This window comes from Pseudomonas sp. GM33 (assembly GCF_000282295.1).
GTDB classification, from domain to species: Bacteria; Pseudomonadota; Gammaproteobacteria; order Pseudomonadales; family Pseudomonadaceae; genus Aquipseudomonas; species Aquipseudomonas laurylsulfatiphila.
In genome coordinates, this window is record NZ_AKJO01000010.1 from 54823 (window position 1) to 110372 (window position 55550).

A 55550-nucleotide genomic window follows, 5' to 3' on the forward strand; every position below is an offset into this window, starting at 1 on the left:
TCGGCGTGATATCCGGGTAGCGCTTGAGGATGTTCAGCGCCAGTTGTTCAATCGCAGCAATCTGCTCGGGGTGATAGGGCGGGAAGGTGAATTGGCCTTTGTTGTCAGTCGCCAGGTTGACCACCTCAATGCCGATTGACGTGTCATTCAGATTGCTGCGGTTGCCCCACTGACTGACGCCTGCGTGCCACGCGCGATGGCTTTCATCCACCAGGTTGAACACTTCCTGCCCGGAATAACCGGCTTTCAGGTAGCTGGGGTCGGTGATATCCGGAACCAGATAGTGCGCGCTGACATTCGGGCCGGTCAGGGTACTGACAGAACCTGAAAAGTTAGCGGCGGTGTAGTGAAGAATCAGAAAGCGTATTCGGCTGTTGAAGCTTCGGGTTGAGCGATAATGGTTGTAGTTGATGGGCTTCATGGTTGCACTCGCATTAAGTAAGTTTAAGCCGGACGAAAATCGAGGATGTTCGCCGACTTGCTGGTCAACTTAATGGCCCGAGTGCGATAGGTGTTTACCTATGTTTGTAAGTGCTTTCTGAAAGAAATGTAGGAGCCAGCTTGCTGGCGATGAACTCCAGTGCGCCGCGTTCATCCAGTTCTCACGCGGTATCGTTAACGACCATCGCAGGCAAGCCAGCTCCCACAAAGGACCGCGCCCGCGTCGTTTTTCACGCAATACCTGGAGCCAGCTTGCTGGCGATGGACTCCAGTGCGCCGCGCTCATCCAGTTCACCCGCGTTATCGTTAACGACCATCGCAGGCAAGCCAGCTCCCACAAAGGACCGCGTCCGCGTCGTTTTTCACGCAATACCTGTAGGAGCCAGCTTGCTGGCGATGGACTCAAGTGCGCCGCGTTTATCCAGGTTACACGCGTTATCGTTAGCGACCATCGCTGCGATGCGGCGACCCGACAAGCCAGATCCTGCAGCGGACCTTGCCCACGCTGAAAATGAGGCCCATAAAAAAGGCCGCTGCAAACGCAGCGGCCAAAGTAAGACGTTGGATCAGGAGCTACAAATCAACGTCAGTGAACACGGGGGCGATGAACCGAATCCTCGATGTATCTGAAATCTTTCAGTCACGGTGCAGGCTCCGTGGCAGTCAGGTAAGAATAAGCCCTCTGCGCTGTAGGAAAAATACCAATTCCCGACATGCACTGTTGCAGCCCGGGCAACAGTCAGGATTCGGCTGCTCGACGTCCGGGTGATGACCCTGTGCCAGTCATCCTTTAGAGGTACAGCACGAATACCTCCTTGGTGCGCTTATCGATATCGGTGCCCGGCAGTAGGGTGACGCCTTCTGTCACTCACCGGGGAAGACGCATGACAAAAACAACAATGCGCGCCATCTTCACACCGCAGGCGCTGGCGGCCGCGGTCGCATTGGGCTGCTGTGCCCAGGCTCAGGCCATTTCGTTCAGCATCGGGGAAATCGAGGGGACGTTCGATTCTTCTTTGTCGGTCGGCGCGAGTTGGGGCATGCGTGATGCGGATGATGCCCTGGTAGGCACCGTCAATGGCGGTTCCGGTCAGTCTTCGACCGGTGACGACGGGCGCCTGAACTTCAAGAAGGGCGAAACCTTCTCGAAGATCTTCAAGGGGATTCACGACCTCGAACTGAAGTACGGCGACACAGGCGCGTTTGTGCGTGGCAAGTACTGGTACGACTTCGAGCTCAAGGATGAAAGCCGCCCATTCAAGGACATCAGCGATCACAATCGCAAAGAAGGCGCCAAGTCTTCAGGCGGACAAATCCTCGACGCATTCGTCTATCACAACTACTCCCTCGCCGATTTGCCGGGCACGGTGCGTGCCGGCAAGCAGGTGGTCAGTTGGGGTGAGAGCACCTTCATCGGCAACTCGATCAACAGCATCAATCCGGTCGATGTGTCCGCGTTCCGTCGCCCTGGAGCCGAGATCAAGGAGGGCCTGATCCCGGTCAACATGCTGTTCGCCTCCCAGGGCCTGACGGAGAAGTTGACCGTGGAAGGCTTCTATCAACTGGAATGGGATCAGACGGTCGTCGATAACTGCGGCACCTTCTTTGGTGTCGATGTGGTGGCCGATGGCTGCAACAAGGGCTACACCGTCGCCAGCCCGGCCATTGCACCCTTGCAGCCGATTGCGGCTGCCTTTGGCCAGGGCTTCGAGGTCAGCAAAGAGGGGGTGATCGTTCCCCGTGGCGGCGACCGTGATGCCCGGGATTCTGGACAGTGGGGTACGGCGTTGCGCTGGCTGGGGGACGACACCGAGTACGGCCTGTACTTCATGAACTACCACAGCCGCGGCCCCAACGTCGGGACCACCACTGCCGGGCTCAGCACGCTGGCAAGCCTTCCGGGAATCGTAGCCGCCGCCAACCGAATCGCCCCCGGCAGCGGTTCAGGCCTGGCCCAGAGTGTAATGCTCGGTCGCGGCCAGTATTACCTCGAATACCCGGAGGACATCCGCCTCTACGGCGCCAGCTTCGCCACCACCTTATCGACCGGCACTGCGTGGAGCGGGGAAATCAGCTACCGCCCCAACCTCCCGGTGCAGGTCAACACCAATGACCTGACCCTGGCCATGCTCAATCCGATAGCAGGCGGTGCGGCATCGCCCATCGCCACGTCACCGGGGGCTGACAACAAGGGTTACCGCCGCAAGGAAGTGACACAGATCCAGAGCACCCTGACGCACTTCATCGATCAGGTCGCCGGTGCGGATCGCCTGACGTTGGTGGGTGAGGCGGCGGTGGTTCGGGTCGGTGGTTTGGAAGCACGCAGCAAACTGCGCTACGGCCGCGACTCGGTGTATGGCCAGTATGGTTTCCACGGCGATACCGACGGCTTCGTGACCTCGACTTCTTGGGGGTATCGCGCTCGGGCCATCCTCGACTACAACAACCTCATCGCCGGGATCAACGTCAGGCCCAATCTCTCGTGGTCCCACGACGTCTCCGGCTATGGCCCCAACGGCCTGTTCAACGAAGGCGCCAAGGCCATCAGCCTCGGTGCCGATGCGGACTATCGCAACACCTATACCGCGAGCCTCAGCTACACCGACTTTTTCGGCGGGGACTACAACGTCCTCACCGACCGTGACTTCGTGGCGTTGAGCTTTGGTGTGAACTTCTGATCTGGCTGAAAAGGATGAATTCAATGCGAAAGATGATTCTGCAATTGGGCACCGTTCTGGCTCTGAGTCTGCTGGCTGCCAACGTGATGGCCGCGGTGTCGCCAGAGGAAGCCAACAAGCTTGGCACCAGCCTGACCCCACTCGGTGGCGAGAAAGCCGGCAATGCCGATGGTTCGATTCCGGCCTGGACCGGTGGCATCCCTAAAAACGCTGGCGCGGTGGACAGCAAGGGTTTCCTGGCCGATCCATTCGCCAACGAAAAGCCCTTGTTCGTGATCACCGCAGCGACCGTCGACAAGTACAAGGACAAGCTTTCCGACGGCCAGATAGCGATGTTCAAGCGCTACCCCGAGACTTACAGGATTCCGGTCTATCCCAGCCATCGTACCGTGGCGTTACCGGCAGAAATCTATGAGTCGGCCAAGCGCAGTGCACTGAACGTAACACCGATCAACGACGGTAACGGTCTGGCCAACTTCACCGGCAATCGCTATTACGCGTTCCCGATTCCGAAGAATGGCGTGGAAGTGATCTGGAACCACGTCACCCGTTACCACGGCGGCAATCTGCGTCGCACCATCACCCAGGCGACACCGCAATCCAATGGTGATTTCACGGTGATCCGCTTCAAGGACGAAGTCGCCGTGCCATCGTTGCTCAGCGATCTGAAACCGGGTAGCGACGATAACGTCCTCAACTACTTCAAGCAGGAGGTGACTGCACCGGCGCGGCTGGCGGGTAATGTGTTGCTGGTCCACGAGACGCTCGATCAGGTCAAGGAACCGCGCAAGGCCTGGATCTACAACGCCGGCCAGCGTCGGGTACGGCGTGCGCCACAAGTAGCCTATGACGGTGTCGGCACCTCATCCGATGGCCTGCGCACCACCGACAACTTCGACATGTTTTCCGGCGCGCCGGATCGCTACGACTGGAAGCTGATCGGCAAGAAGGAGATGTACATTCCCTACAACAGCTACAAGCTCGACTCGCCAGACCTCAAGTACACCGATGTCATCAAGGCCGGGCACATCAACCAGGACCTGACCCGCTATGAGTTGCACCGGGTCTGGGAAATCGTCGCCACGGTCAAGCCGAGCGAACGGCACGTGTACGCCAAGCGCCACATGTACATCGACGAAGACAGCTGGCAAGTGGCGCTGGCCGATCACTACGACGGACGTGGCCAGCTCTGGCGCGTCGCCGAAGGCCATGCCCAGTTCTACTACGATCACCAGGTGCCGGCCTACACCGTCGAAGCGCTGTATGACCTGATTGCCGGTCGCTATATCGCACTAGGAATGAAGAACGAAGAAAAGCGCAGCTTCGAATTCAACGTCGATGCAAAAGCGGGGGACTACACACCAGCAGCCTTGCGTAGCACGGGGGTCAGGTAGGTTTCCTACAGGCTCCTACACAAAAGGGTGACTTCGCGGTCACCTTTTTTATAGGGGGCGATCAGTGTGTTGAATACTTCTTCAACAAGCGCTCGGGAGGGGTCTAGGGTGGCGCCAGAATTATAAAAAAAGGCGCATCACAATGACTGCAATGACGCACTGTCTGGACCGCCCTGGCCTTGTGCCCCGACTGTCGTCCCATCATCTGTCCCGCGAGCGGCTGGTCGAGCCCATGCTGGTGTCGACCGCGAGGGTGAAGTTGCTTTGCGCACCGCCCGGCAGTGGCAAGAGCGCGTTGCTCAGCGAATGCCTGCTGCGGGCGCCGGAGCACTGTCGGGTCTGTTGGCTGCCTTTGGCGGGGGCGTCGTTGAGTGCTACCGATTTTCTGTTGCGCCTGACGCAAGCGCTGGATCTGCCCTCGGCGGATGAGCCCGGGCTGCTGGCGCATCTGGCCCGATTACAGACGCCGACCTGGCTTTTTCTGGATGATTACTGCCGCGCACCCAACCCGGAACTCGACCGGTTGCTCGATCGCCTGTTGGCCGTCGCCAGCCCGGCGCTGACCTGGTGGCTGAGTTCCCGTCGTCGACCCTCCTGCAACTGGCCGCGGCTGCTGCTCGATGATGAGGTGTACGAGTGCGAAGGCCGGGCGCTAGCGTTTACCGAGGCCGAGGTCGGGCAGTTGCTCGGTCATGTCGAGCCGACCCTCGCGGCCCAGACTGCCAAGAGGGTAATTGAGCGTAGCGGTGGCTGGTGCGCCGGTGCGCGGATTGCGTTACTCAATGGTTGTCCGTGGTCGAGTGAGCAGGGGCGTTCGGCAACGTTGCTTGATTATCTGCAGCACGAGTTGTTCAACACCTTGCCGCCGGAGTTGGTTGAGGTCTGGCAGGTGTTGGTTCATCTGCCACGCTTCAACGCCAGCTTGTGCGAGCATCTTTTCGGTGCGGGAGAGGGCGCGCAGTGGCTGCACGCGTTGCAGGACATGGGCTGCTTCATTGAGCCTTGGGAAGACTCCGTCGAGTGGTTGCGGATCTTCGAGCCACTGGCCCGGGCAATGGCTGAAGAGCCGACCCCGGCCGGGCGATCCTGGCATCGCCGCGCGTGCCAATGGTTCAGCGCCGAAGAGGACTGGCAAGGTGCGTTCGAGCAGGCGCTGTTGGCGCAGGAGTTCGAAGTGGCGGTCAGTCTGTTGCAGCACTTCAGCCTCGAACATTTGTTCCGGCGTGAAAATATTTGTCTGTTGTTGAAACTCCACGAGCGTCAACAGGCTGAGCTGACTCTTGTTACACCGCAAGTGGTGGGGCTGGTCAGTGCGGCGTTGTTGTTTGCCGGACGTTTCGATCCGGCCGCCGCGTGCATTGAGCAACTGGCACGATTTGCCCCGCAGCCTACGCAGGCGCAGCAACGGCAACTGCTGGCACGCTGGCAGGCGCAACAGGGCTGGCTGCTGCATTTGCAAGGCCGTATGGAGGCAGCCCGTACGCACTTTCTTGATGCGCTGGCCGAGCTGGGCGTCGATGCCTGGCCGGCGCGCGTATTGTGCCTGTCAGGGCTGACCCAGCAGGCGTTGCTCAACGCCGAACTCGATGTGGCTCAGACGTTAAATCGTGAGGCGCTGTGCCTGGCGCGCGCCCATGGCTCGCTATTGTTCGAAGGACTGCTTGAACTCGATCACGCACAGTTGCTGGAGATGCGCGGAGCGCCCCGACGTGCCGAGAGCTTGTTGGCTGATACTGTTGCGCTGTTGTCTCAAGAGGCCGATCGACCGACGCCGCTATTGGGGCGAATAGCCCTGCGACGAGGACGGTTGGCCCTCTGTCAGGGACAAGATGAACTGGCCGCCGGTTTCTTCCAGTCCGGCCTGGAGGACTGCCTGCAAAGCCAGGACAAGCACGCGCTGTATGGCTTTCTCGGGCAAGCGCAGATGGCCGCCAACCAACGCGATTATGCCCATGCGTTTGATCGTCTGCGCGAAGCCGAGCGGTTGATGCAGCAACGGCAGATCCCTGACACGGTTTATCGCAGCGTACTGCTGCAAATCAGCAGTCATTTCTGGCTGCAACAAGGGCGCCCGGAATTGGTCCGGGAAGCGCTGACCCGAGTCTTGCGTCATTATCGGGGGGCTCATGCACGCCAGGCACCACCCGCCACACTGCAACTGATTGCGCGTATCGAATACCAGTTGGTGTTGGCCGAGACTCAACTTCAATTGGCGCAAAGTCCATTGGATCGTCTCAAGGTGTTACTCAAGCAGGCGCAACAACAGGCCATGCTGGCGCTGGAAACGGAGTTGCAATTGGCAATTTGCGAAGTGGCGGACCTGACGGGCGAGCCGGACATGGCTCATGCCGCACTGGAGGCCGGCCTGGCCTTGGTGAAGCGTTGTCATGGGCAGCAGGCATTGCGTGATTTGAGTTTGCGCCAGCCAAGTCTGATCTGTCGTCTACAGGGAACGGCGGCAGTGGTCGATAGGGACACCGATGTCCGTTTGCTGAGCGGGCGAGAGCTTGAAGTACTGGACCTGATTGCCCAAGGCAACTCCAATCAGCAAATCGCCGAACAACTGTTCATTTCGTTGCATACGGTGAAAACCCATGCCCGGCGCATTCACAGCAAGTTGGGTGTGGAACGACGCACGCAGGCAGTTGCCATGGCGAAGAAGTTGGGGTTGATAATGCAAGTTGGGTAAGTGTTGGTTTTTAGTCTGGACATGAATTAAAACATACTGTCGCGTGCATAAATAATCGTGTTGATTAGTATGGCTGCCGGGGCTGACAGGTCAGAAGTTAGTTGTACTGTCAGTGCATTGATTCGATTCGCCGAGCAGGATGCTCGGCTATAAAAGACAGGAAGTCTGTATGAGCGACAGTTTTTTTTCTTACAGCAAAATTTCGCTTTTGAAGCGCATTCGCGCGGATTTCGCAGTCGAAGTGCTGTTGGTTTCGCGCTTGGGGGAACTCGGGATTAACCCGTTCAAGACCTATTTGAATACGCTGGTTGATATTGTTGGCACTGACGTCAGCGAATCAAGGACGTTATTCGATGAGACACTGGAGTGGGTTGAGAAAGAGACACTGCCTAATTATATCCAGGGTATCACCGGGATTTTCAATCGGCAGTATTCTTTCGAACCGGAGCACCGGGTTGAAGGGTTGGACCTGATAGCGTTTGAGCGCATCGTAATTGATGTTGTCCGTTGGTTGACCGAGGCGCCCTCAATCAACCTTTCAAAACGTTCGATCAAAGTATCCGGCATCGAAGAGGTCCATGCGGCGTTGAAGTACCAGCTCCCGGAAATCAATATCGATACCCTGTACTTGACCCATTTTGTCGCGGAAGCGGGCGAGAGAAAGATACTTCAATCCCGAAGCTTGGCCGAAGATGTCTTTGCTCGTTTTCAACAGAATGAAATTCCTTACTATCACGGTGAGGGAATTGGTGTTTATACGGTCGCTTACAGTGCCCAGGAATCTGATTTGCATCCGCAGCTTAGAATCAAAGATGTCAGTGACCTGGTGATCGAAATCGCCCCGGACTTTCTGGTCTGAGTGTTTGGTAAAAGCGCTGGCTATTGCAAAAAATTATAATTATTAATTATGGAGTTTTAGGATATGGAACAACTGACAAAAGAATTGGTTCGGGCCAAGCTGCACGCAAGGCTCAGTGGTCGCGGTATTGATGTCGATAAGGTCTACATAAATGCCGTTGTGTCAGCTGAGGATTTGACGGTTATTTACTCTGAGTCACTGGTGTCGGCGTTTTTTCTTAAGTTGCAGGATGGGGAAGTTCCAAAGTTTGACAGTGAGGATTTGGGGATCTTTTCCGAACCGTATACGTTTGACCAGGAATATCGATTCGATGGTGTAAAAATTGATGAGCTCAATGAAATGGGTGCAGCCATTGCCCGGGACTTTTTGAGCTGATTGGTGTTTTCATAAAACAAGTTGTGCCAACCCCCCCGCTTGGTTGGCACAGCTGTGGCAGTCAGGTTGCGGAGGTGGCGGGTTCATACCCCATGCGCCAGCTGACCGCACGGCTGGCGGATAACAGGCGCTGCGCCGCCGGCCCGTTTTCATCGGCATGGAACAAGGATGTCGGCCCCACCACCGTCAGCACGGCAACCACTCTGCCCATCGCGTTGAACACCGGTGCCGACAAGGCATCCACCCCTGGCAGCAGCAAACCATGTACATGGTGCAAACCGCGTGCGCGGATTTGTTCGCACTGGGCCGCGTAGGCCTGATCGTCTGCCAGCACATGGGCTGCGTGGGCCTGCAATTCCTGCACGCGCAGATCCTCAGTCTCGCGTTTCGGCAGGTAGGCACCAAAAACCAGTCCCGTCGAAGAGCTGAGCAGCGGCAGCACCGAGCCCAGCTGTGTCACCACCGTCACCGCACGCACTGCCGGTTCGATGTGCACCACGGTCGCGCCCTGATTGCCCCATACCGCCAGAAAGCAGGTTTCGTTCAAGTCATCGCGCAGCTCGGCGAGGGGCAGGGCGGCGACTTTCAGCACGTCCATACTGTTGAGTGCCGCCAACCCCACGCGCAAGGCTTCACGGCCCAGGCCGTAATGGTTGGTCGCTGCATTCTGTTCGGCAAACCCGCTGGCGATCAGCGCCTGCAAATAGCGGTGGACCTTGCTCGCCGGCATCTGCACGTGTTCGGCCAGGCGCGACAGCGAAGTCGAAGGCGACAACTCGGCCAGAGCCTTGAGGATGTCAGTACCCACCTCGGCCGAGCGGACTTTCTGTTTACCGTTGCTGTCGCTGGTGGACTTTTGCATGGAGGCAGTTTGATCCTGTTACGAATGGGCGTCTTTATAGCTTGACGGTCAATACCAATCAAATTACGTTATGCGTAATCAGATTACGATAAAAACAACCCAGGCGTGCCTCGACCTCTGCAACAGAGCGAGCGGCCACTGCCGACTCCCTGTTCAGGAGGCTCCATGAACCCCGATTCAACGATGCCAGCGCTGGCCTACCTGTCAGGCTTCGGCAACGAATTCAGCAGCGAAGCCTTGCCCGGCGCACTGCCTGTCGGCCAGAACTCCCCGCAAAAAGCCCCTTACGGTCTATACACCGAGCTGTTCTCCGGCACGGCGTTCACCATGCCGCGCAGCGAGGCGCGGCGGACGTGGATGTACCGCATTCAGCCGTCGGCCAATCACCCGGCATTCGTCAAGCTGGACCGGCAACTGGCTGGCGGCCCACTGGGTGAGGTGACCCCCAACCGCCTGCGCTGGAACCCGCTGGACATTCCCGCCGAGCCGACCGATTTCATCGACGGCCTGGTGAGCATGGCCGCCAACTCGGGCGCGGAAAAACCGGCCGGTATCAGCATCTACAACTACCGTGCGAACCGTTCCATGGAGCGCGTGTTCTTCAATGCCGACGGCGAGATGTTGCTGGTGCCTGAACTGGGGCGCCTGCGCATTGCCACCGAACTGGGCGTGCTTGAACTGGAACCGCTGGAAATTGCCGTGCTGCCACGAGGTCTTAAATTCCGCATCGAACTGCTCGACCCGCAGGCCCGTGGTTATGTCGCCGAAAACCATGGCGCGCCGCTGCGTCTGCCGGACCTGGGGCCGATTGGCAGCAATGGCCTGGCCAATCCGCGGGACTTCCTGACCCCGGTGGCGGCCTACGAGAACCTGCAACAACCCACCACGCTGGTGCAGAAATTCCTTGGCCAGCTGTGGGCGTGCGAGCTCAATCATTCGCCGCTCAACGTGGTTGCCTGGCACGGTAACAACGTGCCGTACAAATATGACCTGCGCCGTTTCAACACCATTGGCACCGTCAGTTTCGATCACCCGGATCCTTCGATCTTCACTGTGCTGACTTCGCCGACCAGCGTCCATGGCCTGGCCAACCTCGACTTCGTGATCTTCCCGCCGCGCTGGATGGTGGCCGAGAAAACCTTCCGTCCACCGTGGTTCCACCGCAACCTGATGAACGAATTCATGGGTTTGATCCAGGGCGAATACGATGCCAAGGCCGAAGGCTTTGTGCCCGGCGGTGCTTCGCTGCACAGCTGCATGAGTGCCCACGGTCCCGACGGAGAGACGTGCACCAAAGCGATCAACGCGGACCTCAAACCGGCGAAAATCGACAACACCATGGCATTCATGTTCGAGACCAGCCAGGTATTGCGTCCGAGCCGTTTCGCCCTCGATTGCCCGCAACTGCAAAACACTTACGATGCCTGCTGGGCTACGCTGCCCGCCACTTTCGACCCGACCCGGAGATAACCCATGACGCAGACTTCCATCACTCGCAGCTGGGTTGCATCCGCCAACGACCATGCGGATTTCCCCCTGCAAAACCTGCCGCTGGGCGTGTTCAGCCTCAACGGCTCGGCACCGCGCAGTGGCGTGGCCATCGGCGAACACATCTTTGACCTGCAAGCAGCCCTGGAGGCCGGATTGTTCGATGGCGCTGCGAAAGCCGCGGTCGAAGCGACCCTTGGCGGTCAGTTGAATGCCTTCTTCGAACTGGGGCGTGAAGCTCGCGTCGCGTTGCGCGAGCGTTTGCTGGAACTGTTCGCCGAGGGCAGCACCCTGCGCGGCAAGATCGAAGCGCTGGGCGCAAAACTGCTGCCGCTGGCGGTGGATTGCGAAATGCACCTGCCGGCAAAAATCAACGATTACACCGACTTCTACGTCGGCATCGAGCACGCGCAGAACGTCGGCAAACTGTTCCGTCCCGACAACCCGTTGCTGCCGAACTACAAATACGTGCCGATCGGCTACCACGGTCGTGCGTCGACCATTCGCCCGTCCGGTACCGACGTCCGCCGCCCGAAAGGCCAGACGCTGCCGGCCGGTCAGAGCGAGCCGACGTTCGGCCCTTGTGCGCGCCTGGACTACGAACTGGAGCTGGGCATCTGGATCGGCCAAGGCAACGACATGGGCGACTCGATTGCCATCGGCGACGCCGCCGATCACATCGCCGGTTTCTGCCTGCTCAACGACTGGTCGGCACGGGACATCCAGGCCTGGGAATACCAGCCTTTGGGGCCGTTCCTGTCGAAAAGCTTCATCACCAGCATCTCGCCGTGGGTCGTCACCGCCGAAGCGCTGGAGCCGTTCCGTCGTGCCCAGCCTGCGCGTCCACAAGGCGATCCGCAGCCGCTGCCGTACCTGCTCGACAAGCGCGATCAGGCCGCCGGCGGGTTCGACATCGAGCTGGAAGTGCTGTTGCTCACCGAGGCCATGCGCGAGCAGAACCTGCCGGCCCATCGCCTGACCCTGAGCAACACACAGCACATGTACTGGACCGTGGCGCAAATGGTTGCGCACCACAGCGTCAACGGCTGCCAATTGCAGGCCGGTGACCTGTTCGGTTCGGGCACCTTGTCGGGGCCGGAGAACGGTCAGTTCGGCAGCCTGCTGGAAATCACCGAAGGCGGTAAGAAGCCGATCGAACTCGCCTCGGGCGAGGTGCGCAAGTTCCTTGAGGATGGTGACGAAATCATCCTGCGTGGCCGTTGCCGTCGCGACGGTTTTGCGTCCATCGGTTTCGGTGAGTGCCGCGGCAAAGTGCTGCCGGCGCGCTGAGAGGAGCGGGGGCATGGAACTCTATACTTACTACCGTTCGACGTCGTCGTACCGGGTGCGTATCGCGCTGGCGCTCAAGGGCCTGGATTATCAATCCTTGCCGGTCAACCTGATCGCACCCCAGGGCGGTGAACATCGACAGCCGCCTTATCTGGGCATCAACCCGCAGGGCCGCGTGCCGGCCTTGCGTACCGATGAAGGCGAATTGCTGATCCAGTCTCCCGCGATCATCGAATACCTGGAGGAACGTTATCCACAGGTACCACTGCTGTCCAAAGACCTCGTCACCCGCGCACATGAGCGTGGCGTGGCGGCAGTGATCGGCTGCGATGTTCACCCGCTGCACAACGTCAGTGTGCTCAACCGGCTGCGCCAGTCGGGCCACGACGAACCGCAGGTGGTGGAGTGGATCAGTCACTGGGTCGGCCAGGGCCTGGCCACGGTAGAGCAGTTGATCGGCTATGACGGTTACTGCTTCGGCCACGAGCCGGGGCTGGCGGACGTCTACCTGATCCCGCAGCTTTACGCGGCCGAGCGTTTCAATGTTTCTCTTGAGGCTTATCCTCGGATTCGTCGCGTGGCGGCGTTGGCGGCGATGCACCCGGCGTTCATCCAGGCGCATCCGGCGAATCAGCCAGACACGCCTTGACGCCTCACACCGTCCCAATGTGGGAGCGGGCTTGCTCGCGAAAGCGGTGTGTCAGCCACATAATTGGTGACTGACATGACCTCTTCGCGAGCAAGTCGGACCGCCGCACCGCCGCTCCCACAGGGGGGGACTGTGATTAATGGACTATGGCATTCGGCGGCAGATGCCCCAGCCGTTCCGTGAGGCGAATCCGCTGGATGGGATCGTCGCTGAGCAGGAGTGCGTGTTCCAGGTCAAAACGCTCGGCGTTCGGGCAGTCCAGCCGTTGATACAGGCTGGCCCGGGCCAGATAGTCGGCGCTACTGGCATTGCCCAGTTCCAGGACGCGCCCGGCGTCGATCAGGGCATTGATGAAGTCGTCGTGGGAGAGGTACAACTGGCGCAGGTTGCGCGACAGCCGTTGCAGCATCTGCACCGGTTCGGCGGTGACCAGATGGTCGGCACTGAGCTTCATGTTCGGGCCATACTGGCGGTGCAACAACTCTCGGCAATCGTTCGGATAAAGTCGACGGCCGCCGCAGGGATCGAGCAAATGATCGGCGCCCGGCACCCGCAGCAGGAAATGCCCTGGAAAGTTGACCCCGACCATGGGGATCTCCAGGCCCCTGGCCAACTCCAGCGCAATCAACCCCAGCGTCAAGGGTTGCCCTCGTCGGCGTTCCAGTACCTTGTCGAGCAGTGCCACTTGCGGGCGCAAGGGTGTGAAGTCGTCCTGGGCAAAGCCCAGGTCGTTCATGCGCCGCAATAGCGGTTGGGCCAGTTCACTGACCGGCAGCATCGGCAAGCCAGCGCTGACCCGTTGCTGCAACTCCTGGAAATCGGCCAGTACCGCTTGGGGGTTCACTTCACTGTCATGCTCGACCGCAATCCATAGCGCTGCCTCGAACAGCGCGGGCGGTGAACGTTGCAGGCAGGCGAAGAACGATTGGCGCGGGGTCATCAAAATCTCCGGGCAATGCCTCGTTTTAGTCCCCTCTCCGGCATTCGTCCAGTGCCGTACAAGCGCGAATTCCGGTTATTTCCGAAAGCCTGCATGGCGGCCGCGCTTATTCCGGTGCGCTTCTGCAATTTTCGGGCGCAAGCCTATACTGGCGTCTACAAGAAGTGATTCGGGAGCCTTACGATGTTCGCTCTCATGCAAAGCACTCGCCTTGAATCGCTGCATCTGAGCGTTGACCCGGTCACCGGGTTAAAGGCGGTCATTGCCATTCATAACAGCCGACTGGGGCCTGCCCTGGGTGGTTGTCGTTATCTTGCCTATCCCAGCGACGAGTCTGCGGTCGAGGATGCGGTGCGCCTGGCCCAAGGCATGAGTTACAAGGCGGCACTGGCCGGCCTGGCCCAGGGCGGCGGCGTGGCGGTGATCATTCGCCCCGTTCATGTGGCCAACCGCGCCGCACTGTTCGAAGCCTTCGGGCGCTGTATCAATCAACTGGACGGGCGCTACATCACGGCCATCGACAGCGGCACCTCAGTGGCGGACATGGATTGCATCGCCCAACAGACCCAACACGTCACCAGCACCACTTCGGCAGGTGACCCGGCGCCGCACGCGGCGATGGGCGTATTCACCGGCATTCGCGCCACTGCGATGGCGAGACTGGGCAGCGATAACCTCGAAGGCCTGCGCGTCGCCATTCAAGGCCTGGGCAACGTCGGTTATGCCCTGGCAGAACAGTTGCACGCCGCCGGGGCCGAACTACTGGTCAGCGATATCGATCACGGCAAGGTACAACTGGCGATGGAACAACTCGGGGCTCACCCCATTGCCAACGACGCACTGCTCAGCACGCCTTGCGATATTCTTGCGCCATGCGGGTTGGGTGGGGTGCTGAACAGCCACAGCGTGACGCAACTGCGCTGCTCGGCAGTGGCCGGCTCGGCGAACAATCAGCTGACGCATCTGGATGTCGCCGACCAACTGGAACGTCGCGGCATCCTGTATGCGCCGGACTACGTGATCAACGCCGGCGGGCTGATCTATGTGTCGCTCAAGCACCGTGGCGAAGAACTGTCGACTATCACCGCACACCTGTCGAAAATCAGCTCGCGCCTGACCGAGGTGTTTGCCCACGCCCAGGCGGAAAAACGTTCGCCGGCTCGGGTGGCGGACGAGTTGGCGGAAAAGGTGCTGTATCGATAATAAGATCAAAAGATCGCAGCCTTCGGCAGCTCAGGTACTCGTCGATCCCTGTAGCGATCTTTTGATCTTCGGACATGAAAAAGGCCCTGACTCCATCGGACTCAGGGCCTATTCAATTCGGGTGTCGCTTATTTTGCTGTTTTCGCAGCCTTGGCTGGCTTGGCCGGGGCAACCGGCTCAGCGTTTGCCTCTTCCACAGGAGCGGCCACTGCAACCGGCGCGGCGACTTCAACAGGTGCCACAAGCAGTTCGGACAGGGCGTCCGGCTGGCTCTTGAACGCCTTGGCGAACACATCGCGATTCTTCGCCATGTAAATCCCGGCTTCTTCCACTTGCTGCTCGGTCAGGGACGGAACGGCTTTTTGCAACACTTCAGCCAGCAATTCGGCCAGTTCGAGCATTTTGTCATGACGGTCAGCTTCGGCTTTATCCATGAACAAGCGCTCCAGATCTCGGCTGCTGCGGTATACCACTTCGACGGCCATTCACCACCTCACATGCCTTCACATTGGTTGTCGATTTCGACCACTGTATCTATATACAGCTAAAGCATAAGCGAAACCCTGTCTTTTGGGTAGTGGCTTTTTAATGTAGACCGGTTTCGACATTTGTCAGGCGAGGCGCTGCACAGGTGCGACCAAACGCCACGGCGCGCAATCCGGAACGGCTCGCCATCATGGGCTGGCCTTTTTTCTGCATGCAGAAAAACCGTCACGTCCAACCCGCATCATCCGGTCGAGCCGACCTAAGGAAGCATCATCGTGAAAATCAACTGGGCCGAAAAACTGCGGCAGAGCGTGCATGAACTGGCCGAGTCTCTGGGCAATCTGTTCGTCGAGACCTTTCATTACCTGGCGCTGTTCGCCATCGGTGCGGTGACCGCGTGGGCGGCGGTGATGGAGTTTCTCGGGATGATCGAAGAGGGGCACATCAAGATCGATGACATCCTGCTGCTGTTCATCTACCTGGAGCTGGGGGCGATGGTCGGGATTTACTTCAAGACCAACCACATGCCCGTGCGCTTCCTGATCTACGTGGCGATCACCGCGCTGACGCGGTTGCTGATTTCCAACGTTTCGCACCACAACCCGCCGGACCTGGGGATTATTTACCTGTGCGGCGGGATCCTGCTGTTGGCGTTTGCGATTCTGGTGGTGCGTTACGCTTCGTCGCAGTTTCCCTCGGTGAAGATCGAAAACCCGCAACGCAAGACCGGCGCGGGTTCCAGTGAACATCCAGAGGTCGAGAAGGGCGAAATCTAGAGCCCGAGCGTGGGGCGCAGCCGCCCTTTGAGGGGAGGGGGCGGCAAGGCCGGTCCGCTGCCGGTGGTCATGGCTTCGAGGATGGCCACGGCGCTGTCGCCCTGTTCGATGGCAATGCCGAACTGAATGCTTTGAACCAGGCGCTTGAGGCGCTGGGGGTCATTGCGTTGTTCGGCGCTGATCATGCGTTTGGCTACCACGCGGCCATTGTTGGATAGGGTCAGCATGATGCTGCCGTCCAGGCCCTGAATGCTCAGGTTGATCTGGTAATCCGCTGCAAAGGCATCGGTTATGAGCTGGAAAGGGTTGTCCATGATGCGTCACCGCCTGATTGAACGTGCAGTTGTTGACCGGCCGTGATCAGGTTGGTTCGCCCTGCCAGACCATCGGCCATCTCGCCATCATTGTTCCAGCAGGGAAGTAGCAAGGCCCATGCCGGAAAAATTGTCGGACAAAAAACACCTTCTGTAGGAGCGAGCTTGCTCGCGATGGTCGTCAACGATAACGCGTAAACCCAGACACCCCACTGTGCCTTTGGGTTTTTCGCGAGCAAGCTCGCTCCTACAGGGAACGCGTTTTCTGCACGTTTCAGGGCAATAACGGCGGGCGTGCAACCAAAACGGTCAGCACTCCACCCAGTTCACCGCCAGACCGCCTCGTGACGTCTCTTTGTATTTGTCGTGCATGTCGGCTCCGGTATCGCGCATGGTGCGGATCACCCGGTCCAGGGAAATGAAGTGTTTGCCGTCGCCGCGCAGGGCCATTTGCGTGGCGTTGATGGCTTTCACGGCGGCGATTGCATTGCGTTCGATGCATGGCACTTGTACCAGTCCGCCAACCGGGTCGCAGGTGAGGCCGAGGTTGTGTTCCAGACCGATTTCAGCGGCGTTTTCCAACTGTTCCGGGCTGGCGCCCAGTACCTCTGCCAGGCCTGCGGCGGCCATGGCGCAGGCGGAACCGACTTCGCCCTGGCAACCGACTTCGGCCCCCGAGATCGATGCGTTTTTCTTGCACAGGATGCCAACAGCGGCTGCACCCAGGAAGAACGCGACCACGTCGTCGTCAGACGCATCGGCATTGAATTTCATGTAGTAGTGCAGCACCGCCGGGATGATGCCCGCTGCGCCGTTGGTCGGCGCCGTGACCATGCGCCCGCCTGCCGCGTTTTCTTCGTTCACGGCAAGGGCGTACAGGTTGACCCATTCCATCGCCGACAAGGTGGAGGTGATGACATTCGGCTTGCCGATCTCCTGCAGGCTGCGATGCAGTTTCGCCGCTCGGCGTGGAACATTCAGACCGCCTGGCAAAATGCCTTCGTGACGCAAGCCCTGCTCGACGCATTCGCGCATTACCGACCAGATATGCAACAGGCCCTCGCGGATCTCGGTATCACTACGCCATGCCCGTTCGTTGGCCATCATCAGCTCACTGACCCGCAGCCCGTGCTCGTTGCACAGCCTGAGCAATTCGGCGGCGCTGGAGAAATCGTAAGGCAGCACCACATCGCTGGCCGGTGCGATCCCGGACTCGGCTTCGGCCGCTTCGATGATGAAACCGCCGCCCACCGAGTAATAGGTTTGCTCGAACAGCTCGCCGGTTTCACTGAAAGCCGTCAGGGACATGGCATTGGGGTGGTAGGGCAGGCTTTCGTCAAGCAGCAGGAGATCGCGTTGCCAGTCGAAGGCAATGTCCGCAACGCCTGCCAGACACAATTTGCCGGTTTCGCGCAGGATGTGAATGCGGCTGTCGATGGTGGTGGGATCGATGCTGTCGGGCCATTCGCCCATCAAGCCCATGACGCAGGCGCGGTCCGTCGCGTGACCGACGCCGGTCGCCGACAAAGAGCCGTAAAGGCGAATCTCCACGCGTCGCACGTCCGTCAGAAAACCCTGTTGGAGCAGTTGTTGAGCGAAGGTCGCGGCGGCGCGCATCGGACCGACGGTATGGGAACTGGACGGGCCGATGCCGACTTTGAAGAGATCGAAAACACTGATAGCCATGCTAAAGCCTGTACAAGCAATGGAAGAGGAATCGCCGCCATTTTTGTAGGACAAGCGCTATGTCGGCGATACTGCCCGCCAAGGTCCTATGTGACCAACGAAATTTCCTAAGACATCCTTTAGCAGGACTAAACGATGAGCCGTCAATTACATGCCCAGACCTATGTCTGGCTGAACGTGTTTGCCTGTGCCGCGCGGCACCTGTCGTTTACCCGTTGCGCCGAAGAACTGCACATCACACCGGGGGCGGTCAGCCAGCAGATCCGCCAGTTGGAAGAACGCCTGGGCTTTCGCCTGTTTCACCGCCGTGCCCGTGGCGTGGAGCTGAGCGCCGAGGGCCAGCGCCTGGCCATTACCGTCAACGAGGCATTTGGCAGCATCGACGCGGAATTGCGGCGACTGGATGCGGGCATGATCAGCGGGATTCTGCGGGTGCGTTCGATTCCGTCATTCCTGAGCAAATGGCTGACGCCGCGCCTGCCGCGCTTGCAGCAGCGCTTTCCGGACATCCAGTTGCGCCTGGTGGCCGAGGACAGCAGCGTGCCGTTGCATGAAGGCGACTTCGACCTGGCGATCGACCTGAACGACGGCAGCTACCCGGGCCTGTTATCCACAGCCTTGCTCGATGAACAGATTTTTCCGGTGTGTGCGCCGAGCCTTTTGCGGGGTCGTCCGCCACTGCACGGTCCGGCAGACCTGATGCACTTTCCGTTGTTGCACGACATCACCGCCTGGCGCGGCAGCTACGAATATGCGGAATGGGAGTTTTACCTCAACGCCATCGGCTTCGAAGGGGCGGATGTGCGACGCGGGCATACCTTCAATCGCAATCACCTGACCATCGAAGCGGCCATCGCCGGGATGGGCGTGGCGATTGCCCGACGAACGCTGCTCAACGATGAGCTGGAGCGTGGGGCGTTGATCGTGCCGTTTGGCCTGGCGGTGCCCAATCACAAGCGCTACATGCTGCTTTACGCACCGGGGGCATTGAGCCATCCGGGTGTGCGCGCGGTGCACGATTGGTTGGTGGAGGAAGCGGGGGTTTTTCGCAGCCTGCACCCGTTGGGGGAGCAGCAAATGTGAGCAATTGTTACGCAAGAGCAGGGCGACCCAACTCCCGACCTTAACAGCGCTTTTACCCGTTGTCCGGCTTTTTTTGCGATTGAAAATTTATCTTTTTTTAGGGGTTGAATTGTTCAGCGTACAGACCGATTGTGTAACCAAGAGGTCACGGTGATGACGCCCAAGGGCTTAGCTGACCGGCCTCTCGCGAGCTAGCTGAAATAAGGGATGAACTATGCAAATCCAAGTCAATAGCGATAACCATATTCAAGGCAGTAAACGACTGGAGGAGTGGGTACGTACGACCATTGAGAGCACGCTCGAACGCTACGAAGAGGACCTGACACGCGTCGAGGTTCACCTGCGGGACGAGAACGGCGACAAGCCGGGTCCCCACGACATGCGCTGCCAGCTGGAGGCGCGGCCAAAAGGCCATCAACCGGTTTCCGTCACCCATAAGGCCTCCACCATGGAGCAGGCGATCGACGGAGCAGCCACCAAACTTGAACATGCGCTGGAGCATATGTTCGGCAAATTACGCGGCAAACGAGCAAATGTGGTGCCCATCGAGAGTGGCGCCCATGCCGACCAGCTGCTGGAAGAAGAGTTTCTGGAAAACGAACAGGCGGCGCTTAACGGCTGACACCTGATTCACTTTTTACCTTCCCATGAGAACGGGCCTGCATTGCAGGCCCGTTTTCGTTTCGGTGGCTTTTGGATTCCATGGTCGTTGGCATGGGTTGTGGGGACAGCCAGGTTTGCGGTGAACCAACGGGCGAGATAGGGGCAGCACCCGATCTTTTGCATATGAGAATATTTATCATTAATATTGCGACCTTGCCGGCCCCCCTGACGCTGTTGTGGCCTCCCCGGTCTCCAGGTCGAAACTTGAACAATGATGACTCTCCCACCCGACCCCCACGATATCGAGCGTGATCAACAGCGCGGCGACCGTGCGCATTTTCTCCAGGTGTTTCTCTCCCAGCGTTCGCAAATGGAAGCGCTGGTGAGTCGGCGTGTCGGCTGCAACGCGACGGCGGCGGACCTGGTTCAGGACTTGTTCCTGCGTTTCTGGCGGCGGCCGTTGGTGCAAGTCGAGGAGCTCAGTACCTACCTGTTGCGCTGCGCCGGCAACATCGCCATCGATCATTTGCGCAGTGAAGGCACCCGGGTGCGGGCCAGCGAAGGCATGCTGCTGGAATCTTCGGACGGCCATGGCAGCGGACCGCAAGCGGCGCTGGAGGCGGGCAACGATCTGCGCCACGTCGAAGCCGCACTGCGCGCGCTACCGCAGCGCACGCGGCAGATCTTTTTGCTCAATCGCATTCATGGCCGTAAATACGCCGAGATCGCCAAGGCCATGGGCTTGTCCCAAAGTGCCGTGGAAAAACATATGATGCGCGCCCTCGAAGCCTGCAAGGCCAGCCTTCGGGAACCCGAACCGCGTACGCCAGGGAAAGCACCGTGAACCACTTCGAACGCGTCACCCCGACGCCCGCTCAGGAACAGGCAGCGCTGGCCTGGCTGAGTCTGTTGCATGACCAGCCCAGCAGTGCTGATCAGGCGACTTTCAGTCATTGGTTGCAGGCCGATCCCGCCCATGCCGAGGCCTATGCCCGGGCGCTGGTCTTGTGGGAGCTGAGCGAAGAACCGGCGCGCACGCTGGCCGATGAAGATGCCCTGGCCTTGCAGAGTTATCTCAACGCCATGGACAAGTCTCGGCGCAGCATGGTCGGGCGCTGGTCCGGTGCGCTGGCGATGGCGGCGTGTCTGCTGCTGATGGTCTGTGTCGGTACAGGCTGGCAGCCATCGCGCTGGATCGATGACTTGGGCGCGGACTTCGTCTCGGCACCGGGGGAAATCCGCACCGTCACCCTGGCTGATCAGACGCAGGTGATACTGGATGCCGACAGTGCCATCGCCGTGGATTTCAGTCGCGGCGAGCGGCATGTGCAACTGCGTCGTGGCGCCGGGTTTTTCAGCGTTACTCACACCGGTGAGCCGTTTGTGGTGGACGCCGAGGAAGGCCAGGCGCGCGTCCTGGGCACGCAGTTCGAAGTCCGTTTGCAACCCCACGGTGCACAGGTCACGGTGCTGTCCGGGCGAGTCGGGGTGACGGCGGACCAGGACGCCGAACAGCAAATCCTCACCGCCGGCCAGCAAGTCGCCTACGGCGATGGCACGGCGCAAAAGCTCCACGCGGTGGATAGCGAAGCGCAGTTGGCCTGGCGCCAGGGCTGGCTCAATTACTACAAGGCGACGCTGGCCGATGTGGTGCGGGATCTGGGGCGCTATTACCCCGGACGGATCGTAATACTCAATAGTGAACTGGCGGCACGTCGGGTCAGTGGCAGCTTCCCGAGCAGGAATCCGCAGGCGGTGTTGAGTTCTTTGCAGGGGGTGTTGGGGTTTGAGCAGCATCAGGTGTTGGGGCATCTGATTATTTTGCGTTGAAGCTGCTGGCCCCTTCGCGAGCAAGCCCGCTCCCACATTTGGAATGCATTCACCCGTGGGAGCGAGCCTGCTCGCGAAGAGGCCAGTTCAAACACCGCATCACCCTGAATAAAAAATATTTTCAAATTGTTGTGAGGTAAACCCGATCGCCATCCGTGTAGTGACTGAAACTGCGAGTCATTCGCATCCGTTGCGGTTCTACACAGGTCATGAGTCATGAAGTCCAGGGCAAAATCGGGTTCGGTCAAACAATGGTTGGGTGTGTCTGCGTTGAGCTTTTCGGCATCGGCGTTGTTGCCGCTTGGCCTGGTGCTGGCCGCAGAGACGGGCAGCACTCAGCCGCGTGCGCAGCTCAGTTTCTCTCTGGCCGCCAAACCGCTGCCCCAGGCCCTGAGTGATTTCAGCCGGGTAACCGGCATAAGCGTCGTCTACACCGATGAAGCGCCGTACGGCCTCAATGCGCCGGCGGTCAATGGCCAGATGAGCGCCGAACAGGCCCTGCAACGTCTGCTCACCGGCTCGGGATTGACGTTCCGCCGCACCGACGGCCATACCATGGCGCTGGAACCGCGGCTGACTGAAGGTGCGTTGACACTGGGCGCGACCACTATCACCTCGGTGATGGATGAGTCCATGAGCTACCAGCCGCCACCGACCTCTTCGGTGATGCGCTCTTCGGCCCCGATTCAGGACATGCCGCAGACCATCAATGTCGTCCCCGCCCAGGTGATCCGCGATCAGGCACCGCGCAATCTCGATGACGCCCTGGCCAACGTCAGCGGCATCACCCAGGCCAATACCCTGGGCAGCACCCAGGACTCGGTGATGGTCCGCGGTTTTGGCGACAACCGTAACGGCTCGATCATGCGCGACGGCATGCCGATCGTGCAGGGCCGTGGTCTCAACGCCAGTGTGGATCGGGTCGAAGTGCTCAAGGGCCCGGCCTCGTTGCTCTATGGCATCCAGGATCCGGGCGGCGTGGTCAACATGGTCAGCAAGAAGCCCGAACTTGAGCAATACAATGCACTGACCGCGCGCGGTTCGAGCTATGGCGACGGCAAGAACGGCAGCGGCGGCACTCTCGACAGCACCGGCGCCCTCGGCGATTCCGGGCTGGCCTACCGCATGGTGCTGGACTACGAAGACGAAGATTACTGGCGCAACTTTGGCGTGCATCGCGAAAGCCTGATTGCGCCGTCGCTGGCCTGGTACGGCGAAAGTACCCAGCTGTTGTTCGCCTATGAGCACCGCGAATTCCTCACGCCGTTCGACCGTGGCACGCTGATCGACCCACGGACCAACCACCCGCTGGACATCTCGCGCAACGAGCGTCTCGACGAGCCGTTCAACAACATGGAAGGGCGTTCGGATCTGTATCATTTCGAGGCTGATCACGAACTCAACGACAACTGGAAAGCCCATTTCGGCTACAGCTGGAACCGCGAAACCTACGACGCCAGCCAGGTACGCGTGACCGCCATCGACACCAAGAAGGGCACCCTGACCCGCAGCATGGACGGCACGCAAAACGCGATCAGCACCGACCGATTCACCACCGCCAGTCTCGAAGGCCGCGTGAATGTGCTCGGCCTGCAGCACGACCTGCTGTTCGGCGTTGATGACGAGTACCGCAAGATCTACCGCGAAGACCTGATCCGCCAGAAAAGCCGCACCCAGTTCAGCTACGTGAACCCGATCTATGGCCAGGAAGTGCCGGGCACCACCGTCAGCCCGGCCGACAGCGCGCAGACCGATGAACTGCGCAGCGATTCGGCCTTCCTGCAGGACTCCATCCACCTCAACGAGCAATGGATTCTGGTGGCCGGTGCGCGTTTTCAGGCGTACGACCAATACGCCGGCAAAGGCGTGCCGTTCCACGCCAACACCGACGGCAACGGGCAGAAATGGGTGCCGCGCGCGGGCCTTGTGTACAAGTACACCGATGCCTTGTCGTTCTACGGCAGCTACACCGAGTCGTTCAAACCCAACTCGACCATCGCACCGTTGAGCGGCAGCAGTACCGTGCTTGACGGCGGCATCGCGCCCGAAGAAGCCAAGTCCTGGGAGTTGGGTGCCAAGCTTGATCTGCCGGGCCGCGTCACCGGCAACATCGCGTTGTTCGACATCAAGAAGCGCAATGTGCTGGTGGCCAACGCCGAAGGCCCGACCACGATCTACAGCGCCGCCGGCGAAGTGCGTTCCCGTGGCCTGGAAGTGGACTTGAGCGGTCAACTCACCGATCGCTGGAGCATGATCGGCAGCTACGCCTACACCGATGCCGAAGTCACCGAAGACCCGGTTTACAAGGGTAATCAACTGCAAAATGTGGCGAAGAACAGCGGCTCGTTGTCGGCGGTCTATGACTTCGGCAGCGTCATCGGCGGAGATCAACTGCGGGTCGGCGCCGGGGCGCGTTATGTGGGGGAGCGCGCGGGCAACGCGGTGAACGATTTCGACCTGCCGAGCTACACCGTGGCCGATGCGTTCGCCACCTACGACACCCAGGTCGACGGGCAGAGGGTCAAGTTCCAGCTCAACGTGAAGAACCTGTTCGACCGCACCTACTACACCTCGGCGGCGAGCCGGTTCTTTGTGTCCATGGGCGATTCGCGGCAGGTAACGTTATCCAGCACCTTGGAGTTCTAATGAGCTGCCGAAGGCTGCGATCTTTTGATCTTGCTGTGGCAGGTAAAGATTGCAGCCTGCGGCAGCTCCTACAGGGGATCTATGGTGGGTTGAAAGATCGCAGCCAGAGGGATTGCAATGCTCTAGCGCAAAAACGCCTGTCGATACTCGCCGGGTGTTGCGCCCATTGCCTGGCGAAAGCGATTGGTGAAGTGGCTGGCACTGGAGAAGCCGCAAGCCAGCGCAATCTCCCCCAGTGGCTGCGAGGTCGTGCGCAGCAATTCCCGCGCCCGGTTCAGGCGCCGCGCCAGCAGGTACTGGTGGGGCGGCAAGCCGAAGCTCTCGCGGAACATCCGCGCGAAGTGGTATTCCGACAACGCGCACAAAGCCGCCAATTGACCCAGGCTGATGGCCTGGTCCAGATGGCTGTCGATGTACTCCACCAGATGCCGGCGCTGATGTGCGGCCAATCCACCTTTGAGGCGCAGGCCTTGCCGGGCGTTGACCTGGCTGAGCAGGGCATGGCTGAGCAGTTCGTGGGCCAGGCTGCTGGTCAGCAGACGCTCGCCCGGCTCGTCCCAGTTCAAGCGAATCAACTGCCGAAAGCGCAGCGCCTGCTGCGGGTCATCGAGAAAGGTCTGCTCGCGCAGCTGCATTTCCCGTGGTTCGCGATCAAGCAGGGTGACGCAGCCGAGGGCAAATTGTTCGGGGCTGAAGTACAGGTGTGCCAGACGGATGTCGCCGTTGATCACCCAACCTGACTGGTGGTCGGCCGGCAGGATGCACAGTTTGTCCGGGCCGCCCTTGTTGCCGGGCTGACCGCGACGGAAGGTGCCGGTGCCACCAGCTATGTAACAGGACAACGTGTGGTGGCTGGGCGCCTCGTATTCCCGGGCGTCGTGGTGATTGCTCCACAAGGCGGTAGACATGCCGTCACCCAGCTCGGCGCTGTGCTCCAGACGAGCATTCGGCGAGCTGTTGAGGGCTTGAAAGACTTGTAGGGTATCCAGTGCAGCCATGATCGTTGCTCTCTAACACCAGCATCCAACGCCCTGCATGCTACTCCGTAGACGTGCGCCTGCCAGCCTGTCGCCAGACAAAAGCGCAAGTTTATGCAAGTACCCCAAGGCGTGACGCCGGACACTGGGCGCCTATCGAGGAGCCTTTGTCATGAACCTTTCTTTGTACCTGCTGACCGTGCTGATCTGGGGCACCACCTGGATTGCCTTGAAATGGCAACTGGGCGTGGTGGCGATTCCCGTGTCGATCGTCTATCGCTTCGGCCTCGCCGCGCTGGTGCTGTTCGTGATCCTGTTGCTCAGTCGGCGCCTGCAAGTGATGAACCGTCGCGGGCACTTGATTTGCCTGGCTCAGGGCCTGTGCCTGTTCTGCGTCAACTTCATGTGCTTCCTCACTGCGAGCCAGTGGATCCCCAGCGGTCTGGTGGCCGTCGTGTTTTCCACCGCCACCCTGTGGAATGCCCTCAATGCGCGAGTGTTCTTCGGCCAGAGAATCGCCCGCAACGTGCTGATGGGCGGTGCGCTGGGCCTGCTTGGGCTGGGACTGCTGTTCTGGCCGGAACTGGCCGGGCATACCGCCAGCCCGGAAACCTTGCTCGGCCTTGGTCTGGCCTTGTGCGGCACCTTGTGTTTCTCGGCGGGCAACATGCTCTCAAGCCTGCAACAGAAGGCCGGTCTCAAGCCGCTGACCACCAATGCCTGGGGCATGGCCTACGGGGCGGCAATGCTCTCGGTGTGGTGCCTGGTCAAAGGTATTCCCTTCGATATTGAAATGAGCGCGCGTTACATCGGCTCACTGTTGTACCTGGTGATTCCCGGGTCGGTGATCGGTTTCACCGCCTACCTCACACTGGTCGGCCGCATGGGGCCTGAACGGGCGGCGTACTGCACCGTGCTGTTTCCGGTGGTGGCGCTCAACGTGTCGGCGTTTGCCGAGGGCTATCAATGGACAGTACCGGCGTTATTGGGGCTGGTGTTGGTGATGTCGGGGAACGTACTGGTGTTTCGCAAACCAAAAGTGCCGCAGGTATTGGGCAACGGCAAGCTGGCCTGAGGGCGAATCGAGTGCTGAGTAATTCAGTGCTCGATTTTTATCGCGATGTATATCAATAACGGAAAGATGAAATCAACAATGTGCCCAGCCCTGTCATTGTAGTTCCAGGTTTTCGACTCATCCATGTTGAACCATTCGGTGCCGATTGTTTGAAAGCCGATGTAATAAAGAAAGATGGCAATCAATAATCCGATGAGTGCAGGTTTTTTAGCTTCGTGAAACTGTTCTTGGCTGGCGTTGATGTTTTTGTAAAGATAATAGGTTCCGAGCAGGCAGCTTAGGGTGTAGACCACTTCCAGTGTGATGATCAGCCAGTAAATGCGGTGGTGAAGCAGGGTGGAAGTAATGGCCCTGTGTCTGTATTTGTTTTGATCATTGGTAGTGTCCATGCTCAGGATGTGGCTGATGTATTCATAGTTGGTCGAGTAATCGGTGAAATTGTTATACAGCATCAGTAGTCCGAAGAGACTGATAAACAGCGTCAGTAAGACTTTGCTGAGTCGAATGACGTGACTGGTTGTGAGTGGGTTCAAGTTGGTGATCTCCGTTGTTGATCCCGTAGTGTCAGGGTAAACAAGGAGAGTCTATCTCGAGGTTTTGTTGTTTGGCTGCTGACTGAGTTGCAGAGTGTGTATTCAGAAAGTTGTTTAGTTAATTGAGTGCGCGTTATTTGTTAAGCGGGCAGGCGCTTGTAACGCCTGCCCGTTTAGTTCAACCCTTCCAGACTTGCGGGTTGACCAGATCCTGCGGGCGCTCGCCCAACAGGGCGCTGCGCAAGTTGGCCAAGGCACGGTTGGCCATGGCATCGCGGGTCTCATGGGTGGCCGAGCCGATGTGCGGCAAGGTCACAGCATTGTTCAGTTGGAACAGCGGCGACTCGGCCAACGGTTCTTTTTCGTACACGTCCAGCCCGGCTCCTCGAATGCGCTTGTTTTGCAGCGCTTCGATCAGCGCCGGTTCATCCACCACCGGGCCACGGGCGATGTTCACCAGTATGGCGCTCGGCTTCATCAGCGCCAGTTCACGATGGCTGATCAAGTGTCTGGTTTTCTCGCTGAGCGGCACCACCAGGCAGACGAAATCAGCTTCGGCCAGCAATTGATCAAGGCTGCGGTACTGTGCTCCGAGTTCCTGTTCCAGCGCGGTCTTGCGACTGTTACCGCTATAGATGATCGGCATGTTGAATCCCAGTCGACCGCGTCGGGCGATGGCCGCACCGATGTTGCCCATGCCGACGATGCCCAGGGTCTTGCCATGCACATCGCAACCGAATAGCTGCGCACCGACAGTGGCCTGCCATTGTCCGGCCTTGGTCCAGGCATCCAATTCGGCGACGCGGCGCGCGCTGCTCATCAATAGCGCGAACGCCAGGTCGGCGGTGCTTTCGGTGAGCACATCCGGCGTGTTGGTCAGCATGATTCCGCGTTCGTTGAAGTAGGCCAGGTCATAGTTGTCGTAGCCCACCGAGACGCTGGATACCACTTCAAGCCTGGCGGCGTTTTCCAATTGGGCGCGGCCGAGTTTGCGACCAACGCCGATCAGGCCGTGGGCGTGGGGCAGGGCTTCGTTGAATTGGGCGTTGATGTCGCCGTTTTTCGGATTCGGCACGATGACGTCGAAATCCTGTTGCAGGCGTTCGACCATTGCCGGGGTGACGCGGCTGAAGGCCAGGACAGTCTTTTTCATGAGAGGCGGGCTCGTCGGGCGGTGAAGAATGCTTAGCAAGCTACAAGTTTCACGCGGCAAGCTGCAAGTCTAAAAGCCGCCCTCATGGTTTTTAACTTGAAGCTTGTCGATTGAAGCGTGTCGCTGCCGTTCCGTTATACTGCCGTCCTTCTTATACTGCGGCATGCGGCTCACTCACCGGGCCTGACATTTCACGCATCACCCGGAGCTTTCATGACTTCCCCGAAACAACCGCCGGTCGCCGACGCCCAGAGCGACGTGCAGGCAGAGCTGCCAGACAGCGTCGACTCCAGCGCCGACAGCGAAACCAAAACCGAAATCCCGGCATTCAAGTTCCCGTTCAAGCCGGGCGAACTGGCGGCAGCCAAAGGCTCGAACCAGCCGTGGTACAAGAACGGCGCCAAGAACGGCCACACCAAGACGCCGGGCATGGCACCGCCGGGGACTCGCCGGTCGATGGGTAAGCGCTGAAATTCCAGTGCCTGGCCTGCCGTCATCGCGAGCAGGCTCGCTCCCACAGTGGATCTGTGTCGTACACAAATTCCATGTTCACTGAAGATCCCTTGTGGGAGCGAGCCTGCTCGCGATGGGGCCGTTGCCGGTAGCACAAGTTTTTGATCAAGCTGCCCGCAACGAAATGTGCGCCACTCAATTGGCCTTGGCGGCCGGGCGGATGGAGTCCCATTCGGTGACGTACGCGGTTTTGCTCTTTTTGTTGTAGAGGCACAGCTCGGTGCCTTGTGCGCCTTTCATGTGCTTTTGCGGGTACTGGCCCTGGAGCAGGAGCGCGGTATATCCAACCCGGTCGTCGAACTGCGCGGCGTTGCCGACCGGTTTACTGTTCTTCAGGCCGCTGGCCTTGGTGCAACTGGCGAGTACGGCCTTGTCGTAGGCGGCCCAGGCGTCGGGGCTGGAGGCGTGGGCCTGAGAGGTGAGGGCGGTGAGGCAGAGAAAAGTCAGTGTTGCTGCTTTCATGGTTCAGGCGTCCTTGGGCTGTGGCCGAAAGGTGAGTATGCCTGACGATTTGGCGCAGATTATGTGGGCCTCATCGCGAGCAGGCTCGCTCCCACAGTGACGGAGTGTGGCCACAGATTTTGTGTATGACGGGCAACCTGTGGGAGCGAGCCTGCTCGCGATTGCGGCGTATCAGTCTGGAACCGGCTCCCGGCGAACGGCACGCATCCCGACACTTTCATACAATCGCCGCGCCCGGTGGTTGTCTTCCAGCACCTTCAAGTCCACAAATCCTTCGCGACGTTGCTGGAACACCTTGAACGCCTGCAACAACAAGGCACGCCCCAATCCTCGGCCCTGAAACCGTGGATGCACCACCAGGTTCTTGATGTAGGCGCTGGTCCAGCACTGGCACACGCCAACAATGCCTTCGGCATCCCGGGCGATGAAGCACAGCGCCGGGTCATACTCCGGGTCGTTCTCGAACTGCCATTGCCACATGTCCAGCGCTGCCACGCGACCGCCACCTTCGAGGTAACCGAACTCCATCAACCGGTGCACGGCTGCGCCGATTTCGGGATGGTATTCGCTCAGTTGCAGGCCGGCTGGCCAATCGGGTGACGGCACGACTTCTGTGAGGTCGCGCCGCATCAGCCAGCAAAAGTCCTCGGCCAAGGCTCAGTAACCCTGTTCAGCGACAGCCTTGGCCGCAGTGATCAGGCACTGGGTCAATTCCGGCGAAGAGAACTTGGTCAGCACCGCGTTCGCCCCTGCCAGTCGTGCTTTCTCGGCGTTCATCGCACTGTCCAGCGACGTGTGCAGCAAGACATAAAGATGCGCGAAGTCCGGGGTTTCCCGCAGGGTGCGGGTGAAGGCGTAGCCGTCCATCTCGGACATTTCGATGTCCGAGACGATCAGGTTGATCTGCTGCGCGGTGCCTTGCAGATCCAGCAGGCAGTCGATGGCTTCCTTGGCGCTGCGGGCGGTATGGCATTGCAGGCCAAGGTTACGCAAGGTGTGCACCGATTGCTGCAGGGCGACCTGGCTGTCATCGACTACCAGGATACGCGCGTTGCCGAGCAGTTCGGCGTCTTCCATGCTCAGTTCGGTCGGCGCCATTTCGATTTGTGCCGGGGCGATGCCGTGGATGACTTTTTCGATGTCCAGTACCTGCACCAGGGTGCCATCGACCGACGTCACGCCGGTGATGTAGGCGCGCAAACCACCGGAGCCGAAAGGCGGTGGGCGGATGTCGGTGGTCAGGCAATGGACGATCTTGCTCACGGCCTGCACGTGCAGGCCCTGCTTGGAGCGGCTGACATCCGTGACGATCAGGCAGCCGCCGTTCGGGTCTTCCAGCGGGCGCTCGCCAATGGCGCGGCTGAGGTCGATCACCGACAGCGATGCACCGCGCAGGGTGGCGATGCCTTTGACGTGGGGGTGTGACTCCGGCAACCGGGTCAGCGGCGGGCAGGGAATGATCTCACTGACCTTGAGCAGGTTGATCGCCATCAGCTTGCCGCTGCGCAGGGTAAACAGCAGAAGCGAAAGTGAGTCTGCGCGGGCTTTGGTGGAGGACATATGAACCTTCTCTGGAAAAAGGTGACGGGCAATCCCGGGATCGCCATGACTTCGATGCCGGGTTATCGACTTGTCGGGGGCAGGCTTTAGGGCACATGCCCTCATCTCGGATCAAATGGCAGACGATTGTGGCGAGGGGGCTTGCCCCCGTTGGGTCGCGAAGCGGCCCTCAGCTTTGTATCAGTTAAACCGCGTAACAGGATTTGCGACCGCTGCGCGGCCGAACGGGGGCAAGCCCCCTCGCCACAAGATTTCACTCGACACTGAAAAACACTATTTCATCCCCAACCGCTTGGCCATTCGCCCAAGGTTCGCCCGATCCAAGCCTAGCTCACGGGCAGCGCTTGCCCAGTTGTTGTTGTGCCGTTCCAGGCAGGCACCGATCATTTGACGCTGATAACGCTCGGTGGCCTCACGCAAATCGCCAGTCGGCGCTTGGGTGACGGTGGCGACAGGTTGCTCGGCAGCGGTTTCAACGCTGGCGTTGGGCAAGTCCAGGTCGGCGGCGCTCAGGCTGAGAATCTTCGGCCGTTCCTTGCAATTGCCCAGGGCTTTCAAGGCGCTGCGGCCGATCAAATGCTCAAGCTCGCGTACATTGCCGGGCCAGTCGTAGGCCAATAGTGCGGCCTGGGCGTCGCTGTTCAGGCGCAGGCTGTTGAGGCCCATGCGCGAACGGTTCTGCTCGAGGAAGTAACCGCTGAGCAGCAGCACATCGCGCCCGCGATCGCGCAGGGCCGGCACCAGCAGCGGATAAACGCTGAGGCGATGGTAGAAGTCGGCACGGTAACGACCGCTGCGCACTTCCTCGGCGAGGTCGCGGTTGGTCGCCGCGATCAGGCGCACGTCGACCTGATGCTCTTGGTCCGAGCCCAGTCGCTGCAGCTGACCGCTCTGCAACACGCGCAACAACTTGGCCTGCACGGTCAGCGACAACTCACCGACTTCATCGAGGAACAGCGTGCCGCCATTGGCCAGCTCGAACTTGCCACGGCGGTCATTCATCGCCCCGGTAAAGGCGCCGCGGACATGGCCGAACAACTCGCTTTCCACCAAGGTGTCGGGCAACGCGGCGCAGTTGAGGCTGATGATCGGCTTGTCGGCGCGGGGCGAGGCGGCATGGATGGCCTGGGCCACCAACTCCTTGCCGACCCCGGTTTCGCCGGTGATCAGCACGGTCAGGTCGCTGCCGCCGACCAGGCTGATTTCTTCGACCAGACGCTTGTGGGCCTTGCTCTGGCCAATCATCTCGCGGTTCTGCTGGCCGCTGGCCTGGCGGTAGACCTCGGCGCGCTGATGCTCATCTTCGACCCGGTTGTTCAACCGCTCGATGCGCTCCGCAGCGTTGACCGTGGCGGCCGCGAGGCTGGCGAAGGCTTGCAGGGCATCCAGTTCGATCGGTTCGAAGCGCTCCGGATCGAGGGCGTCGAGGGTCAGCAGGCCCCATGGGCGCTCGTCGATGAACAAGGGGCAACCCATGCAGTCGTGGACTTCCAGATGATCATCCAGGCCATCGACCAGACCGTCATAGGGGTCGGGCAAGTCGCTGTCGGCAGCGAAACGGGTCGGGCCGGGGCCGCTGAGCAGCGCTGCGAAACGCGGGTGCTCACTGACCTTGAAGCGCCGACCGAGGGTGTCGGTACTCAAGCCGTCGACGGCCAGTGGCACCAGCCATTCACCATCAAGGCGCAGCAGGGCGGCGGCATCGCACGGGAGCAGGGCGCGCATGGCTTCCAGCAGGCGGCGATAACGCTCGCCCTCGGGCAGTTCGCGGGACAGGTCGGAGACCAGGGGCAGCAAAGCGGTGAGCAGTGGTTTTGCAGTCATAGTGACTCCATGTAGTCGGTATGACTATAAAGCAGACAGTGTCGAAATGACTATTACGTTATTAACCTATTGATTTATAACGATTAAATAATTGGCACGAAAGCTGATACGCACAGGGTAATCCGTTAGCAATCCAAGAAGACCAGGAGTCACCTTATGCTGAGCGCTCAAGACCGTGCCATCGTCAAATCCACCGTACCGCTGCTCGAAAGCGGTGGTGAGGCGCTGATCACGCACTTCTACCGCATGATGCTCTCCGAATACCCGCAAGTGCGCCCGCTGTTCAACCAGGCCCACCAGGCCAGCGGTGACCAGCCGCGTGCCTTGGCCAACGGCGTATTGATGTATGCGCGCCATATCGACCAGCTCGACCAGTTGGGCGACCTGGTGGCCAAGATCATCAACAAGCACGTAGCCCTGCAGATCCTGCCTGAGCACTATCCGATTGTCGGCAGCTGCCTGCTGCGGGCCATCGCCGAAGTACTGGGCGAAGAGATCGCGACCCCGGAAGTGATCGCGGCCTGGGGCGCGGCCTACGGTCAACTGGCGGACATCCTGATCGGGGCCGAAGCCAGCGTTTACGACCAAAAAGAACAGGCCCACGGCGGCTGGCGCGGGGCGCGGGAATTCATCGTGGCGGGCAAGGTCCAGGAGAGCGCGGAGATCACGTCGTTCTACTTCGAACCAGCGGACAAAGGTCCGATCCTCAAGGCAGAGCCCGGCCAGTACATCGGCATGAAACTGATCCTCGACGGTGAAGAGATCCGTCGCAACTACTCGCTGTCGGCGCTGGCGAACAAAGGCCAATACCGCATCAGCGTCAAGCGTGAAGCCGGTGGTCGCGCGTCCAACTACCTGCATGACCAGATGCATGTCGGCGACAGCATCCAGTTGTTCCCGCCATCGGGCGAGTTCACCCTGACCGCCAGCGACAAACCATTGGTACTGATCAGCGGCGGCGTCGGCATCACCCCGACCCTGGCGATGCTCGAAGCGGCGCTGGAGACCCGGCGGCCGGTGCATTTCATCCACTGCGCGCGCAACGGCAGCGTGCATGCCTTCCGCGACTGGATCGATGGCCTGGCCGAGCGTCACCCGCAACTCAAGCGCTTCTACTGCTATTCCGAGGACGACGGCGTGAGCCCGGCGGCGCACAAGGTCGGTTTGTTGAGCCAGCAGCAGTTGAATGCGTGGCTGCCGGAGCAGCGTGACCTGGATGTTTACTTCCTGGGGCCGAAAGGTTTCATGGCGTCCATCAAGCGCCATCTCAAGGCACTGGGTGTGCCGGAGAAGCAAAGCCGCTATGAGTTCTTCGGGCCGGCAGCGGCGCTGGAGTAAGTGGTTGCGGCGACTCGGGGGACCGAGTCGCCTGTTTCGCGAGCAAGCCCGCTCCCACAGGGATTTGTGTCGATCCAGATTGATGTGAACGACACAGGTCCAATGTGGGAGCGGGCTTGCTCGCAAATGCCGCACTGCGGTCTTGAATTGAAAAAACGCTCGAAAGTTAATCCCTCCTTAACCGCCTTGTCGTCTATTCCCCCCGAATCCCCCGGACATGCTCCAGACTCTCAAAGGTCCGGGCCAGCGTGTAGACTGGCGGGCACTCGAATCTTGAAGGGAAACGCGATGAGCGATGAATCCATGCGGTTGGGGCGTGAACGGCGCTACCTGGTGTTGTTGGGCATCATTTGCCTGGCGTTGATCGGCGGCGCGCTGTACATGCAAATTGTCCTGGGCGAGGCGCCTTGCCCGCTGTGCATCCTGCAACGTTATGCGTTGCTGCTGATCGCGATCTTCGCCTTCATCGGCGCGGCCATGCGCAACCGTCGCAGCATCACGGTGTTCGAAACCCTGGTGGTGATCTGTGCGCTGGCAGGCGCAGGCGTTGCCGGGCATCACGTCTATACGCAGTTCTATCCGGCGGTCAGCTGTGGCATCGATGTGCTGCAACCGATTGTCGATGACTTGCCGCTGGCGAAGATCTTCCCGCTGGGTTTCCAGGTCGATGGTTTCTGCTCCACGCCATACCCGCCGATCCTCGGTTTGTCGCTGGCGCAGTGGGCGCTGGTGGCTTTCGTATTGATCGTGGTACTGGTCCCGCTGTTGACGTCGCGTAACCGCAAAGCGCTGCGCTGAGGTCATCGGTCGCCACGCATTGTCGGACAAAAAAGCCCCGTTCCTTGCACAGAGGAGCGGGGCTTTTTTTGTGTTGAGGAGCGCATTCCAGAGCCCAGGTAAAAAGACCCTGATGTGGGGCAGCCAAGGGTGCGACACATGTGCGACATGTTGTCACAGAGTCAGTGTCGCAGGGCGTTCATGGAAGCCGGATTGGCACATGGAATCGTAACTAAATTGGGCTGTTTTGCAGGCTCCCGTTTTTTCCCGTTCCGAGCCCGAACAGGCAGTTTTAACAGGGCCTGGCGAATGGCCGCAGTCCCCGTCATATCGGGCCTCTGGCAGGATCAAGGGTAGCAGGGAGGCACCCGATACTGTCTGAACTGTGGGTGGAAGACCTACTTATTTTGGTGTTTTTGTTGAGAATCAATTTCGATAAGATGCGCCACTTTTGCGAAAATGGTGAATGATTGTTGCCGGTTCGGATAAAAATTATTTCGGGATGAGACATGGTTTATAAAACGCTACATATCTACAATCGCCCGCACTGAATTCCCGACGCTGCTCAAATCTTAACCAGGTGTGAGCAGGAACAGGGTGTCGAGAGGTCTGGTGGCTTCATGCGATGCCCAGGTGTCGGAGCCTCCAACTACCCGCACCAAATGGAATTGGTCTGTAACAAGGCCTTTGACCACGAATTCGAATAAGAACTCACCGCAGGCCCGGGATTTGTCGTACAGCGTCTGACGCACGACGGGCATGCCCTTATTCAATCCAAGAAAAATGCCAACCCTTGGCAGGGTGAAGTGTTGGCGATCAAAACCCAACTGCATTGCGCAAGCTGCTTTAGAGGTCGTGAGATGAGTAAAAACAGGTACCCCAGACTACTAGGCTTATTGCCGCTGATCGGCACGTTGTTGCTGTCAGGCTGCAACATGACCTTGCTCAATCCCAAGGGCCAGGTCGGTCTGGACGAGCGAAACCTGATCATCACCGCAACGCTGCTGATGCTGTTGGTCGTGATTCCGGTCATCGTCATGACCTTCCTGTTCGCCTGGAAATACCGCGCGTCCAACACCAACGCCACCTACACCCCGAAATGGAACCACTCCACCAAGATCGAGATCGCGGTGTGGGCCGTTCCAGTGCTGATCATCATTGCCCTGGGTTACGTCACCTACAAGTCGACCCACGCCCTTGACCCGTACAAGCCGCTGGAATCGGACGTGAAGCCGGTGACCATCGAAGTGGTCGCGCTGGACTGGAAGTGGCTGTTCATCTACCCGGAACAAGGCATCGCCACGGTCAACAAGATCGTGTTCCCGGCGCACACCCCGATCAACTTCCGCATTACCTCTGACGCCGTGATGAACTCGTTCTTCATCCCTGCGCTGGGTGGCCAGATCTACGCGATGGCGGGCATGCAGACCAAGCTGCACCTGATCGCCAACGAAAACGCTGAAATGGACGGTATCTCCGCCAACTACAGCGGCGCTGGTTTCACCGGCATGAAATTCAAAGCGATCGCAACTTCCCAGGAAGATTTCGACGCCTGGGTAAGTGAAGTCAAAAAGGCACCTAAACAGCTTGAACAAGCTGAATACGCAGCCCTTGCCAAGCCAAGCCAGAACAACCCAGTCGAGCTCTACTCCTCGGTGACACCGAACCTGTTCCAGACCATCGTCGACAAGTACGAAGGCATGAAACCAGGGCCTAAGGTGCACCACGAGAAGAAAGAGAAAGAAGTGGCCGCTACGGACATGAACTCGCATTCAGCTGCCGGGGCAGAGGAGTAAACGATGTTTGGTAAATTAAGTTGGGAAGCGATCCCGTTCCACGAGCCGATCGTCATGGTGACCATCTCCATGATCGCGCTCGGTGGTCTGGCGTTGTTCGCTGCAATCACCTACTTCAAGAAGTGGACCTACCTGTGGACCGAGTGGCTGACGTCGGTCGACCACAAGAAAATCGGCGTGATGTACATCATCGTCGCCATGGTCATGCTGCTGCGCGGCTTTGCCGACGCCATCATGATGCGTACCCAGCTGGCCATGGCCACCGAGGGTTCGCCTGGCTACCTGCCACCTGAACACTATGACCAGATCTTCACCGCTCACGGTGTGATCATGATCATCTTCATGGCGATGCCATTCTTCACCGGCCTGATGAACCTTGCAGTGCCGCTGCAGATCGGCGCGCGTGACGTTGCCTTCCCGTTCCTGAACTCCCTGAGCTTCTGGCTGCTGGTTTCCGGCGTGGTGCTGATCAACCTGTCCCTGGGCGTCGGCGAGTTCGCCAAGACCGGCTGGGTTGCCTATCCGCCGCTGTCGGGCCTGCAATACAGCCCTGGCGTGGGGATGGACTACTACATCTGGGCGCTACAGCTATCCGGTTTGGGGACAACGCTGACGGGGGTTAACTTCCTCGCTACCGTGCTGAAAATGCGTACCCCTGGCATGAAGCTGATGGACATGCCGATCTTCACCTGGACCTGCACCTGGGCCAACGTCCTGATCGTGGCTTCGTTCCCGATCCTGACCGCTACCCTGGCGCTGCTGACGCTTGACCGTTACATGGATTTCCACATTTTCACCAATGAACTTGGTGGCAATCCGATGATGTACGTGAACCTGTTCTGGGCCTGGGGTCACCCTGAGGTGTACATCCTGATCCTGCCGGCGTTCGGTATCTTCTCCGAAGTCATCTCGACCTTCACCGGCAAGAAACTGTTCGGCCACCACTCGATGATCTACGCATCGGGCGCGATCTCGATCCTGGGCTTCATGGTTTGGCTGCACCACTTCTTCACCATGGGTTCGGGTGCCAGCGTCAACGCCTTCTTCGGTCTGGCGACGATGCTGATTTCCATCCCGACGGGTGTGAAGCTGTTCAACTGGCTGTTCACCATCTACCAGGGCCGTCTGCGTTTCACCAGCCAGGTGCTGTGGACCCTGGGCTTCATGGTGACCTTCGCCATCGGCGGCATGACCGGCGTACTGCTGGCCATCCCGGGTGCTGACTTCGTTCTGCACAACAGCCTGTTCGTGATCGCGCACTTCCACAACGTGATCATCGGCGGTGCGGTATTCGGTTACATCGCAGGTTTCGCGTTCTACTTCCCTAAAGCGTTCGGCTTCAAGCTGCACGAAGGTTGGGGCAAGGCTGCATTCTGGTTCTGGATCTCGGGCTTCTTCGTCGCGTTCATGCCGCTCTATGCACTGGGCTTCATGGGCATGACCCGTCGTCTGAACGCCACCACCAACCCTGAGTGGGTGCCGTACCTGTACGTCGCCATGTTCGGTGCGGTGATGATCGCCGTGGGTATCGCTTGCCAGCTGATCCAGCTGTACGTCAGCGTGCGTGACCGCAACAAGCCGGAAAACATGTGCGAACACGGTGACCCGTGGAATGCACACACCCTGGAATGGTCGACCTCGTCGCCACCTCCGTTCTACAACTTCGCTGTGCTGCCTAAAGCCGACGTTGTCGACCCGTTCACCGAAGCCAAGGAAAACGGCACCGCGTACAAGGTTCCGGCCAAGTACGAGCCGATCCACATGCCAAACAACACCGCTACCGGTGTGGTGATGGGCGCGCTGTTGACCGTGTTCGGTTTCGCGATGATCTGGCACATCTGGTGGCTGGCGATCGCGAGCCTGGCAGGCACCGTGATCTACTTCGCGATCCACGCGGCCCGTGATGATCAAGGCTATATGGTGCCGGTCGACGTGATCGAGCGCATCGAAGCCGAGCAGCACAAGCGTCTGGTTGCGGCAGGGAAAATCCCGGCCACCGCCACCCGTGTTGAAACCTCGTTGGAACAGGCTTAAACCATGTCGAACTTAGTGACCAATGCTGGACACACCCATGTCGATGGACATGGGCATGATGACCATCACCACGACTCGGGCGAGATGACCGTATACGGTTTCTGGCTCTACCTGATGACCGACTGCATTCTGTTTGCGTCGATCTTCGCGGCGTACGCGGTACTGGTTAACAACGTAGCGGGTGGCCCGTCGGGCCACGACATCTTCGAACTGCCATACGTACTGGGCGAAACCGCTCTGCTGCTGTTCAGTTCGATCACCTACGGCTTCGCCATGCTGGCGTTCTTCCGTGGCAACAAGAAGCAGGTCCTGGGCTGGCTGGCCATGACCTTCCTGTTCGGTGCCGGCTTCATCGGCATGGAGATCAACGAGTTCCACATGCTGATCTCCGAAGGTTACGGCCCGAACCGCAGCGGCTTCCTGTCCGGGTTCTTCACCCTGGTCGGCACCCACGGTCTGCACGTGACCAGCGGTCTGATCTGGATGGCGATCATGATGTACCAGGTGCAGAAAAAGGGCCTGACGGCGACCAACCGGACCCGTCTGAGCTGCCTGAGCCTGTTCTGGCACTTCCTGGACGTAGTGTGGATCTGCGTATTCACCGTTGTTTATCTGATGGGGACTATGTAAATGGCTAACGCAGCTCATTCCCACAATGGCCATGACAGCCACGACGCCGGACACGGCAGCGTCAAGTCCTACGCCATCGGCTTCATCCTGTCGGTGATCCTGACCCTGATCCCGTTCGGTCTGGTGATGTACCCGACGCTGCCGAAGTCGATCACCCTGATGATCGTCGTCGCGTTCGCAGTTATCCAGGTGCTGGTGCACCTGGTGTACTTCCTGCACCTGGACCGTTCGGCCGCACAGCGTAACAACGTGATTGCGTTTGTCTTTGCCGCGATCGTGATTGTCCTGCTGGTTGGCTTGTCGCTGTGGATCATGTTCAGCATCCACACGTTCATGATGGCGAAGTGAGGTAGATCCGCATGTCCCTTAAGCACTTTATCCAAATCACCAAACCGGGGATCATTTTCGGTAACGTGCTTTCTGTGGCAGGCGGATTTTTCCTGGCCTCCAAAGGGCATGTCGATCTGGCCATCTTCCTGGCCGCCATGATCGGCACGTCCCTGGTGGTTGCCTCCGGTTGCGTGTTCAACAACTGCATCGACCGCGACATCGACCTGAAGATGGAACGCACCAAGAACCGCGTGCTGGTCCAGGGCTTGATCTCCCTGAAACTGGCACTGGTCTATGCAACCGTCCTGGGTGTCGCCGGCGTTGCCCTGTTGTACAAGGTGGCCAACCCGTTGGCCGCGCTGTTCGCCGTCATCGGCTTCGTGATCTACGTCGGCTTCTACAGCCTGTACCTCAAGCGCAAGTCGGTTCACGGCACGCTGGTGGGCAGCCTGTCGGGCGCCATGCCGCCGGTCATCGGCTACGTCGCGGTGAGCAACACCTTCGACATGGCCGCGCTGACCTTGCTGGTGATGTTCAGCCTGTGGCAGATGCCGCATTCCTATGCCATCGCGATCTTCCGCTTCAACGATTACCTGGCCGCATCGATTCCGGTGCTGCCAGTGAAGCGCGGCATTGAAGTGGCCAAGAAGCACATCCTGATCTACATCCTGGCCTTCCTCGTGGCGACCTTGATGCTGACCTTCAGCGGCTACGCCGGCATGAGCTACCTCGCCGTCGCCGCGGCCATGGGCATGTACTGGCTGTACATGGCCTGGACCGGCTACAAGGCAGTGGATGACACGGTCTGGGCACGCAAGCTGTTCGTGTTCTCGATCTTCACCATTACCGCGTTGAGCGTGATGATGTCCCTGGACTTCAAAGTGCCGACCGAGCTGTTGCTGACGTACGCGCCTTAAGCGTCGGATGCTGTAAAAAAAGCCCCGCCTTCGAGAGAAGAGCGGGGCTTTTTGTTGGGGTAAGTCACAGGCCTGCTCGTCAGGAAGATGTTTCGATGGTTGCCTGACTATAGGCAATTTGCTTATAGTTTACTAATGCGAACCGTATTCTTCGAAACCACATCTTTCACTGCTACCGTTGGTAATTATCTGACGGACGATGAGTATCGTGCGTTGCAGTCGCACATGCAGCTGAACCCGCAAGCGGGTGATGTCATGCCTCGAACAGGCGGTTTCCGAAAGCTGCGTTGGGCAGATGGACGTCGCGGTAAAGGTAGGCGAGGTGGCTTGCGGGTTATCTATTATTGGCTTATGAATGATGGCCAGTTCTGGATGTTTGCAATTTATGACAAAGATGAGCTTGAGAATTTGACCGCCGACCAAGAGAAGGTGCTCAAGAAAGCCATAGAAACAGAGTTGAAAAAACGAGGTACCCCATGAAAAAACGCGACCTGTTTGCAGAATTGATGCAGGGCGTTGATGAGATGGCGGCTCAACGCGAAGGCAAGATTACATTGCGCAATACTGTTGTGGAGGACATCCCTGCGCCTGAGGTGGGAGCACAAGAGATCGTTGCGCTACGGGAAAAGCTACACATGTCCCAGGCCGTTTTTGCCAAGCGAATTCGAACCAGTCCCAGCACCCTGAGAAACTGGGAGCAGGAAAAATCGAAGCCCAATGCTCAGGCCGCTTTGCTGATCAGGTTGGTGGAGAAATTCCCGGATATGGTTGATCGACTGGCAGTCGTTTGATCACATCGTCGAGTATCTGAAAAGCCCCGCGTTTCAAACGAAATGCGGGGCTTTTTGTTTATGCGCGGTTGTTACACGGCGCATCGAGCACCTTCACCACATCATCGATAATTGCCTTGCTCATATCCTGCAAAAAGTGCGAGGCCCAGGCGTGCCGGTCGGAGTCGCGAACCATGGCGGCGTCTGAGGCGAGCAGTTTGGCGACGTGGAGCAGGTCGGAGGCGTGGTAGAGGGCTTCGATCACCGGGACACCGGCGTTGATGCGGAACAGTGGTTCGTTGGCGTGGTAGGAGAAGGGGGTGAGGCCGATGGTTTTCAGGTCTTGGGGGTTGGTCATTGGGCTTCACCTCCTGTTGGGCTGGAGGTGGAGGAGCATGACTGGTGTAGCAAACGGATCGATAGCGTTCATGAGTAAAACTCCCGTATAAAATTGAGAGCTACCACGTTCGTTCTCAGGCGAATGGGTGGCAGCTATGCGCGGGCTGAGAAACCGGAGATACAGGAATCCGGCAGACCCGAAGGTCTCCCACGCACAGCCGCCATTGCACGAGTGTGTAGACACAAAAAAGCGCCGGCAATCGTGATTGGTGGCGCTTGTGCGCCCGTATTTTACCCGGGTTCTCAGGCCCGGTCGCTGAATTGGCAGCGACGGGGGGCGAAGTTAGCCGGCAAGGATGAGGTCGGCAATCGTAGCGATCTGCTGGCCGGGGATGGCCGGGACACCACAACCCCTGTGGGAGCGGGCTTGCCCGCGAAGGCGGTGTGTCAGGCAACATTGATGCTGGATGTGACGGCCTCTTCGCGAGCAAGCCCGCTCCCACAATGGTTAGTCTTCATCGCGGATACCGGGCACGACGCTGGTCCCCTGTGGGAGCGAGCCTGCTCGCGAAGGCGGTGTGTCAGGCGACATTGATGCTGGATGTGACGGCCTCTTCGCGAGCAAGCCCGCTCCCACAGGATTGAGAGCAGTCAGTTATTTATGGGTTTTATCCAGCAAGCGGAAAAACCGCTCTCGCACTTGCAAGCTGTCGCTGTGCGCCACATTGAAGCGCAGGAACTGACTGGCATTCGGCCCTTTGCTCAACAAGGTGCCCGGTGCCAATACCATGTTGTTCACCAGCCCTTGTCGAGCCAGGTTCTCGGCGTGCAAGCCCTCCGGCAACCGCGCCCAGATAAACACGCCTTCGCCCGGCAACGAGGAAAGCGAACACCCGGCCTCCGCCAGCCAACTCGCTACCCGACTGTTGGATTCATACAGCCGGTCCACGGTGCGCCGCGCATGCTTGGCGTAGCTGCCGTCACTAAGCATGGTACAGGTGATCTGCTCCGCCAGTTCCGAGGTCACGCCACCGCAGGCCATTTTCAGGGCGACCATGCGTGCTGCCAGTTGCGGTGACAGTACGGTGTAGCTGACGCGGCTGTTGGCGGTCAGGGTCTTGGAGAAGCCGGAGACGTAACTCACATTGTCCAGCCCGCTGGCTGCCAGGCGCGGGGTGCGGCGTTGCTGGATGTCGCAGTACAGATCGTCTTCGACGATGTGGAAGCCATGGCGGTGGCTCAGTTCCAGCAAGCGGTAGACCTGGGCCGGGGTGAACGAGTGGCCGGTGGGGTTATGCAGTGTGCTGTTGGTCATGTACAGCACGGGTTTGTGGGCGATCAGCAGTTGCTCGAGCGCGTCGAGGTCCATGCCGTCGCAATCCCGGGCAATGGTGATGACTTTGGCCCCGTGCAGCGCCAGGTTGGCGTGCATGTTGAAGTAGCACGGATCATCGAGCAGTACGGTGTCGCCGGGTTTGACCAGCAGGCGCATCAGCAGGTCGATGGCCTGCATGGTGTTGGCGGTGGTGATGATCTGGTCCACCGGCGCTTCGATGCCGAAGGTCGCCAGTTTGACCCGCAAAGCCTGGCGCAACGGCAAGTAACCACCGGCCACGCCGTACTCGCCCATGCGCAACGATGTCGCTCGCAAAGTGCCGCGCACGGCTTTCTGCAATTCTTCGGCGGGCAGCCAGGAGGTCGGAAGAAAACCGCAGCCGGGGCGCAGTGCGCCGTTGTCCAGCAGCAGTGCGCGACGAATCACGCTGAGGGTGTCCTGGGGTTGCAGGTCCGGGCCGGTGCCACTTTTCAGCGCCGCTTCGGAGCGATGCACGTAATGCCCCGATCCCTGGCGCGACACCACCAGCCCCTTGGCGCGCAAGCGGTCCAGCGCATCCACCACCGTAGACTTGCCCACGTTCATCAAGTCGGAGAGTTCGCGAATCGGCGGCAGCTTGGCGCCGTGGGGCAGGCCACCGGTGCTGATCGCCTGGGTCAGCTGATCGACGATCTGCTGCACCAGCGGCGCGCCGGGCTGGAATTCAATGGCTTTGATGACTGCACGTTGAACCTGCATTTTACTGGTCTCTCCGGCAGTAAAGTTCGTTGGATTCTATACGAACTTGCCCTGATCAGGACAAGCCTCTCTCTCTACCATGCCCTTACAGACTTTTCTGAATGTCGGCCTTTGTTGGCGGGCGTTCATCCGGTTCCTGAGGTGCTGCATGAGTGTCGAAACAACGGTCGCGGTGGCCAAGCCGGTCATTAACCTGCGGTTATTCACGATCCGGATCATCACGGCTGTTTCGCTGTTCGCGGTGCTGGGCAAGGCCAACGTCTGGCTCGACACGGCCACCAACAGCATCCTGGCCCTTGGATATCGTGCCTTGTTGCTGTTGTTGCCCCTGACTTTACTGGTGCTTGGGCGCCGCTCCCTGAGCGTCACGCTGCTGTGTGCCGGCCTTGGCCTGGTGCTGCTGGCGCTGACCAGCAATCAAGGCATGGTGATGTTTGCCGCCGCACTCTTTGCCTACGGCATTGCCATCGCCGGCTACCTGATCAAGAGCGAAGCGGCCCAGACCAAGGAGGGTGCGGCCTACAACCGCGTGGCCATGAACATGGGCAGCCTGGTGGCCGGTTTGATCCTGCTGTCGCCGCTGCTCACGCCAACGATGTTTTTCCTCGGTGCGGCGGCGTTCGTGTTGCTGTGCCTGCCGATCGCCCTCGGCGCGACCTTCACCACCGAGCCAGTGGTATCCCGCCGGGCCAGTCAGGCCGGTAGCAACTGGGGTAACAAACTGCCCTGGGTGATTGCCGGGATCATCATGGGCATCAAGCTGTTCGGGGTGTTCTCGATCCTGCCACAGGCGATCCTGCTCAAGACCGGCGAGCTGCCGGCCTGGTACGGCTTGATGCTGATCCTCAACAGCGCCGTGGTGGTGTTCGCCCAGGTGCCGGTGATGAAGCTGATCGAGCGCACCGGGCGCTTCAAGGTCGTGGCGGTGATCGGGATCATCGTCGGCGGTTTTGCCGTGCTGTCTTCGCCCGCTGCGTTCCACGTCGAAACCCTTGCCGGGGCGCTGATCTGGGTGGCGTTGCTGTCGATCGCCGAATGCGCCTTCAGCTACCTCGATTACTTCTCGGTCAAGCAAAACAACATGTTCGTCAAGGAAGTGTCCCTGGGTGTGGGGGCCGGGCTGACCGTGTTGATCATGCGAGTGGTGCCGGCGCCGTACAACGCGCTGGTCCTCGCCGCCATCGGCGCCGGCGGGATCCTGGCCTGGTACTGGCTCAACCGTCAATCCAATGCGTCGTTGCATGACTGAGTCATCGCCGTTGCGGGTTTCACTTTGCAGGTCGGGGGCATTATGAATACGACTTCATGCGTGGTAGTGGTCGGTTACAACGGCAATCGGGTTCACGACATCCAGAAACTGCGCGAGCTGTCCAAGTCGCTCTACAACGCCAGGCTCATCCTGCTGGTCGAGAAGATTCAGCCCCATGACGACCAGGTGGCCGATCACGTCTGCAGCACTTCGCTGGCCGAGAAAGACGTGGCGGCGTCCCTTGAACTGGTGGTGGGGTGCCTGAATGCCGACAGCTGGAAGCTGATCGGCGTACTGCCGTTCTCCGATCGCGGCGTGCTGCTCGGTGCCGCGCTGGCCAGTCACTTCGGCCTGCCGGGCATTACCCCGGACGAAGCGCGGGCGGGCCTGGACAAGCAGATCTTTCGCCGGCTCGAAGCCACGGCCAGCACCTCCCCTGAAGAATACCGGCCGGTGTTTTCCGTGCGGGTCGAAAGCCTGCCGGAACTGCGCCAGCGCGTCGTCGAACTGGGTGGCAAGGCCTTCATCAAGCCAGCCTGCGAAGGGGCGAGCCGAGGCTGTCGCGTGATCCATCACCCTTCGGAGTGCGATGACGCCTGGCTCGCCCTCAAGCCCTACCGCGAAGGCGGCATCGTCCTTGAAGAGCTGGTGCAGAACGCTCGCGAATACAGTTGGGACTGTGTGGCCGGCAGCACTTGGGTGACTGAAAAAACCACCACCGAAGGCGCCTACCGCGCCGAGATCCAGCAAGTGGTCCCCGCACCGCTGCCGGCTGAGGTCCAGGCACGCTTGATGGCGGCCGGTCGGCATATGGCGGGTCTGGTGTCCGGGGACAACGGTGCCTGGCACAACGAAGTGTTCCTGCGCCGCGACAACCTGACCAGCGCCGTGGAAACCAACATGCGCCCTGGCGGCATGCACATCTGGGACCTGGCCAAGCGCGCCTTCGTCAATTTCGATCCGTGGGAACGCTGGGTGCGCTGGGCGGTGGAAGGCAAGACCGAGCAGCATGATCCGGTGGCTCGCGGCTACTGCGGCATTCGCCTGCTCCGGGCGCCGGCCGGCGGCATCCTGCGGGCAACGCCAGACATCGAGGCCCTGGCCCGCACACTGCGTATCGACCTGGTGGAAGGGCAGTACGCCAAGCGGATTGGCGACTCGGTCAGCGCGTTGGTCAAAGACAACTTCTCATTCATCGGCCACATCGTGTTGTTCAACGAACACTACGGGCAACTGAGCAACGATCTGTTGCGCCTGGCCGAGTCGATTGAGTCCCGTATTGACGTCACTTGCCAGGCACCGGCCACCCGCGCCGTGTGTTGAACCCGCAAGGGCCAGGTTTTTTGCATTACTGATTAAGAGGGTTCGATCAATGATCCAGCACATGACCTGCGATGAACGCTTCATCGCCCTGGCCAAAGAGTTTGGCTATGACATCTACGGCGAAAACACCGCAGGCGGGCATTACGCGCCGCTGATCCGTCATCACGATGAGCTGTACATCAGCGGCCTGGTGCCACGCATGAACGGCAAGATCCATTACCCCGGCCGCGTCGGGCTGGACCTCAGCATGGCCGATGCGCAAGCAGCCGCCAGCATCAGTGCGATGCGCGGGCTGGCGTTGATCGTCGATGCCATCGGTTCGCTGGACAAGATCAAGTCATTGATCCGGGTAACGGTCTATGTGAAGTCCACGGATGATTTTGTCGACTTGAGCGAAGTGGCCAACGGCGCCTCGGATGTGTTCAGCCACGTATTGGGGGATGCCGGTAAACATACGCGCACTACAGTCGGTGTTTATCAATTACCGAAGAATGCCGCGATAGAAGTGGACATGATTGCCGCCTTGCGTCCATCGGTTTTGTAAATTATTTCCAGTCTTTACAGCGCTGAACCTATAACTTAAGGTTTAGCGCTAAAGTGTGCGAAATAAAAAAGAAGGGACGTGCGAATGGATAACTTTCAAGGTGCGTTTTTTTCATATAAGGACTTTCGTCAGAGCCTGCATCATCGACAACAAAGTGCCAAGGTGTGGAAAGGCACCGAACTGGCGGGTATGCGTCAGACCCTTGAGGCCAGCGACGTGGATATTGTCGCCTTGGCTCACGACAAGAGCATTGACGGCTGTGCAGTGACGCCCGGGATGGCGATCGCCATGCAATGGCTGAACCCCGGTGTAACGCTCAACGGTCATGCCCACTCCTGGTGGCATCTGTTCGTTATCCAGTGTGGCAGCGGCGTGCTGACCCTCGGCGATGCCGATGAGGTCAACGTCAGCAGCGGCGACGTGCTGCTGGTGCCGGCCTGGACCCGGCATGGCTTCGTCAACACCAGCAAACACGAGCCTCTGGCGATGCTCAACATGAGCAACATGCCACAAATGGCACTGCTCTCGAACTTTGCCGACAGCCATGGCCTGATCACCACCCAGCCGTAATTTCCCAACGCATCAACCCAGGGAGCCAACCTTCGTTGGCTCCCTTTTTTTTGTTTTAGAGGCCTGCCCCTGTATCCCCATTTGCAGCACTTTTGGCTGCGTGTCTGCCGGTAAAAAACAACTTTCTGTATCGATTGAAACGGACAAATTCTGTATCTATTCAGCCTCCATTCAACTAACTACGATCACCTCCAATGCACGTTAATCCCTGCAGTCAGTGAATGGAGTGCTCTATGGAAAACAGGAAGCTCAAACTGTATATCGGCGCCGATCATGTCAGCGCTTTTGCGATGTCGGCTTTTGTCGCGCTCAAGGAAAAGCAACTTTCATTTGAACTTGTCACGGTTGATCTGAAGTCACGCGAAAACTATAGGGCGAGTTATCGCGATCTTTCGTTGACTTGCAAAATTCCAACCTTGGTTCACGACGATTTTGCCTTGTCGGAATCCTCGGCGATTGCCGAGTACCTCGATGAACTCTGCCCGGGGCATAAAAAACTCTATCCGCAGGGCCTCCAGCAGCGTGCCCGCGCCCGTCAATTGCAGGCCTGGTTGCGCAGTGACTTGCTGATGGTGCGCAAGGAGCGCCCGTTTGACCTGGTGTACTTCGGCAAGAAAAACACCGCGCTGTCCGACGAGGCCCAAGCCGCCGTCGAGCGCCTGTTGTTCGTCGCCGACCATTTGCTGGAGGAGGGCGCCGAGCATCTGTTCGGTGACTGGAGCATTGCCGACACCGACCTGGCAATCATGCTCAACCGCCTGGTTGCCAACGGCGACCCGGTGCCGGCACGGCTCCAGGCCTATGTGCGTCGCCAGTGGGATCGCGACAGCGTTCGGGCGTGGATGGACATAGAGCGCAAAGCGCCGGCCATCGCCTAACAACACTCAGGGCAACCACCAGGAGCGCGGCCATGCAAGGACTGTCGGAGCACGAACGCTACAAATCCTATAACTCACGCACCATCCGCGACACACCTTACTGGCACAAGCTGACGCCGGCGTTGCAGGAGGCCATGACCGTGGTGGCCCGGGTCATGCCGTTTCGCACCAACGACTATGTGCTGGGCACGCTGATCGACTGGAACAACATTCCGGACGATCCTGTTTTCCGCATGACCTTTCCCCACAAGGACATGTTGCTGCCAGAGGAATATGCCTCGCTCAAGCAACTGATCGAGCTGGATGACAGTGCGGCGATCAAGCGTCGGATCGAGGCGATCTGGCTGCGCATGAACCCGCATCCGGCCGGGCAGTTGACCCACAACGGCGTCACGCTCAACGGCAAAGTCCTGCCGGGTATCCAACACAAGTACCGCGAGACCGTGCTGTTTTTCCCCGGTGCCGGTCAGACCTGTCACGCGTACTGCACCTTCTGTTTCCGCTGGGCGCAGTTCATCGGCGAGGAAGAACTCAAGTTCAATGCTCGCGAGTCCCAGGAGCTGGTCAGTTACCTGCGGGTGCATACCGAAGTCACGGATGTGCTGATTACCGGCGGCGACCCGATGATCATGAACACCCGCTCGCTGGCCGGTTACATCGAGCCGTTGCTGCAATTGCCACATCTCAAGAGCATCCGCATCGGCACCAAATCGGTGGCGTACTGGCCGCAGCGTTTTGTCAGCGACAAGGATGCGCCCGAGTTGCTGGCGCTGTTCCGGCGCATCGTCGCGGGGGGTAAGAACCTGTCGATCATGGGCCACTACAACCACCCGGTGGAGATCCGCCAGGCCATTGCCCGCCAGGCCGTCGAGCGCATCCGCTCGACGGGCGCGACGCTGCGCATGCAGGCGCCGGTGATCCGCCACATCAACGAAAACCCCGCCGATTGGGCCGCGCTGTGGACCGAAGGCGTGCGGCTCGGGGCCGTGCCTTATTACATGTTCGTCGAACGTGACACCGGCCCCAGCCACTACTTCGCGATGCCGCTGGTCCGGGCCTTCGAGATCTTCCAGGCGGCGTACCGCACGGTGTCGGGGCTTGCGCGAACGGTGCGCGGGCCGTCCATGAGCACCTTCTACGGCAAGGTATTGATCAACGGCATCGAGACCGTCGCCGGGGAAAAAGTCTTCGTCCTGCAGTTCCTCCAGGCACGCAATCCGCAATGGGTGTTGCGCACGTTCTACGCGCGCTTCGATCCGCAGGTGACCTGGTTCGACGACTTGCAACCGGCCTTCGGCGAGCGCTCGTTCTTCTTTCAGACCGAGCTCGCCACCGTGCCGGAATTGATACCGGTGTTGCTGGAAACGGCGTAGGAACATTCATGAACAATGGGGAGATATGGAGATGAGCAGTATCCCGTTCGATCAGCGCGAGGGTGTCATCTGGCTCGACGGCGAGTTCGTCGAGTGGTCCCGGGCGCAGTTGCATGTACTGACCCATGGCCTGCATTACGCGAGCACCGTGTATGAAGGCGAGCGGGTCTACAACGGTAAAATCTTCAAGCTGCGAGAGCACAGCGAGCGGCTGTACCGCTCGGCGCACCTGATGGGTTTTGCCATTCCCTATGAGCTGGCCGAACTGGAAGCGGCGAGCCATGAACTGCTGCAATGCAACAAGGTGCTCGAGGGTTATCTGCGCCCGGTGGCCTGGCGCGGCAGTGAAATGATCTCCACCTCGGCGCGCTTCAACCGTGTGCACGTGGCCATTGCCTGCTGGCAGTGGCCGAGCTATTTCGACCCGGCGGCGCGCATGGCCGGCATCCGCTTGAAAACCGCGGACTGGCGCCGTCCGCCACCCTGCAGCAGCCCGTTCGAGGCCAAGGCCTCCGGGCATTACCAGATCGCCACGCTGAGCAAGCACGACGCCGAGAACACGGGTTACCACGATGCGCTGATGCTCGACTGGCGCGGCCACGTCGCCGAAGCCACCAGCGCCAATGTGTTCTTCGTCAAAGGCCGGACGCTGCATACGCCGCTGCCGGATTGTTTTCTCAACGGCATTACCCGGCAAACCGTGATCGAACTGGCCAGGGCGCTGGATTATCAGGTGGTCGAACGGACGATTCTGCCTACTGAACTCGGCGACTTCGATGAATGTTTTCTCACCGGCACCGCTGCCGAAATCACCCCGGTGCAGAGCATCGACGAGCAGCGCTACCGACCGGGCGATGCCTGCCGTGACTTCATTGCCGCCTACACCTCAACCGTAAACGCCTGATCACCTGCCAGGAATCTCACCATGTCGGATCAAGGGATTGTTGCGTCTCAACCTTACATTTCGCTCGGCCATCGTCATGAAGAGCTGTCGACGCTGGGCTGGACTGTGCTGACCCCGGAAGAATTTGCCGATGATGTCGTAGTCACCTTGCATGAGTTCGGTCCGATCATTCCGCAGTTCAACGGCCAGATGGCCTTTGCCATTACCCGCAAGCCGGGTTACGAAGACTTGCCGTACTCCCAGAGCATGAACGGCATTGGCCCGCACACCGAGGCGCCAGTGTACGGGCCGCCGCCGCGTTACCTGGCATTGCATTGCCATAAACAGGCGACGTGTGGCGGCGGGCACACCGGTTTGGTGGACGGCTACGAATTTCTCAAGTCCCTGGAGCGCAGTGAACCAGAACTGCGTGAGTGGCTGGATGACACGCCGGTAGAATTTGTCGCCACCGCCAAACCGGGCGAACCGGACCAACGGCGGGTCAAGGAGTACATCCTCACGCCTACGGAGGACGGGGATATTTTCCGCTTCAGTTACAACCAGTTTCACTACGGCGATGTAAACCCGTCCAAGGAAGCTCTACAACATTCCCTGGTCGCCAACTGCACCTCGCCGCTGGCCAGGTTTGCCGCGCTCGGCGAGGCGTACTTCGTCGAGCACAACATTCCGGTGCTGATTCCCGACGGATGCCTGCTGATTTGGGACAACTGGCGGATGATTCACGCCCGCAGTCGTTACACTGATCCGGCGCGCAACCTGACCCGCTATTGGCTGGCCTGATTTTTCCGGCGTCCTTCATTCTTTTGGCGTACCCCTTGGCGGGTACGCGTCTTACAGGTATCGCGTCATGCAAACAGCAATCGAGATCGCCCAGGTCGATCATCAACTGATCGTGCGGCTCAACCAGGCCTGGACCAGGCGCGCCTCCGTTTGTGCGCCGGACAGGGCCCAGATCATAGAAGCGTTCGACCCGCTGCGCCCGGACTACCCGGAGTGCATGGTGCCGTTTTTCCATCACCCGACATTCCAGGCCTTGAGTGACGAGCTCAAAAGCAGCGTGGTGACCTGGGGCTGGATCGGCTACAACCTGCGCACCGTCACCGCCGAAGAACACATTGTCAATCCGGCCCTCAGCGTCATTGCCAATCAGTACCTGGGCAAGGACGACTGGCATTTTCGCGAGGCCATGCAACAGACCCTGATCGACGAGCACTACCACACGCTGATGCACCTGCGCGCCATCGAACGGACCAGGCTGGAGCGGGCGCTGGATCAGGATCTGGATCTGCCGCCGTCCGTCACTTACCTGCGCCTGAAGGCCTTGCAGGCCGAGCTGACCGAGCCATGGCAGCGGGATCTGGCGGCGATCACCTTTGCGGTGGTGGCCGAGATCAGCGTCAACGCCTATCTGGATTTGCTGGCGGATGACCAGACCATCCAGCCGCAGAACCGCCGGGTGGCCGAGTTGCACAATCGCGACGAATACGCGCACAGCAAGGTGCTGGCTGAAGTGGCGAAGGTCATGTACGCCAATATGCAGCCGACCCAGCGGGAATTTTTCGCACGTAACCTGTCGGTGGCGTTGAGTGCCTTTATCGCTCAGGACTACTCGATGTGGGAGGCGATTCTCACGCAGCTCGGGGTCGAGGAGGCGGTGTTGATCATTGCCGACACCCGAGAAAGCAACAGGAACGCGACCATCATGCGCGATTACAGCGGCCTGCATAAACTGGCACAGGACCTGGGCATCAGCGAGCAGATCGATTTCGACTTCCGTCCGACCCTCAAAACCACGGCGGCCGCCTGAGCCCGGAGGTGTCCATGTCCACGCCTGTGTACGAAGTGTTCGCCATCCGTGTCGGCGCAAACGCCCAGCGCACCGCCAGGGAGAATTTTCTCTACGACGCCTGTTGCGGTGATCCGAATGCGTCGATGCCGCTGGATTACTACTTCTGGGTCATCCGCAACGAGCAGCAGGTGATCGTGGTCGACACCTGTTTCCAACCAGCCACGGCGGACCGGCGCAATCGCCAGATGTACCGCCTGCCGGAAGAATCCCTGCGGCAACTGGAAATCGATCCGGCCCGGGTCGAACACCTGATCCTGACCCATTTGCATTGGGACCATGCCGGCAACCTCGGGCTGTTCCCGAAGGCGACCGTGCATTTGCAGGAAGCGGAACTGCGTTTTTGCACCGGGCCGAAAATGTCCCATCGCACGGTGAACAAAACCTACGAGGTCGAGGACGTGATGTCGGCGCTGCCACCGCTGTTCGAAGGGCGGATGCGTTTGCACAGCGGCACGGTCGAAGTGTTGCCAGGTGTGACCCTGCACCCCGTGGGCGGACACACGCCGGGCAGCCAGGTGGTGCGCGTGAATACTGAGCGCGGCTGGATTGTCCTGGCCTCGGATGCCGCGCACCTGTGGGTCAACATTCGTGAGCGCAGTCCGTTCCCGATCCTCGATGACCTGGCGCAAACCCTCGAAGCCTTCACCGAGATCGACCGCCTGGCCGATGGTGAAGACCACGTCATCCCCGGCCACGACCCGCTGATCGCCGAGCGCTTCCCGCACTGGAATGACGACCCGCATATCATTTGCCTGCACCAACCCCCGAGCTGAAGATCACCTCAAACCCTGTGGGAGCGGGCTTGCTCGCGAAAGCGGTGTGTCAGACACAGCAATTTTCAATGCACTGACGCCTTCGCGAGCAAGCCCGCTCCCACAGTGCCGGTGTTAACCCTGAGCTTTCAGGATACGTCCCAACGTCTGCAGTGCCTCATCGATCCGTGGCGAATACGGCGCGCCGCAGCCAATGCGCACAAAGTGATTGAAGCGCTCGGTGTTGGAAAAAATATCCCCAGGAGAAATCTGGATGCCGACCTTCAGCGCCTCGTGAAAAAACGCCATGGACGAATGCCGGCGAGGCAATTCCACCCACAACAACGTGCCGCCTTGCGGGTGGGTCACGCTGGTGCCGATGGGAAAATAGCGGGCGATCGCCGTGCTCATCTGCGCGCGTTGTACGGTCAGGGTTTTCCTCAGCCGTCGCAGGTAACGTTCATAAGACGGTGTGCGCATGAATTCGCTGACCGCCAGTTGCGATAACAGCTCGCACCCCCGCGACTGCGTGTGCTTGAGCATCTCCACACGGTCGTGCCATTTCCCAGCGCTGATCCAGCCCAGGCGCATGCCCGGAGCCAGGGTTTTGTTCAACGAGGCGCAATAGATCACGTTGTCGGTGCGGTCCCAATGTTTGAGCGTGGACAGCGGTTGTTCGGTGTCCACCAGGTCGCCGTAGGTGTCGTCCTCGATCAGCACGGTGTCGTGCTCGGCGCACAGTTTCACCAGCCGTGCCTTGTTGGCGTCGGGCATGATGCTGCCCAGCGGGTTTTGCAGGTTGGGAATGACGATCAACGCCTTGACCGGTTCAGGGCCTTGCAGCAGCCCTTCCAGGGCCGCCAGATTGAGCCCGGTGTGGGCCGAGGCCGGGACTTCCAGTACCCGCAGGCTCAGGCTTTCGAGAATTTGCAGCAGACCGTAGAAGGTCGGCGACTCCACGGCCACGGTGTCGCCGGGGCGGGTGACCGCACGCAAGGCCAGGTTGATCGCTTCGGTGGCGCCGTTGGTGATCACGATCCGTTCGGGGGCCAGGTGGGTCTTGCTGGCCAGTGCCCGCCGCGCCAGGAGGTTGCGCAATGCGCTGTTGCCGCAGGTCGAGCCCGCGGCGCCGAGCAGGCAGGTGTCGTAGCGCAGCGACTTGATCATGTTGTCTTGCAAGGTCTTCAGCGGATAAAGCTCCGGCGCGCAGTAGGCGCTGGCGAAATTGACCTTGATCGTTGCGCGTTGGCTGGCCTTGAGCACCGTTGAGACCTGTTGATGAATGCCGACATAGGCACTGGTATCCAGCGCTGGCGGCGAGGCAACCGGGGCGGGCCTGGGCAGGGTGTCGGGCTGGCGAATGTAGTTGCCGGAACGCGGTCGGGCTTCCAGCACGCCGCAGTCTTCCAGTTCCCGGCACACCTGCACCGCGGTCGACAGGCTGACGGCATGTTTTTCCATCATCAAGCGGATCGAGGGCAAGCGTTCACCGGTTTTCAAGGTGCCGCTGCGGATAGCGTCCAGATAGTGATTGGCCAGTTGGCGATACAAAGGGGTCGTGTTCATGATGACCTCAGCAGTTGCACCACCGAGGTCTGGGCTGGAAAGTGAGTTGACGCTCCCCGCAGGCGGACCCGTGGTGCTCATGGGTGAAGGGAAGTGTTGTTCTGCGTCGATACTGGAAGAGTAATCGCGGTTTTGCCCGAATCACGGGCAATAAAAAGCCCCGCACGGATGGCGGGGCTCTTGAGTCAGTCGCTGAGGACCTTGTGGCGAGGGGCGCCTTACTGCGCGGCGATGCTGTACCCATCGAACGCCGTCTGCTGTTGCAGGGCGGTGATGATGTTCTTGCGGTTGACTGCTTGCTCGGCGCCGCTGTTGTCCAGGAACGTCTCGCTTTCCAGTTCAGCCTCATCGCCTTCGCCAACGAAGGTGAAACCGAGGAACTCCAGGGCTTCACGGTCGACGTTCAGGCGCGAGCGCGGTGTGCGCAGCGGCAAGGTGACGCTGATGCCGTCCTTGCTGATGGTGAACACTTCGACTTCTTTCTTGGCCTTGGCGGCCTTGCTCTTGCCGCCGCTCGGGTTGCTGATGGCCTGGTGCGTCTGGTTCAGCACCTTCAGTGCCAGGCCGTAGACGATTTCCTGGAACGCCGGGTCGTCCTTGAAGCTGGAGAGGATGCGGCTGATCGGGAACTTGCTGCTCAGGTCTTCCAGCGCGGCGATGTCGGCGGCTTCGGCATCCTTGAGTTGCTTGAGCTGGCCCATCAGTTCATAGGCCTTGTCGTCGTCGAAGCTGTCGTGGGCCTGACGAATGGCGGCGCGCAGTTCGCGGATCTGGTCACTTTCGCGGGTGGACTGGAAAGCGTCCAGCACCATCTCGCTGATGGTTTTCGCCTGGGGTACGTGTTGTGAAAGATTGATGGAGTTTTCGTATTCCGCTTTGGACGACAAGGTGACTACGGATTCAGCGGTGTTGGAATCGGACATTGAAATTTCACTACTTTTTTCAGCTTGAATAGGGGCGAGAAAGCCCGGGGGCTTTTTCAGGCCGCCTAATCTATTGGACCGAGACCGCGTTGTCACGGATCAACAGGCGGCTGGTCATGTTTTTGCTCCTCTGTAGGAGCGAGCCTGCTCGCGATGGACGTTAACGATAACGCGTTCATTCTGAATGAGCGCGGTGCCCTTGAGACCATCGCGAGCAGGCTGTAG

General features: G+C 59.6%; 53 protein-coding genes and 1 pseudogene (1 of these 54 running past the window's edge). 36 read left to right on the forward strand and 18 right to left on the reverse strand.

All coding sequences use genetic code 11. The annotated features are described in order from the left end of the window. Positions 1 to 421: the 5' portion of an N-acetylmuramoyl-L-alanine amidase gene (locus tag PMI26_RS27330; RefSeq protein ID WP_007970320.1), read on the reverse strand. It extends 350 nt beyond the left edge of the window; 421 of the gene's 771 nt are visible here — the first part of the coding sequence; the start codon lies at positions 419 to 421; the stop codon falls past the left edge of the window. Between the two features lie 904 nt (positions 422 to 1325). On the opposite strand from PMI26_RS27330, the gene PMI26_RS27325 reads away from it, so the two are divergent. The 5 genes from PMI26_RS27325 to PMI26_RS27305 all read left to right on the forward strand — a co-directional run bounded on the left by PMI26_RS27325 (position 1326) and on the right by PMI26_RS27305 (position 8436). After that, positions 1326 to 3119 (forward strand): DUF1302 domain-containing protein, encoded by a 1794-nt coding sequence (locus tag PMI26_RS27325; protein ID WP_007970321.1) that lies wholly within the window; start codon positions 1326 to 1328, stop codon positions 3117 to 3119. 23 nt (positions 3120 to 3142) lie between these two features. Further along, a complete protein-coding gene (locus PMI26_RS27320) occupies positions 3143 to 4513 on the forward strand; it encodes a DUF1329 domain-containing protein (protein WP_007970322.1) in 1371 nt (456 codons plus the stop codon). Between the two features lie 142 nt (positions 4514 to 4655). Beyond that, entirely contained in the window at positions 4656 to 7202 is a 2547-nt protein-coding gene (locus PMI26_RS27315) for a helix-turn-helix transcriptional regulator (protein ID WP_007970325.1), read from the forward strand. 169 nt (positions 7203 to 7371) lie between these two features. Further along, positions 7372 to 8061, forward strand: coding sequence for a hypothetical protein (locus PMI26_RS27310; RefSeq protein WP_007970326.1), 690 nt, complete (start codon positions 7372 to 7374; stop codon positions 8059 to 8061). A 63-nt stretch (positions 8062 to 8124) separates the two neighbouring features. Then, positions 8125 to 8436 carry a hypothetical protein gene (locus PMI26_RS27305; protein WP_007970328.1) on the forward strand — a complete coding sequence of 104 codons (312 nt, stop codon included), beginning with the start codon at positions 8125 to 8127 and terminating at the stop codon, positions 8434 to 8436. Between the two features lie 61 nt (positions 8437 to 8497). Here the strand turns inward: PMI26_RS27305 and PMI26_RS27300 are convergent, their stop codons facing one another. After that, positions 8498 to 9298 carry an IclR family transcriptional regulator gene (locus PMI26_RS27300; RefSeq protein ID WP_007970330.1) on the reverse strand — a complete coding sequence of 267 codons (801 nt, stop codon included), beginning with the start codon at positions 9296 to 9298 and terminating at the stop codon, positions 8498 to 8500. Between the two features lie 165 nt (positions 9299 to 9463). On the opposite strand from PMI26_RS27300, the gene hmgA reads away from it, so the two are divergent. The 3 genes from hmgA to maiA are packed head-to-tail and all read left to right on the forward strand — an operon-like array spanning position 9464 to position 12725. Then, complete coding sequence (gene hmgA / locus PMI26_RS27295; protein ID WP_007970332.1) at positions 9464 to 10768, forward strand: homogentisate 1,2-dioxygenase; 1305 nt, start codon at positions 9464 to 9466, stop codon at positions 10766 to 10768. A 3-nt stretch (positions 10769 to 10771) separates the two neighbouring features. After that, positions 10772 to 12076: a fumarylacetoacetase gene (fahA, locus tag PMI26_RS27290; protein ID WP_007970333.1), complete on the forward strand. Its 1305-nt coding sequence runs from the start codon at positions 10772 to 10774 to the stop codon at positions 12074 to 12076. A gap of 13 nt (positions 12077 to 12089) precedes the next feature. After that, complete coding sequence (maiA, locus tag PMI26_RS27285; protein ID WP_007970334.1) at positions 12090 to 12725, forward strand: maleylacetoacetate isomerase; 636 nt, start codon at positions 12090 to 12092, stop codon at positions 12723 to 12725. A gap of 136 nt (positions 12726 to 12861) precedes the next feature. Here maiA and PMI26_RS27280 read toward each other — a convergent pair whose 3' ends face one another. Further along, a complete protein-coding gene (locus PMI26_RS27280; RefSeq protein WP_007970335.1) occupies positions 12862 to 13665 on the reverse strand; it encodes a SirB1 family protein in 804 nt (267 codons plus the stop codon). A gap of 183 nt (positions 13666 to 13848) precedes the next feature. On the opposite strand from PMI26_RS27280, the gene PMI26_RS27275 reads away from it, so the two are divergent. Next, entirely contained in the window at positions 13849 to 14868 is a 1020-nt protein-coding gene (locus PMI26_RS27275; RefSeq protein ID WP_007970336.1) for a Glu/Leu/Phe/Val dehydrogenase family protein, read from the forward strand. 245 nt (positions 14869 to 15113) lie between these two features. Here the strand turns inward: PMI26_RS27275 and PMI26_RS27270 are convergent. After that, a pseudogene (locus PMI26_RS27270) lies at positions 15114 to 15353 on the reverse strand (YebG family protein); the annotation flags it as partial. 276 nt (positions 15354 to 15629) lie between these two features. On the opposite strand from PMI26_RS27270, the gene PMI26_RS27265 reads away from it, so the two are divergent. Further along, positions 15630 to 16130, forward strand: coding sequence for a phosphate-starvation-inducible protein PsiE (locus tag PMI26_RS27265; protein WP_007970338.1), 501 nt, complete (start codon positions 15630 to 15632; stop codon positions 16128 to 16130). Here the strand turns inward: PMI26_RS27265 and PMI26_RS27260 are convergent. Further along, positions 16127 to 16444: a DUF3509 domain-containing protein gene (locus PMI26_RS27260; RefSeq protein ID WP_007970339.1), complete on the reverse strand. Its 318-nt coding sequence runs from the start codon at positions 16442 to 16444 to the stop codon at positions 16127 to 16129. The genes PMI26_RS27265 and PMI26_RS27260 overlap by 4 nt on opposite strands. Positions 16445 to 16753: 309 nt before the next feature. Next, the gene (locus PMI26_RS27255; RefSeq protein ID WP_007970340.1) at positions 16754 to 18130 is read right to left on the reverse strand and encodes an L-serine ammonia-lyase; all 1377 of its coding nucleotides are present in this window, start codon (positions 18128 to 18130) and stop codon (positions 16754 to 16756) included. 135 nt (positions 18131 to 18265) lie between these two features. Here PMI26_RS27255 and PMI26_RS27250 point away from each other — a divergent pair, with 135 nt between their 5' ends. The 5 genes from PMI26_RS27250 (at position 18266) to PMI26_RS27230 (ending at position 24292) form a co-directional block, all read left to right on the forward strand. Then, complete coding sequence (locus PMI26_RS27250) at positions 18266 to 19213, forward strand: LysR substrate-binding domain-containing protein (protein ID WP_007970343.1); 948 nt, start codon at positions 18266 to 18268, stop codon at positions 19211 to 19213. A gap of 214 nt (positions 19214 to 19427) precedes the next feature. Beyond that, positions 19428 to 19835 carry an HPF/RaiA family ribosome-associated protein gene (locus tag PMI26_RS27245; protein ID WP_007970346.1) on the forward strand — a complete coding sequence of 136 codons (408 nt, stop codon included), beginning with the start codon at positions 19428 to 19430 and terminating at the stop codon, positions 19833 to 19835. A gap of 252 nt (positions 19836 to 20087) precedes the next feature. Then, the gene (locus PMI26_RS27240; RefSeq protein ID WP_007970349.1) at positions 20088 to 20660 is read left to right on the forward strand and encodes an RNA polymerase sigma factor; all 573 of its coding nucleotides are present in this window, start codon (positions 20088 to 20090) and stop codon (positions 20658 to 20660) included. Continuing rightward, on the forward strand, positions 20657 to 21646 hold the full coding sequence (locus tag PMI26_RS27235; protein WP_007970350.1) for a FecR family protein: 990 nt from the start codon (positions 20657 to 20659) through the stop codon (positions 21644 to 21646). Before PMI26_RS27240 ends, PMI26_RS27235 begins: the two co-directional genes overlap by 4 nt. A 216-nt stretch (positions 21647 to 21862) precedes the next feature. After that, positions 21863 to 24292 (forward strand): TonB-dependent siderophore receptor, encoded by a 2430-nt coding sequence (locus tag PMI26_RS27230; protein WP_007970352.1) that lies wholly within the window; start codon positions 21863 to 21865, stop codon positions 24290 to 24292. 122 nt (positions 24293 to 24414) lie between these two features. Here the strand turns inward: PMI26_RS27230 and PMI26_RS27225 are convergent, their stop codons facing one another. After that, positions 24415 to 25290, reverse strand: a complete 876-nt coding sequence (locus tag PMI26_RS27225; protein WP_007970354.1) for a helix-turn-helix domain-containing protein — start codon at positions 25288 to 25290, stop codon at positions 24415 to 24417. A 151-nt stretch (positions 25291 to 25441) separates the two neighbouring features. On the opposite strand from PMI26_RS27225, the gene PMI26_RS27220 reads away from it, so the two are divergent. Further along, complete coding sequence (locus PMI26_RS27220; RefSeq protein ID WP_007970356.1) at positions 25442 to 26344, forward strand: DMT family transporter; 903 nt, start codon at positions 25442 to 25444, stop codon at positions 26342 to 26344. Positions 26345 to 26367: 23 nt separating this feature from the next. On the opposite strand, the gene PMI26_RS27215 is transcribed toward PMI26_RS27220, so the two are convergent. Then, complete coding sequence (locus PMI26_RS27215) at positions 26368 to 26877, reverse strand: DUF2165 family protein (RefSeq protein WP_007970358.1); 510 nt, start codon at positions 26875 to 26877, stop codon at positions 26368 to 26370. Positions 26878 to 27055: 178 nt separating this feature from the next. Then, entirely contained in the window at positions 27056 to 28030 is a 975-nt protein-coding gene (locus PMI26_RS27210) for a 2-hydroxyacid dehydrogenase (RefSeq protein WP_007970359.1), read from the reverse strand. Between the two features lie 213 nt (positions 28031 to 28243). On the opposite strand from PMI26_RS27210, the gene PMI26_RS27205 reads away from it, so the two are divergent. Further along, positions 28244 to 28501: a hypothetical protein gene (locus PMI26_RS27205; protein ID WP_007970360.1), complete on the forward strand. Its 258-nt coding sequence runs from the start codon at positions 28244 to 28246 to the stop codon at positions 28499 to 28501. A 177-nt stretch (positions 28502 to 28678) separates the two neighbouring features. On the opposite strand, the gene PMI26_RS27200 is transcribed toward PMI26_RS27205, so the two are convergent. The 4 genes from PMI26_RS27200 to norR all read right to left on the reverse strand — a co-directional run bounded on the left by PMI26_RS27200 (position 28679) and on the right by norR (position 32389). Then, positions 28679 to 29005, reverse strand: a complete 327-nt coding sequence (locus PMI26_RS27200; RefSeq protein ID WP_007970361.1) for a hypothetical protein — start codon at positions 29003 to 29005, stop codon at positions 28679 to 28681. Positions 29006 to 29176: 171 nt separating this feature from the next. Next, complete coding sequence (locus tag PMI26_RS27195) at positions 29177 to 29635, reverse strand: GNAT family N-acetyltransferase (RefSeq protein ID WP_177323518.1); 459 nt, start codon at positions 29633 to 29635, stop codon at positions 29177 to 29179. A gap of 27 nt (positions 29636 to 29662) precedes the next feature. Next, positions 29663 to 30565, reverse strand: coding sequence for a chemotaxis protein CheV (locus PMI26_RS27190; RefSeq protein WP_007970363.1), 903 nt, complete (start codon positions 30563 to 30565; stop codon positions 29663 to 29665). A gap of 273 nt (positions 30566 to 30838) precedes the next feature. Continuing rightward, complete coding sequence (norR, locus tag PMI26_RS27185) at positions 30839 to 32389, reverse strand: nitric oxide reductase transcriptional regulator NorR (RefSeq protein WP_007970364.1); 1551 nt, start codon at positions 32387 to 32389, stop codon at positions 30839 to 30841. Between the two features lie 156 nt (positions 32390 to 32545). Between norR and hmpA the strand changes: the two genes are divergently transcribed. Together hmpA and PMI26_RS27175 are read left to right on the forward strand one after the other, a co-directional pair. Continuing rightward, positions 32546 to 33727: an NO-inducible flavohemoprotein gene (hmpA, locus tag PMI26_RS27180; protein WP_007970365.1), complete on the forward strand. Its 1182-nt coding sequence runs from the start codon at positions 32546 to 32548 to the stop codon at positions 33725 to 33727. A 288-nt stretch (positions 33728 to 34015) separates the two neighbouring features. Next, positions 34016 to 34525, forward strand: a complete 510-nt coding sequence (locus PMI26_RS27175; RefSeq protein ID WP_007970367.1) for a disulfide bond formation protein B — start codon at positions 34016 to 34018, stop codon at positions 34523 to 34525. Between the two features lie 551 nt (positions 34526 to 35076). On the opposite strand, the gene PMI26_RS27170 is transcribed toward PMI26_RS27175, so the two are convergent. Continuing rightward, a complete protein-coding gene (locus PMI26_RS27170) occupies positions 35077 to 35337 on the reverse strand; it encodes a hypothetical protein (RefSeq protein WP_007970369.1) in 261 nt (86 codons plus the stop codon). A 27-nt stretch (positions 35338 to 35364) separates the two neighbouring features. On the opposite strand from PMI26_RS27170, the gene cyoA reads away from it, so the two are divergent. From cyoA to PMI26_RS27140, 7 genes are all read left to right on the forward strand, one after another. Continuing rightward, positions 35365 to 36300, forward strand: a complete 936-nt coding sequence (cyoA, locus tag PMI26_RS27165) for a ubiquinol oxidase subunit II (RefSeq protein ID WP_007970370.1) — start codon at positions 35365 to 35367, stop codon at positions 36298 to 36300. Positions 36301 to 36303: 3 nt separating this feature from the next. Next, positions 36304 to 38334 carry a cytochrome o ubiquinol oxidase subunit I gene (cyoB, locus tag PMI26_RS27160; protein ID WP_007970371.1) on the forward strand — a complete coding sequence of 677 codons (2031 nt, stop codon included), beginning with the start codon at positions 36304 to 36306 and terminating at the stop codon, positions 38332 to 38334. 3 nt (positions 38335 to 38337) lie between these two features. Continuing rightward, positions 38338 to 38964 (forward strand): cytochrome o ubiquinol oxidase subunit III, encoded by a 627-nt coding sequence (locus PMI26_RS27155; RefSeq protein ID WP_007970372.1) that lies wholly within the window; start codon positions 38338 to 38340, stop codon positions 38962 to 38964. Continuing rightward, positions 38965 to 39312: a cytochrome o ubiquinol oxidase subunit IV gene (gene cyoD / locus PMI26_RS27150; protein ID WP_007970373.1), complete on the forward strand. Its 348-nt coding sequence runs from the start codon at positions 38965 to 38967 to the stop codon at positions 39310 to 39312. 11 nt (positions 39313 to 39323) lie between these two features. Next, positions 39324 to 40211 (forward strand): heme o synthase, encoded by an 888-nt coding sequence (cyoE, locus tag PMI26_RS27145; RefSeq protein ID WP_007970374.1) that lies wholly within the window; start codon positions 39324 to 39326, stop codon positions 40209 to 40211. A gap of 135 nt (positions 40212 to 40346) precedes the next feature. After that, on the forward strand, positions 40347 to 40691 hold the full coding sequence (locus PMI26_RS0129290) for a hypothetical protein (RefSeq protein WP_033047368.1): 345 nt from the start codon (positions 40347 to 40349) through the stop codon (positions 40689 to 40691). Next, entirely contained in the window at positions 40688 to 41002 is a 315-nt protein-coding gene (locus PMI26_RS27140; RefSeq protein ID WP_007970375.1) for a helix-turn-helix domain-containing protein, read from the forward strand. The genes PMI26_RS0129290 and PMI26_RS27140 overlap by 4 nt, the downstream gene beginning before the upstream one ends. Positions 41003 to 41060: 58 nt before the next feature. On the opposite strand, the gene PMI26_RS27135 is transcribed toward PMI26_RS27140, so the two are convergent. Both PMI26_RS27135 and PMI26_RS27130 read right to left on the reverse strand, forming a co-directional pair. Further along, a complete protein-coding gene (locus tag PMI26_RS27135; RefSeq protein WP_007970376.1) occupies positions 41061 to 41339 on the reverse strand; it encodes a DUF3077 domain-containing protein in 279 nt (92 codons plus the stop codon). Between the two features lie 636 nt (positions 41340 to 41975). Then, positions 41976 to 43394 (reverse strand): aminotransferase-like domain-containing protein, encoded by a 1419-nt coding sequence (locus tag PMI26_RS27130; protein ID WP_007970377.1) that lies wholly within the window; start codon positions 43392 to 43394, stop codon positions 41976 to 41978. Between the two features lie 148 nt (positions 43395 to 43542). Here PMI26_RS27130 and PMI26_RS27125 point away from each other — a divergent pair, with 148 nt between their 5' ends. The 10 genes from PMI26_RS27125 to PMI26_RS27080 all read left to right on the forward strand — a co-directional run bounded on the left by PMI26_RS27125 (position 43543) and on the right by PMI26_RS27080 (position 52857). After that, positions 43543 to 44643, forward strand: a complete 1101-nt coding sequence (locus PMI26_RS27125; RefSeq protein WP_007970378.1) for a hypothetical protein — start codon at positions 43543 to 43545, stop codon at positions 44641 to 44643. A gap of 42 nt (positions 44644 to 44685) precedes the next feature. Next, positions 44686 to 45966 carry an ATP-grasp domain-containing protein gene (locus PMI26_RS27120; RefSeq protein ID WP_007970380.1) on the forward strand — a complete coding sequence of 427 codons (1281 nt, stop codon included), beginning with the start codon at positions 44686 to 44688 and terminating at the stop codon, positions 45964 to 45966. Positions 45967 to 46015: 49 nt separating this feature from the next. Further along, complete coding sequence (locus PMI26_RS27115) at positions 46016 to 46510, forward strand: RidA family protein (protein ID WP_007970381.1); 495 nt, start codon at positions 46016 to 46018, stop codon at positions 46508 to 46510. A gap of 84 nt (positions 46511 to 46594) precedes the next feature. After that, positions 46595 to 47080: a cupin domain-containing protein gene (locus PMI26_RS27110; protein ID WP_007970383.1), complete on the forward strand. Its 486-nt coding sequence runs from the start codon at positions 46595 to 46597 to the stop codon at positions 47078 to 47080. Positions 47081 to 47313: 233 nt separating this feature from the next. After that, a complete protein-coding gene (gene yfcF, locus PMI26_RS27105; RefSeq protein ID WP_007970385.1) occupies positions 47314 to 47958 on the forward strand; it encodes a glutathione transferase in 645 nt (214 codons plus the stop codon). 32 nt (positions 47959 to 47990) lie between these two features. Next, positions 47991 to 49331 carry a KamA family radical SAM protein gene (locus PMI26_RS27100; protein WP_007970387.1) on the forward strand — a complete coding sequence of 447 codons (1341 nt, stop codon included), beginning with the start codon at positions 47991 to 47993 and terminating at the stop codon, positions 49329 to 49331. 31 nt (positions 49332 to 49362) lie between these two features. After that, positions 49363 to 50235, forward strand: a complete 873-nt coding sequence (locus PMI26_RS27095) for a branched-chain amino acid aminotransferase (RefSeq protein ID WP_007970389.1) — start codon at positions 49363 to 49365, stop codon at positions 50233 to 50235. A gap of 21 nt (positions 50236 to 50256) precedes the next feature. Next, complete coding sequence (locus PMI26_RS27090) at positions 50257 to 51015, forward strand: TauD/TfdA family dioxygenase (protein WP_007970391.1); 759 nt, start codon at positions 50257 to 50259, stop codon at positions 51013 to 51015. Positions 51016 to 51082: 67 nt separating this feature from the next. Beyond that, positions 51083 to 52042 carry a diiron oxygenase gene (locus tag PMI26_RS27085; protein WP_007970393.1) on the forward strand — a complete coding sequence of 320 codons (960 nt, stop codon included), beginning with the start codon at positions 51083 to 51085 and terminating at the stop codon, positions 52040 to 52042. Between the two features lie 14 nt (positions 52043 to 52056). Beyond that, on the forward strand, positions 52057 to 52857 hold the full coding sequence (locus PMI26_RS27080) for an N-acyl homoserine lactonase family protein (protein WP_007970395.1): 801 nt from the start codon (positions 52057 to 52059) through the stop codon (positions 52855 to 52857). Between the two features lie 114 nt (positions 52858 to 52971). Here the strand turns inward: PMI26_RS27080 and PMI26_RS27075 are convergent, their stop codons facing one another. Both PMI26_RS27075 and PMI26_RS27070 read right to left on the reverse strand, forming a co-directional pair. Beyond that, on the reverse strand, positions 52972 to 54402 hold the full coding sequence (locus PMI26_RS27075) for an aminotransferase-like domain-containing protein (RefSeq protein WP_007970397.1): 1431 nt from the start codon (positions 54400 to 54402) through the stop codon (positions 52972 to 52974). 218 nt (positions 54403 to 54620) lie between these two features. Continuing rightward, positions 54621 to 55325 carry a hypothetical protein gene (locus PMI26_RS27070; protein WP_007970398.1) on the reverse strand — a complete coding sequence of 235 codons (705 nt, stop codon included), beginning with the start codon at positions 55323 to 55325 and terminating at the stop codon, positions 54621 to 54623. Positions 55326 to 55550 lie beyond the last annotated feature (225 nt).

What these genes read in the sequence shown, in the direction of transcription:
- PMI26_RS27325 (WP_007970321.1), top strand. Translation starts at nt 1,326, where the DNA reads ATGACAAAAACAACAATGCGCGCCATCTTCACACCGCAGGCGCTGGCG.
- PMI26_RS27320 (WP_007970322.1), top strand. Translation starts at nt 3,143, where the DNA reads ATGCGAAAGATGATTCTGCAATTGGGCACCGTTCTGGCTCTGAGTCTG.
- PMI26_RS27315 (WP_007970325.1), top strand. Translation starts at nt 4,656, where the DNA reads ATGACTGCAATGACGCACTGTCTGGACCGCCCTGGCCTTGTGCCCCGA.
- PMI26_RS27310 (WP_007970326.1), top strand. Translation starts at nt 7,372, where the DNA reads ATGAGCGACAGTTTTTTTTCTTACAGCAAAATTTCGCTTTTGAAGCGC.
- PMI26_RS27305 (WP_007970328.1), top strand. Translation starts at nt 8,125, where the DNA reads ATGGAACAACTGACAAAAGAATTGGTTCGGGCCAAGCTGCACGCAAGG.
- PMI26_RS27300 (WP_007970330.1), bottom strand. Translation starts at nt 9,298, where the DNA reads ATGCAAAAGTCCACCAGCGACAGCAACGGTAAACAGAAAGTCCGCTCG.
- hmgA (WP_007970332.1), top strand. Translation starts at nt 9,464, where the DNA reads ATGAACCCCGATTCAACGATGCCAGCGCTGGCCTACCTGTCAGGCTTC.
- fahA (WP_007970333.1), top strand. Translation starts at nt 10,772, where the DNA reads ATGACGCAGACTTCCATCACTCGCAGCTGGGTTGCATCCGCCAACGAC.
- maiA (WP_007970334.1), top strand. Translation starts at nt 12,090, where the DNA reads ATGGAACTCTATACTTACTACCGTTCGACGTCGTCGTACCGGGTGCGT.
- PMI26_RS27280 (WP_007970335.1), bottom strand. Translation starts at nt 13,665, where the DNA reads ATGACCCCGCGCCAATCGTTCTTCGCCTGCCTGCAACGTTCACCGCCC.
- PMI26_RS27275 (WP_007970336.1), top strand. Translation starts at nt 13,849, where the DNA reads ATGTTCGCTCTCATGCAAAGCACTCGCCTTGAATCGCTGCATCTGAGC.
- PMI26_RS27260 (WP_007970339.1), bottom strand. Translation starts at nt 16,444, where the DNA reads ATGGACAACCCTTTCCAGCTCATAACCGATGCCTTTGCAGCGGATTAC.
- PMI26_RS27255 (WP_007970340.1), bottom strand. Translation starts at nt 18,130, where the DNA reads ATGGCTATCAGTGTTTTCGATCTCTTCAAAGTCGGCATCGGCCCGTCC.
- PMI26_RS27250 (WP_007970343.1), top strand. Translation starts at nt 18,266, where the DNA reads ATGAGCCGTCAATTACATGCCCAGACCTATGTCTGGCTGAACGTGTTT.
- PMI26_RS27245 (WP_007970346.1), top strand. Translation starts at nt 19,428, where the DNA reads ATGCAAATCCAAGTCAATAGCGATAACCATATTCAAGGCAGTAAACGA.
- PMI26_RS27240 (WP_007970349.1), top strand. Translation starts at nt 20,088, where the DNA reads ATGATGACTCTCCCACCCGACCCCCACGATATCGAGCGTGATCAACAG.
- PMI26_RS27230 (WP_007970352.1), top strand. Translation starts at nt 21,863, where the DNA reads ATGAAGTCCAGGGCAAAATCGGGTTCGGTCAAACAATGGTTGGGTGTG.
- PMI26_RS27225 (WP_007970354.1), bottom strand. Translation starts at nt 25,290, where the DNA reads ATGGCTGCACTGGATACCCTACAAGTCTTTCAAGCCCTCAACAGCTCG.
- PMI26_RS27220 (WP_007970356.1), top strand. Translation starts at nt 25,442, where the DNA reads ATGAACCTTTCTTTGTACCTGCTGACCGTGCTGATCTGGGGCACCACC.
- PMI26_RS27210 (WP_007970359.1), bottom strand. Translation starts at nt 28,030, where the DNA reads ATGAAAAAGACTGTCCTGGCCTTCAGCCGCGTCACCCCGGCAATGGTC.
- PMI26_RS27205 (WP_007970360.1), top strand. Translation starts at nt 28,244, where the DNA reads ATGACTTCCCCGAAACAACCGCCGGTCGCCGACGCCCAGAGCGACGTG.
- PMI26_RS27200 (WP_007970361.1), bottom strand. Translation starts at nt 29,005, where the DNA reads ATGAAAGCAGCAACACTGACTTTTCTCTGCCTCACCGCCCTCACCTCT.
- PMI26_RS27195 (WP_177323518.1), bottom strand. Translation starts at nt 29,635, where the DNA reads ATGCGGCGCGACCTCACAGAAGTCGTGCCGTCACCCGATTGGCCAGCC.
- PMI26_RS27190 (WP_007970363.1), bottom strand. Translation starts at nt 30,565, where the DNA reads ATGTCCTCCACCAAAGCCCGCGCAGACTCACTTTCGCTTCTGCTGTTT.
- norR (WP_007970364.1), bottom strand. Translation starts at nt 32,389, where the DNA reads ATGACTGCAAAACCACTGCTCACCGCTTTGCTGCCCCTGGTCTCCGAC.
- hmpA (WP_007970365.1), top strand. Translation starts at nt 32,546, where the DNA reads ATGCTGAGCGCTCAAGACCGTGCCATCGTCAAATCCACCGTACCGCTG.
- PMI26_RS27175 (WP_007970367.1), top strand. Translation starts at nt 34,016, where the DNA reads ATGAGCGATGAATCCATGCGGTTGGGGCGTGAACGGCGCTACCTGGTG.
- PMI26_RS27170 (WP_007970369.1), bottom strand. Translation starts at nt 35,337, where the DNA reads ATGCAGTTGGGTTTTGATCGCCAACACTTCACCCTGCCAAGGGTTGGC.
- cyoA (WP_007970370.1), top strand. Translation starts at nt 35,365, where the DNA reads ATGAGTAAAAACAGGTACCCCAGACTACTAGGCTTATTGCCGCTGATC.
- cyoB (WP_007970371.1), top strand. Translation starts at nt 36,304, where the DNA reads ATGTTTGGTAAATTAAGTTGGGAAGCGATCCCGTTCCACGAGCCGATC.
- PMI26_RS27155 (WP_007970372.1), top strand. Translation starts at nt 38,338, where the DNA reads ATGTCGAACTTAGTGACCAATGCTGGACACACCCATGTCGATGGACAT.
- cyoD (WP_007970373.1), top strand. Translation starts at nt 38,965, where the DNA reads ATGGCTAACGCAGCTCATTCCCACAATGGCCATGACAGCCACGACGCC.
- cyoE (WP_007970374.1), top strand. Translation starts at nt 39,324, where the DNA reads ATGTCCCTTAAGCACTTTATCCAAATCACCAAACCGGGGATCATTTTC.
- PMI26_RS0129290 (WP_033047368.1), top strand. Translation starts at nt 40,347, where the DNA reads ATGCGAACCGTATTCTTCGAAACCACATCTTTCACTGCTACCGTTGGT.
- PMI26_RS27140 (WP_007970375.1), top strand. Translation starts at nt 40,688, where the DNA reads ATGAAAAAACGCGACCTGTTTGCAGAATTGATGCAGGGCGTTGATGAG.
- PMI26_RS27135 (WP_007970376.1), bottom strand. Translation starts at nt 41,339, where the DNA reads ATGACCAACCCCCAAGACCTGAAAACCATCGGCCTCACCCCCTTCTCC.
- PMI26_RS27130 (WP_007970377.1), bottom strand. Translation starts at nt 43,394, where the DNA reads ATGCAGGTTCAACGTGCAGTCATCAAAGCCATTGAATTCCAGCCCGGC.
- PMI26_RS27125 (WP_007970378.1), top strand. Translation starts at nt 43,543, where the DNA reads ATGAGTGTCGAAACAACGGTCGCGGTGGCCAAGCCGGTCATTAACCTG.
- PMI26_RS27120 (WP_007970380.1), top strand. Translation starts at nt 44,686, where the DNA reads ATGAATACGACTTCATGCGTGGTAGTGGTCGGTTACAACGGCAATCGG.
- PMI26_RS27115 (WP_007970381.1), top strand. Translation starts at nt 46,016, where the DNA reads ATGATCCAGCACATGACCTGCGATGAACGCTTCATCGCCCTGGCCAAA.
- PMI26_RS27110 (WP_007970383.1), top strand. Translation starts at nt 46,595, where the DNA reads ATGGATAACTTTCAAGGTGCGTTTTTTTCATATAAGGACTTTCGTCAG.
- yfcF (WP_007970385.1), top strand. Translation starts at nt 47,314, where the DNA reads ATGGAAAACAGGAAGCTCAAACTGTATATCGGCGCCGATCATGTCAGC.
- PMI26_RS27100 (WP_007970387.1), top strand. Translation starts at nt 47,991, where the DNA reads ATGCAAGGACTGTCGGAGCACGAACGCTACAAATCCTATAACTCACGC.
- PMI26_RS27095 (WP_007970389.1), top strand. Translation starts at nt 49,363, where the DNA reads ATGAGCAGTATCCCGTTCGATCAGCGCGAGGGTGTCATCTGGCTCGAC.
- PMI26_RS27090 (WP_007970391.1), top strand. Translation starts at nt 50,257, where the DNA reads ATGTCGGATCAAGGGATTGTTGCGTCTCAACCTTACATTTCGCTCGGC.
- PMI26_RS27085 (WP_007970393.1), top strand. Translation starts at nt 51,083, where the DNA reads ATGCAAACAGCAATCGAGATCGCCCAGGTCGATCATCAACTGATCGTG.
- PMI26_RS27080 (WP_007970395.1), top strand. Translation starts at nt 52,057, where the DNA reads ATGTCCACGCCTGTGTACGAAGTGTTCGCCATCCGTGTCGGCGCAAAC.
- PMI26_RS27075 (WP_007970397.1), bottom strand. Translation starts at nt 54,402, where the DNA reads ATGAACACGACCCCTTTGTATCGCCAACTGGCCAATCACTATCTGGAC.
- PMI26_RS27070 (WP_007970398.1), bottom strand. Translation starts at nt 55,325, where the DNA reads ATGTCCGATTCCAACACCGCTGAATCCGTAGTCACCTTGTCGTCCAAA.